This window comes from Amycolatopsis rubida, from assembly GCF_900115345.1.
GTDB classification, from domain to species: Bacteria; Actinomycetota; Actinomycetes; order Mycobacteriales; family Pseudonocardiaceae; genus Amycolatopsis; species Amycolatopsis rubida.
The window spans coordinates 1-55,926 of sequence record NZ_FOWC01000009.1 but is presented as its reverse complement, the minus strand read 5'-3'; the positions used below and the strand labels follow the sequence as shown (position 1 = coordinate 55,926).

Sequence of the window (55,926 nt, the reverse complement as noted above, 5' to 3'; positions counted from 1 at the left end):
ATCTGCGAGGGCCGCGGGAATCGGTACGACCTGGCGATGCTGGACAACGCCGACATCCGGCTGGATGGCGTGCTGCTTTCCGGAGTGCACGCTTACGTCGGTGCCGCACCAATCCGATTCCCGTTGCTGGTCAACGGGTCTCCGGTGCGCGTTGCCGACGTCGCCCAGGCGGACGCGGCGCTGCTGGCTGGCGAACCAGCGACCGGACACGGCCTCGCCTGCACCGTCCTGCCGCCGCAGCACACCTTCAGCTGACCCGCGGAATCGCGCGCACGGTGAGGAAGCCGACCGGTTCCCGGGCAAGGCGAGCATGCCGTTCCGGATCGGCCAAGGCGGCTTCGGCGGACGGACGTCCCTCGCGCAGCTGCTCGATCAGGAATCCGGCCTCGCGCAACTCCTCGCAGGTGCGCTCCAGCGGAGCCAGCCAGTACCGGACCCTCCAGCCGCGGCTCCAGACCTCCTCGATCACCCGGACCTCGAAGTAGTTGCCGCCGTGCCGGAGCCAGTCGCCGGTCGGATGCTGCCTCGACAGCACCAGCGCGCCGCCCGGCCGCAGCACCCGGCGGAACTCGCGCAGGGCGCCGACCCGGTCGTCCACATACTCCAGCGCGAGGGCGAACAGCACCTGGTCCACCGACGCGTCCGGCAGCCAGCTCAGCGGTTCGGCCAGGTCCTGGACGCGGAACTCGCCCGCCGGCACCCGCTCCCGGCTCAGCTCGACCATGCGCGGGCTGAGGTCGAACCCGGTCACCCGCGCGCCGCGGGCGGTCAGTTCTTCGGCGTAGAGGCCAGGACCGCACGCGGCGTCGAGGACGTGCTGCCCGGCGACGTCGCCCAGCAATTCCAGGCAGGCCGGGCGGTCGTAATGCGCGTTGTAGAACCCGTTCTGCGCGTGGTCGAGGAATTCGTCGGCGAACACTTCGTATTGCGGAAAGGAACCCACTGCATCGCTCACCCGCGCCAGTCTGCCCGCGCGGGCGCGTTCAGCCGAGCAGTTTTCCGGGGTTCAGGATCCCGGTCGGGTCGACCGCGGACTTGGCCGCGCGCAGCACGTCCAGCCCGATCCGGCCGATCTCCGCCTCCAGGTACGGCGCGTGGTCGAGGCCGACCGCGTGGTGGTGGCTGATCGTCCCGAGGCCGCTGATCGCCTCGCACGCCGCCGCCTTCGCGCGCTGCCACTGTCCGACCGGATCGGTGTCGTCGCGCGAGGTCAGCACGGTGAAGTACAGCGACGCACCGGTTTCGTAAGCGTGCGAAACGTGGCACATCACGATCGCCCGGCCCAGCGAGGCCACCAAAGCCGCGCGCACCGCGTCGTGCAGTTCGTCCAGATTGGACCAATAGGCCGCGGTTTCCAGGGTTTCCACGCACACGCCGAGATCCAGCAACGCGTCGCGCTGCCGCGGTCCGTTGAACCGGCCGTGCCGCCACGATTCGCCGAGCACCTTGCCGATCCGCACGGCACCGGAACACTTCAGCATCGCCGACGTCCGCCGCCGGCGCCGAGCGACGTCGCCTTCCCAGCCGACGATCAGCAGGCACGGGTTCTTGATCCCGCGCGCCGCGAGGTACGTCTTGAGCGCCGTGGTCTTCAGCCCGGCGTTGAGCGAGAACGACACATTCGTCTCGTCCACGTCGGACAGCCGGGTGACGTCCGCCAGCGCGTGGTCCTGCGCGAGCTTCCGCACCGCCGCCGCTCCGGCCGCCCAGCCGTCGACGATCCAGCCCTCGTAATGCCGCTGCTCCGGCAACGGCCGGACCCGCAGCGCGACCTCGGTGATCACGCCGAGCGTGCCCTCGCTGCCGACCGCGAGCTGCCGCAGATCCGGACCGGCCGCGGACGCCGGCGCGACGCCGAGCCGCCACTCGCCCTTCGGCGTGGCCAGCCGGAGCCCGGCGACCATGTCCTCGAACCGGCCGTAACCGGACGACGCCTGCCCGGCCGAACGCGTGGCCGCGAACCCGCCGATGGTCGCGCGCTCGAACGACTGCGGCACGTGGCCGAGCGTGTATCCGTGCGCCGCGAGCAGCCGCTCCGCCTCCGGACCGCGCACACCGGCCCGCAGCACCGCGATCCGCGACACCGGGTCCACCGACACCAGCTCGTCGAGCCGCACCAGGTCCAGCACGACCACCGCCGCCTTGCCGCCGCGCAGCGCCGCGACCCCGCCGACCACCGACGTGCCGCCGCCGAACGGGACCACGCCGATGTCGTGGCGCACGCAGACCTCCAGCACGGCCTGCACCTGGTCCGGGTCCGCGGGCAGCAGCACCGCGTCCGGCACCGGCACCTCGTCGCCAGCCCGCGCGTGCAGCAGGTCCAGATAGGACAGACCACCGGTGCGGCCGAGCCGTTCCCCCGGGTCGACGAGCACGTGGTCCGCGCCGAGAAGTTCCTCGAATTCGGTACGGACGGGCACCGTCAGCGCGGACTCGGCGACCGGGCTGCCCGCGCCGGTTTTATCTCCTCGATCCGGACCGACCTGGCCGATACGCTGGCCAAGCCACCGGACCGCGCGGTCGGGCAGGCCGGCCGAGGCTCCGCCCTGTTCGGTCCACGAACGCCGGATGCGGTGGTTGATGAGATCGCTCACGACTACAGTGTGACATATGGACGTCAAACGTCACTCCCGACCGGGAGCGGCCCCTTCCGCACTCGCGGACGCCCGCAGCCGCCCGACCTCGGCTCGCGTCGCCGGCGACGAGCTCCTCGACGCCGCGCGCCGGTGCGTGCTCGCAGTCGGCGTCCGGCGCACCACGCTGGCCGAAATCGCCCGAACCGCGCAGGTCAGCCGTATGACGGTGTACCGGCGGTTCCCCGACGTCCGCAGTGTGCTCGCCGCGCTGATGACGCGCGAGTTCAGCGGCCTGCTGCAACGGGTGAACGAGACCGGCGACCAGGCAGCGCACGCGCGCGACCGCATCGTGCACCTGGCGGCGGCCAGCGTCGGAGCGTTGTCGGCCGATCCGCTGTTCCGGACACTGCTGGACGTCGACGCCGAACTGGTGCTGCCCTACATCGTCAAGCGGCTCGGCGCGACGCAGCACTTCGCCGAGCAGGTGCTCCGAAGCCTGCTCGAAGAAGGACACCGGGACGGCTCGGTGCGCCTCGCCGAGGTCGCCGCCCAAGCCCGATCGGTGCTCCTGGTCGTGCAGTCGTTCGCGTTCTCGCTGCGCCCGGCCACCGCCGACGTCGACGAGGCCGCATTGCTCGCCGAATTCCGGCACCTGGTCGAAGCGGGGTTGAAACCATGAGCACCGGATCCCTCAACGCGCGCCGCCGTGAACGCGAACTGTCCCGGCTGGTCGACGGCGAACGCGTCGACATCCTGGTGGTCGGCGGCGGTGTCACCGGCGCGGGCATCGCACTCGACGCGGCCGCGCGGGGGCTCTCCGTCGCTCTGGTGGAGGCGCACGACCTCGCGTTCGGCACGTCGCGCTGGTCCAGCAAGCTCGTGCACGGCGGATTGCGATACCTGGCGAAGGGCGAACTCGGGCTTGCCCACGAAAGCGCGGTGGAGCGCGGGATCCTCATGACGCGCACCGCGCCGCACCTCACGCGCGCGCTGCCGCAGCTTTTTCCGCTCTATCCGGGTACTTCCGCCGCGCAGCAGGCTTTGATCGCCACTGGCCTCCGGGCCGGCGATGGGTTGCGGAGAGCTGCGCGTACACCGTCGTCAGTGCTGCCTGGGCCGCGCCGGATTCCCGCTGCCGAGGCGCTGGCCCTGTCCCCCGGCCTGGCTCCCGGTGGGCTTCGCGGCGCTTTGCTGGCGTACGACGGTGCTTTGGTTGACGACGCACGTCTTGTGGTCAGCATTGCCCGTACGGCGGCGTTGCTCGGCGCTCGAATCCTCACGCGTTTGTCGGCGGTTTCCTTGTCCGGCAACGAAGCTCAGGTCAGTGATGGCGTCTCGTCGTACACGCTTCGCGCGCGTCAGGTCATCAACACGACCGGTGTCTGGGCGGACACGCTGACTGACTCCGTACAGCTACGTCCTTCCCGCGGGTCACACCTGGTGCTCGCGCCGGAAACCGTGCGGGTCGGAGCCACGTCGGTCAACATCCCGGTTCCCGGCGAGACCAACCGGTTCGTGTTCCTGCTGCCGCAGCTCGACGGCCGGGTCTACTTAGGACTCACCGACGAGCCGGTATCCGGCGGGGTCCCGGATGTCCCGACGGTTCCTGAGTCCGATGTGGACTTCTTGCTGTCGACAGCGTCTTCGGTACTGGACCGCCCGTTGACCGCTGCCGACGTGATCGGCTCGTACGCCGGACTGCGGCCGCTCGTCTCCGGTTCCGCCGGACGCAGTGCGGATCTCTCGCGGAAACACGCGGTAGTCACCGGTTCCGACGGCGTGCTCACCGTGATCGGCGGGAAGCTGACGACGTACCGACGCATGGCCGAGGACGCCGTCGATGCCGCGTTGACACACGCCGGATTGCCCGCTGGCCCTTCGCGAACCTCGAAGCTGCCACTGATCGGTGCCGCACCGCGCTCGCGACTGTCGCTTGTGGACGCTCCAGCGCGGCTGGCGGCCAAGTACGGCACCGAAGCACCCCGCGTGGCGGCGCTCGGCGAACTGGAGCCGGAATTCGCCGCTCCACTGTGCACGTCGACGGAGATCACCGCGGCCGAGGTGGTGTGGGCCGTCCGCCACGAGGGCGCGACGACCGTCGAGGACGTCCTCGAACGACGCACCCGGCTGGCCCTCGTCCCTGCCGACGCCGAAGCCGCCCGCGAGCGGGTGGCCGAACTGGTCGAAAAAACGCTGGCCGGACTGTCCTGACTCCTGCGGCCAGCATCGCCCCAATGGGGCATTGGGGTCTTCTCAGCAGGGCGGTGTGCGGCGGGTTCGCTGCCGGCCCGGCGCGGCCGGGTCAACTACTGAGAAAACCACCTTGGGGCGGACAACTATCGGCAAGGCAGCTTGACGGGTCGTTGGGTTTTTGCAACAGTGCGGTCCATGAGCCCGGTGCGGCGTGGCAAGGAGCTGCCGATCCACAACCGGCTGCCGGCGCTGCGCGCGGAGCGCGGGATGAGCCGGGCGGAGCTTGCCGAGGCGATCGAGGTCAATCCGCAGACGATCGGGGCGCTGGAGCGCGGGGATCATTACCCCAGCCTCGACCTGGCGCTGCGCATCTGCGCGGTGTTCGACCTGCCGGTGGAGGCCGTGTTCAGCCGTGCGCCGCGGGAGGGGGACGCGTGACGCTGGAGATCGACCGGGTCAGCAAGCGGTTCGGCGCGAAAACCGTGCTCGACGGAGTGAGTTTCACCGCGGCGTCCGGCGAGCTGTTCGGGTTCGTCGGCAGCAACGGGGCGGGCAAGACCACCACGATGCGGATCGCGCTCGGCGTGCTGGCCGCCGACTCCGGCGAGGTGCGGTTCGCCGGGCGACCGGTCACGCACGACACCCGCGCGCAGATCGGGTACATGCCCGAAGAGCGCGGTCTGTACCCGAAAATGAAGGTCATCGACCAGCTCGTCTACCTCGCCGAACTGCACGGCCTCAGCACCAACGACGCGCACCGCGCCGCCGAGTTGTGGATCGCGCGGCTTGGGCTCGGGCCGAAGCGCGAGGACGACATCCAGAAGCTCAGTCTCGGCAATCAGCAACGCGTGCAGCTCGCCGCCGCACTGGTGCACGACCCGGCGCTGCTCGTGCTCGACGAGCCGTTTTCCGGCCTCGACCCGCTCGCCGTCGACGTGCTGAGCGGCGTGTTGCGCGAGAAGGCGGCGACCGGCGTGCCGGTGGTGTTTTCCAGCCATCAGCTCGACCTCGTGGAGCGGCTGTGCGACCGGGTCGGCATCATCCGCGACGGCCGGATGGTCGCGGTCGGCACCGTGGACGAGCTGACCCGCGACGCCGGACGTCGGCTGGTGGTCACCGCGCCCAGCGCTCATCCCGGTTGGGCGGCAACGGTTCCTGGTGCCCGCGTCGTCGAAAACCGCGGCAGCACGACTGTCCTGGAACTGTCGCCGAGTGCCGACGATCAGGCCGTGCTCGCCGCCGCGCTGGCCACCGGCCCGGTGACGGAATTCAGCCACCGCCGTCGCAGGCTGGCCGACCTGTTCCGCGACTCCGTCGCCACGCCGGGAGCACCTCGATGAGCCGGATCCGCCCCACCCGCGCGGTGCGGCTGGTGGCCAAACGGGAGCTCAACGCACGGCTGCGCACCCGGTCCTTTGTGGTCAGCACCGCGGTGATGTTGTTGCTGCTGCTGGGTTACGTGACACTGCAGGTCTTCCTCGCCCATGACCGGTCGACCACCGAAGTCGCGCTAGCCGGGCAGGCGCAGGGGATCGCCACGCAACTGGAGAACACCGACCGGAACCTCAAGATCGTCCTGGTGCAGTCCGAATCGGACGGATTGACCAAGGTCCGCGACGGTGACGCCGACGCGCTCGTGTCCGGCAGCGCTTCCCGGCCGCGGGTGACCGTCAAGTCCACTTTGGACTCCGAGCTGCGGACGACGCTCGACCACATCGCACAGCAACAGGTTTTGGACGCTCAGCTGTACTCCGCGAATCTCGACCCCGCCGCTGTGCACCAGGCAGTGTCTGCCACCCATGCCGACGTCCAGTCTCTCGAACCGGCGGATCCGCGAGCCGGGGCGAAGCTCGTGACCGGGATCGTGATCGCGATTCTGTTGTACGTCAGCATCATGACCTACGGAATGTTCGTCGCACAGGGCGTGGTCGAGGAGAAATCCAGCCGCGTGGTGGAGATCCTGCTCGCGACGGTCCGGCCGGTGCATTTGCTGCTGGGCAAGGTCATCGGGCTCGGCCTGGTCGGGTTGGCGCAGCTCGCAGTCCTCGCCGTGGCAGGTTTGGTGGCCGGTGGCGTTTCCGGGGTGTTCTCGATTTCCAGCGTCACGCTGGGAACGCTGGGCTGGGGTCTCGTCTGGTACCTGCTCGGTTTCCTCCTCTACGCCATGCTCTACGGCGCGGCCGGTGCGCTGGTGTCCCGGCAAGAAGACACGCAGGCCGTAGTGGGGCCGGTGAATATCGCGCTGGTCATCGGGTTTGTCGCGGGAATCAATCTGCTCACGCAAGCACCGCAGGGGACGGCGACGCGGGTCGTGTCGCTGATCCCGTTGCTGTCGCCGGTCCTGATGCCCGCGAGGATCGCGCTCGGCACGGTCCGGCCGTGGGAAATCGTGCTGTCTCTGGTGCTGACGGTCGCGCTGATCGCGGTAGTCACCTGGGCGGGTGCGCGAGTGTATCGGAATGGAGTGTTGCGGGTCGGCAGCCGAGTGCGGCTGGTTGACGCATTGCGCCGTTAGGGCACGCGACTCGGCGTGGGATCCGTGTGGCTATCGGCGAGGTAGCTCTGGTTGACCTCGATCAGCCCGTCGAGTGCGGACCGCGCCTCGGCGAGGCGATCGATCGCCGAGGACAGCCGACCGTGCTCTCGCCGCATCGTCGCCAGGGCAAGGTGTGCCTTGCTCGCGCTGGGTTCGGCCATGCACGGCACCATCTCGGCGATGACCCGGGTGGACAGTCCCGCGGCCAAGAAGGCCCGGATGAGACCCGGCGGACGTGCTCGTCGGCGTAATGCCGCTGACGGCCCGCTCGCTGACCAGCAACCCTTGCTCTTCGTAGTAGCGCAGCAGCCGCCGGCTCACCCCCGTCCGGGCGGACAGCTCCCCGATCCGCATGCCGCTCCCGCCTACGACGGGATCACCGAGATCTGATTCGACGGCTGGGCCGGCCACGACGCGTTCTTCGCGTCCGAGAACTACCCACTAGGACGAGGCGAAGTTCATCGATCTGGCTTCCGCCGGGAACATGGTCACCAGCGAGAAAACCGTGCTCTGAGGCCAGTCAAGCACCACCGGAAACGCCAGGACGCACACGACTGGCGGATCCAAGTCGAGCATTTCGGTGCGAGACCGGGGAAAGCCAGCCTCCGCGAGCAATCCGGTTCCCGCAGCCGGGCAACCGGATCCGGCCACATGCCCAGCGTGTGCACAGCCAACGCGGCATCGAACGACCCTTCGCTGAGCGACAGATTCTCGACCCAAACGCACCCGGCCAGTCGACCGGTGGAACGGGAAGCGGGGCGAAGGCGTTACGCCGAGCCAGCGGTCAGGGACGTCGGCGTTGTGCTGTTCTGCCAAGAGATCAGCTTCACGCTGACCGAAATCGGCCGCTTCCCGACCGGCGGACAATCCGGTCGGCAGATGGCGAACTCGCCGAACTGACCGAGCAGCTGGCGGAAAGCAACGAACGGGCGCCCGACGTCAAGACTCGAAGTCAGCTTGTTTCCAAGCCGGCTGCGGGCTCAATAAGTTCGAGCACCGCACCGTCCTGTTTGTCGCGCAAGTAGGCAAACCTGGTACCCGCCGAACCCACGTCGCACGGCCGGGGCCGCAGGCTGCGCCGGTTCTCCGGGAGGTGATATCGCAGCAGCTCGACTCGATGGCCGCCCGGCGCGACCACGATGGCGATCGAAGTGTCCGCACCGGCGACCCGGTCATGCCCGCGGCGAACTCCCCGCCGAGATGCCCGCGCCGGGCCAGCGTGAAACCGAGCGTGTCGACCCAGAAGTCAGTGGCCCGGTCGAGGTCGGTGACCGTGCCGCCGGTCTGTTCTGCGGCGTGCACAGCGAAGCTCATGTGTCCACGCTAAGACCCCGTGATCGCCCCATACCGCTGCAGCGCGACCTGCCGCTCCTCCGCGTGCTCCACGATCGGCTCCGGATACTCCTCCGGACGCTCCTTCAGCACGTGCACCGCTTTCCCTTCCACGCCACGCAATTCCGGCACGTACCGGCGCACATAATCGCCCTGCGGGTCGAATTTCTGGCCCTGCGTGGTCGGATTGAAGATCCGGAAGTACGGCGCGGCGTCCGTCCCGGATCCGGCGACCCATTGCCAGTTCAGCTGGTTCGACGCCAGATCGCCGTCCACCAGATGCTTCATGAAGTGCCGCGCACCCCACCACCACGGCAAATGCAGGTCCTTCACGAGGAAACTCGCCACGACCATCCGGACCCGGTTGTGCATCCAGCCCTCGGCCAGCAACTGCCGCATTCCGGCGTCGACGATCGGGTAGCCGGTCCGCCCCTCGCACCACAGCGCGAACATCTCCTGCGCGGTTTTTCCGGTGTCGTAACGCATTCCGTCGAACCGCCGGTCATAGTTCCGCCGCGCGGTTTCCGGCCGGTTCCACAGGACGTCGGCGTGAAACTCGCGCCAGCACAGTTCGGACCGCAGTGCCTGCGCACCCTCGGACCGCTTCCCGGCCAGGTCGGCCAGCATCGTCCGCGGATGGATCGCGCCCCAGCGCAGATAGGGGGAAAGCTTTGTGGTGCCAGCATGGTCCGGACGATCGCGTTCCGTCGCGTAATCCGCGAGACCGGCGGAGAGAAAATCCTCCCACCCGGATAACGCGGCTTCCTCGCCAGCTGGCGGAAGCTCGCACTCCACCTCCGGCGTTTCCGGCAGGGACTCGGAGGAAGAAGGCTTTATCCAGTCCACAATAGACACATTCGTATCCGCCGGACGAGGCCAGCCGTGCTGCGCCCAAGCACGATAGAAGGGAGTGAACACCCGATACGGCGTCCCGTCCGGCTTAGTTACCCGCCCCGGCGTCACGGCGTACGGCGAGCCTGTCGGCACCCACTGAATTCGATGCTCCGCCAAGGATTCAGCCACGGCATCGTCGCGCTTGCGCCCGTATGGTGCGGTATCCGCAGAGACGTGTACCGCTGCCGCCAGGATCTCCCGTGCGGCGGCCACGACTTCCCGCACCGGATCGCCGTAGCGCACCATCAATCGGCCGGACAACGCTTTGTCCAGCTCCCGCAAGGAATTCAGCAGGAATGCGACCCGCGGCGAACCGGCCGGTTTGAGCAGCCGGTCGTCCAGCACGTACAGCGCCAGAATGCGTTTGCTGTGCTTGGCCGCCTCGAACAGGGCGGCATGGTCTCGCAACCGCAGATCCCGGCGGAACCACAGCACGACCGGCGCTTCCATCGTCATGCCGCCCAACGATAAACGCCCCGCCGCGCAAAGGCACGGCGGGGCGTTTCACCAAGCAGGGATTCAGCGCTCCGACATCGGGGTGTAGTCCCGGGACTCGTAGCCGGTGTAGATCTGACGCGGGCGGCCGATCTTCGTCTGCGGGTCGTTGATCATCTCGCGCCAGTGCGCGATCCAGCCGGGAAGGCGGCCGAGCGCGAACAGCACGGTGAAGAACTTCGTCGGGAACCCGAGCGCGCGATAGATCAGACCGGTGTAGAAGTCCACGTTCGGGTACAGCTTGCGCTCGACGAAGTAGTCGTCGGACAGCGCGGTTTCCTCGAGCTTCTTGGCGATGTCGAGCAGCTGGTCGCCGCCCTTGAGCTTGCCGAGAATCTCGTCCGCGGTGTTCTTGATGATCTTCGCGCGCGGGTCGTAGTTCTTGTAGACGCGGTGCCCGAAGCCCATGAGCTTGACACCTTTTTCCTTGTTCTTCACGCGGTTGACGAACGTCGCGACATCGCCGCCGTCGTCGCGGATGCCCTCTAGCATCTCCAGCACCGCCGCGTTCGCACCGCCGTGCAGCGGGCCGAACAGCGCGTTGATGCCCGCCGAGATGCTGGCGAACAGGTTCGCCTCGGACGAGCCGACGAGCCGCACCGTGGAGGTGGAGCAGTTCTGCTCGTGGTCGGCGTGCAGGATGAACAGCAGGTCGAGCGCCTTCGCGACGTCCGGGTCGACCTCGTACGGCTCGGCCGGGAAGCCGAACGTCATCCGCAGGAAGTTCTCCACCAGGCCCAGCGAGTTGTCCGGGTACAGCAGCGGCTGGCCGACGGACTTCTTGTACGCGTACGCCGCGAGCGTCGGCACCTTCGCCAGCAGGCGGATAGTGGACAGCTCGACGTTGGGCTCGTCGAACGGGTTCAGCGAGTCCTGGTAGAAGGTCGACAGCGCGGAAACGGCGCTGGAGAGCACCGGCATCGGGTGCGCGTCGCGCGGGAAGCCGGAGAAGAACGCCTTGAGGTCCTCGTGCAGCAGGGTGTGCCGCTGGATCCGCTCGGTGAAGTCGGCCAGCTGGGCCTCGGTCGGCAGCTCGCCGTAGATGAGCAGGTAGGACACCTCGATGAAGGTGGACTTCTCCGCCAGCTGCTCGATCGGGTAGCCGCGGTAGCGCAGGATGCCCGCATCACCGTCGATGTAGGTGATGGCCGACGACGCGGCGCCGGTGTTGACGAACCCGGGGTCGTAGGTGATGTACCCCGTCTGCGCCAGCAGCTTTCCCAGCTCGATCCCCGGCGCGCCCTCGACCGGGTTGACGACCTTGAACTCGTGCTCGCCACTCGGCAGGCGCAGCGTCGCGGTTTCGCCGCCGGACTGCCCCGCATTCGTCGCGTCGGACATGCAGGTCCCTCTCACGTTGGGCACGGGACGGCGGCGCCTGCAAGGTTCCGCAGTAGCCACGTGTTCACGCGAGGAAACACGCGCCTCGCTGCACACCGCCCCGCTGGGTATGAATTCACCACTACGCTAGTCGAAGGGTGGGTCAGTCCGCACTCGCTGCGTTGCCCCAAAAGGCCCCATTGGGACCAGGTTCACACGGTGGCCGCCATATCCGCGGCAGTCGGCGGCTCCGCTCCGCTGCGGGAGACCGTGATCGACGCCGCTTTCGCCGCATAAGCAAGCGCTTCGGTCCACGCGTTCGCGTCGAGTGCGGCCAGGTCGCGCACGGTGCGCTCGTGCAGCCAGGCCAGCAACGCGCCCTGCACGGTGTCCCCGGCGCCGATCGTGTCCGCGACCGCGACCTTGCGGGACGGAACGTGGGCCAGCTCACCAGCCGAAGTGATCACAGACAGGCCGTCCGCGCCCCGGGTGAGCACGACGGCGTCCACACCGGACTCCACCCACGATTTCGCGGCGGCTACCGGGTCCGCCCCTTCGGCGAGCCACGCGGCGTCGTCGTCGGAGATTTTCAGCAACCGCACGTCCGGCAGCCACGACGCGAAGCGCGCGCGATAAGCCGCCGGGTCGGCGATGAGCGCCTCCCGGATGTTCGGGTCAAGCACCGTCAGGGTCCCACGCGCGGCTTCGCGGCGCAGAATTCGCTCGTACGCGCTCGCGCCGGGTTCGAGCACCATGCCGAGCGTTCCGAGCGACAGCGCGGTGGTTTCTTCTGGCAGCGCACCAGGATCGGAGACCAGCCGATCAGCGGTTCCCTCGACGTAGAAGGTGTACTGCGCGGCACCGCGTTCGTCGAGCGCGACGACGGCGAGTGTCGTTGGCTCGGCGCCGCACTGCAGCAACGAGGTGTCGACGTTCGAAGCGGAAAGGCGATCCGCCAACGCGACGCCGAACCGGTCAGTGGAAACCCGGGACAGGAACGACGCGGGAACGCCGAGCCGGGCCACGGCGAGCGCGACGTTGTACGGACCACCGCCGAGCCGGGGCAGCAACGCGCGCAACCCACCGTCCACAGTGGAATCCAACGGTTCGCCAGGAACGAGGTCGACCAGCGCCTCTCCACCCACCACGATCACAAGCGGCGAGTGTAGAGGAACCGGTGCTGACAATTCCTGTCCCGATGCGGACAAATCAGTTCTTGTCGAGCCCGCCGAGCAGAAGTTCGCCGAGCGCGGTGAACGCTTCCGCGTCGGACACGTCGGTGCGCCTGCCGAGCACCCCGGTTTGAATGCCCTCGATGATCAGTCCGGTCATTTCGGCCACGAGCCGCGCGTGCACGTCGCGGAACACCCCGTCGGCGACGCCCTTGTCGATGAACCCGCGGATCTGGCGCGCGGCGGCGCGGCTGTTGAGCTGATAGGTGTCGCGGGCGGGCGCGAACGCGGCGATGTCGGCCATGAACTCCGGCGACGCCCGGTTCAGGTGCTCAGAGACGCCGGAGAGGTACTCGCCGATCAGCTCGCGCGCGTCGTCGATGCCCGCGATCCGCTTTTCCAGGCGTTCGGCGGCGTCGCGGAAGAAGTGCGCGACGACCTTGACCGCGAGCTGCTCCTTGCTCGGTGCGAGCGCGTACAGCGTCGATTTCGAGCAGCGGAGCCGGGCGGCCAGATCGTCGAGCGTGAAGCCGGCGAAGCCCTCCGCCAGGAACAACGCCTCAAGCTCGCGCAGCAGCGCCTGCTGCCGCGCGGTGGGACGGCGACGGGCTTCAGGGGTGGACATCACGTCACTATCTCCTATCGATCAGAGACAGCCCCGCTCCGCATACGGTACTCTCAATCAGCCGTTAGTACTGTTTTCAGTACCAATGTCTGGGAGGAAGCCATGCCGGTCGACCGTCTGCTGCCGACGCCGGAGTCCGAGGAACTGCTCGCGCTCGTCACGGAAATCGCCCGTGACGAGCTGAAACCCCGCGCTTCGGCCGACGAGGAAGCCGAGAATTTCCCGCGCGACCTGTTCACCCTGATCGGCAAGTCCGGCCTGCTGGGCCTGCCGTACTCGGAGCGCTGGGGCGGTGCCGAGCAGCCGTACGAGGTCTATCTGCAAGCGCTGGAGGAGATCGCCAGCGCGTGGATGAGTGTCGGCGTCGGGCTGTCCGTGCACACGATGTCCTGCTACGCGCTCGCGCACTACGGCGCGGAGGAACAGCAGGACCGCTGGCTGCCGGACATGCTGGGCGGCTCGCTGCTCGGCGCATACGCCCTGTCGGAAACGCACGCCGGCTCGGACGCGGCCGCGCTGTCCACCCGCGCGCGGCTTGCCGAGGACGAGTACGTCGTCAACGGCACGAAAGCGTGGATCACTCACGCCGGAGTCGCGGACTTCTACACGACGATGGTCCGCACGAGCGACGACGGCGGGCACGGCATCTCCTGCCTGCTTGTCGACTCGTCGACTCCGGGCCTGTCGGCCGCTCCGCGCGAGCGGAAAATGGGCCTCACCGGGTCGCCGACGGCGCAGATGCTGTTCGAGGACGCCCGGGTCCCGGCCGACCGGCTGATCGGCGGCGAGGGTTCCGGCCTGAAGATCGCACTGTCGTCGCTCAGCTCGGGACGGCTCGGGATCGCCGCGTGCGCGGTGGGCCTGGCGCAGGCGGCGCTGGACGAGGCGGTGGAGTACGCGAAGGGCCGCACCCAGTTCGGCCGCCCGATCGCGGACTTCCAGGGCTTGGAATTCCTGCTGGCGGACATGGCGGCGACGGTCGAATCCGCCCGCGCGACCTATCTGGACGCTGCCCGCCGCCGCGACCGCGGGCTGGACTTCCAGCGGCAGTCGTCGATCGCGAAGCTGGTGGCCACGGACGGCGCGATGAAGGTGACGACGGACGCGGTGCAGGTGCTCGGCGGCGCCGGGTACACGCGGGACTTCCCGGTCGAGCGGTACATGCGGGAGGCGAAGGTGCCGCAGATCTTCGAGGGGACGAACCAGATTCAGCGGATGGTGATCGCGCGTTCCCTGAAGAACGCCTAGTCACGCCGGTTGTCGTAAGCCTCGCGGGCGGCATGGACGCGGCTCGCGTTGGCTTTCGACCAGTCGGCGATCGCGCCGGTCAAGGCCCCGACGTCCCGGCCGAGATCAGTCAGCGCGTACTCCACGCGCGGCGGAATCGTCGGATAGATCGTGCGGGTGACCAGTCCGTCGCGTTCGAGATTGCGCAGCACCTGGGTAAGCGATTTCTGCGTGACTCCCTCGACACCGCGGCGCAGTTCGGTGAACCGCAGCGGCCGATCGCGGCACCGGAGCAGGCCGAGGGCGTAGAGCGTCCACTTGTTCGCCAGCACGTCCATCACGGTGCGCGACGGGCACGCTTTCGCATACTTGGTATCCATGGGGTACCTATAGATCGTCGAGGTGCCTTCTTCACCCAAGATACCGGTGGCGAGCAGGCTTTGTTGCATGATCTTGCTGACCGGAGCCACCGGAAAAATCGGGCGCGAGGCCGTCCGCCTGCTCGGACCTGTCCGCACGCTCGTCCGCACCCCGTCGGGCGGCGCCGACGAAGTGATCGGCGATTTCGACCGCCCGGACACTCTCGACGCGGCCCTGCGCGGGGTCGGCACCCTCCTGCTGATCGGACCCGCGGTGGCGTCCCAGACCACGGTGCTCGATCGCGCGGTCGCGCACGGGGTGCGGCACGTCGTGCGGGTCACCAACCACAAGGCTGGTGACGATTCGCCAGTCGCCCGGCGGCGGGAGCACGCGCGGATCGACGCGCATCTCAAGGCGTCCGGGATGGAGTACACGCTGCTCGCACCGAACTTCTTCATGCAGAATCTGCTGGCGCTCGCGCCGGAGATCGCCGGGACCGGCGGCTTTTCGGGGTCCGCGGGCGATGGCCGGATCGGGATGATCGACGCCCGGGACGTCGCGGCCGCGGCTGCCGCGATCGCGACGGCTCCGGCGGAGCATGCCGGGCGGACATATCTGCTGACCGGGCCGGAACTGGTCACGTTCGCCGATGTGGCACGCGAATGGGCCGCGGTGACGGGCCGTCCGGTGGAGTATCGGCGGATCTCGGCCGCGGAGCACCGGGCGGTGCTGGAGTCGAACGGGGTGCCGGAGGCGGGGTCGAATGCGCAGGTCTTCGAGTTGCTGGCGGAGGGGGACGGGGCTTGGCTGAGTGACGATTTCGCGGTGGTGACCGGGGGGTGCGCCGCGGGGGTTGCGGGCTTTTCTGGCGGACCGCGTTGGCGGAAAGTGTCGTACCCCTCGCTTACCGTGAGCAGCATGGACACCAGGACACTTCCGCGGCAACTGCTCTCGATCAAGGAATATCTCGCGCTCGGCGAGGTCGAGCCGGGATTCACCGAACTCGTCGAAGGCCGTCTGGTCTTCTCGCCGTCCCCGGGCCCACGGCATAACCACGCGACGTACGCGCTCGCCTTCCAACTGCATGATCAGCTGCCGGACGAGTTTTCCGTGGTGCCGCGCGTCGATATCGATCTAGGGCTCGCGCCGGACGGGGCACCAGGTTTTTCCCGGTGCCCCGATCTTCTGGTCACTACGTCCGCCGCGATCGCCCGGACTCCCGAGGAAGACGCCCTCCGCGCCGAAGACCTCGTCCTGGTGGTCGAAGTCGCGACGCCGGGTTCGAAACGCACCGACTGCGTCACGAAGCACAAGGAGTACTCCGACGCCGGAATCCCGTTCTACTGGATCCTCGACCTCGACGACCCGGTCTCCCTCGTCGCCTGCCACCGAGCGGGGGAATTCGGCTACCGAAACTCCCCCGCCGGCACGGGGAGATTTCGCACCGCCGAGCCGTTCCCGTTCGAACTGGACCTCGCCGCCCTGCTGGGTTGAGACGGCCGCCCAGGCCGCCTCAACCCAGCGTTCAGCGAGCTTCCCGATACCGCCGATCCGCCGAAACGCCCTCGCCGGTCGTCTCGTCGAAGTGGTAGACCTCCTGGCCCCGCACGAACACCCGCATCGCGCGGTTCATCACGTCCAGCGGGTCGCCCGACCACACCACCACGTCCGCGTCCAGCCCGGGTGTCAGGGTGCCGATGCGGTCGTCGAGGCCGAGCATCTGCGCCGGGTGCAGCGTCAAGGACTTCAGCGCGGTCTCCGGGTCGAGACCGTCCTTCACCGCCAACGCGGCTTGGTACACCAGGAAGTTGATGGGGATGACCGGGTGGTCGGTGGTGATCGCGATCTTCACCCCGGCCCGCGCGAGGATCCCGGCCGAGCGCAGGGTGCGGTTGCGCAGTTCCACCTTGGACTTCGTGGTGAACAGCGGGCCGAGGATCACCGGGATGTCCCGTTCGGCCAGCAGGTCCGCGATCAGGTGGCCTTCGGTGCCGTGGTTGATCACCAGTTTGTAGCCGAATTCGTCGGCGAGCCGGATCGCGGTCACCATGTCGTCGGCGCGGTGCACGTGCTGGTCCCAGTACAGCTCGCCGTCCAGGACCTTCGCCAGCGTTTCGTTGGTCAGGTCCGTTTCGAACGGCTTGCCCTCGGACCGCGTGTGGTCGCGCTTCTCCTGGTAATTGCGGGCCTTCGTGAACGCCTCGCGCAGGATCGCGGCCACGCCGAGCCTGGTCGAGGGCGTGACCTTCTTCTCTCCGTAAACCCTCTTCGGGTTCTCGCCCAGCGCGCTCTTCACACTCACCTGTTCGGCGAAGACCATGTCCAGAATGGACCGGCCCCACGTCTTCACGCCGATGGTCTGCCCGCCGATCGGGTTGCCCGACCCCGGCTTGATCACCACGCTCGTAACGCCGCCCGCCAGCGCGTCGTCGAAGCCCGGTTCGTACGGGTCGATCCCGTCGATCGCGCGGAAGCGGGCGCCGTTCGGGTCGGTCATTTCGTTGGTGTCGTTGCCCGCCCAGCCTTCGCCGTCCTCGTGGACGCCGAGGTGCGCGTGCGCGTCGATGAATCCCGGCAGTACCCAGCTGCCGGACGCGTCCACCAGTTCCGCGTCCTCCGGGACCTCGACGTCGGCCTCAGCCCCGACGTGAGTGATCCGGCCGTCTTCGATGAGCACAGTGCCGCCCTCGATCGGAGCGGCGCCGACGGGGACCACATAGCCCCCGACAATCGCCTTGTAAGCCATAGTTTGACACGCTAACGAACTCACCTGGGTTCGCGCATCCGGGGTTTTTCCAGGTGCACCAACTGATAGTCCGCCTCCGGCGACCGATGCGTCTCGCGGTAACCGAGCTTTCCGTACAAATACCGCGGTCCGGCCGAACGCTCGCCGGTGAACAGCCGGAACACCGTCACCTCCGCCGGGGTCGCCTCCTCCGCGGCCGTCAGCAGCGCGGTACCGAGTCCCTCGCCTTGGCGATCGGGTGCCACGACGAGCCGTCCGACCTCGCCGACCGGACCGTCCACTCGCATCCGCACGCTCGCCACGAGCCTGCCGCCGTCGCGGAAGCCCCAGACTGTGATCGACGGGTCGGCGATGGCCGCGCGCACGTCGTCGAGGGTGTCCAGCAACGGCGGCAGGTCGAAGTTCTGGTGCGCCCGCGCTTCGGTGAGGTACGCGGCCTGCTGCAAGGTCAACAGCTCGCCCGCGGCAGCGTCAGTCAGCAGCTCGAGTTTCACGGGACCCGGATTCCCCAGCTGCCCGTCCACGAGGTGGCCGGTTCCAGTTCGATCAGGTCGGTGCGGGTGTTGAGCGCGTCCGCCGGGCAGGTCATCGGTTCGATCGCGACCGCGCGGCCGCGGCCGACCAGGTCGTCCGGCGTGAACACCTGCACCCAGCGGAAGTCCGGACCGGTCCAGACCACCAGCTGGCGGTCGCTGTGGGAGAGCACGTAGTGGTGGGTGCCGTCCGCGGCCAGTTCCAGTCCGCCGAACGCGGTGTCCAGGTCGACGCCTTCGAGCAGCTTGCCCTGCCGGAAGTCGTATTCGGTGCCCTCGACGTCCTGCTCATCGGCATAAGGCATCTGCTGATCCCCCTCGTACGGCCGGACGCGCGCGGCGGGCAGCGTGAGGGTCAGCTCGTCGGTCGGCGCGTCGCCGATCCGGAAGTACGGGTGGGTTCCGACGCCGACGCCGATGGGCTTCTCCCCCTCGTTGCGGATCTCGTGCGTGATCACGAGTTCGCGCGGCTGCAGGTCATAGGTGATGGTCGCGCGCAGCGGGACCGGCCAGCCGGGCTGGGCCTCGACGTCGATGGCGAGCGTGATGGACGTTTCGGCGTGCTCCAGCAGCTCCCATTCCCGGTGCCGGGTCAGGCCGTGGATGGCGTTGCCGCGCGCTTCCTCGGTGATCTCCAGCTGCTGCCGCACACCCTCGAACTCCCACTTGCCGCCCTTGGTCCGGTTCGGCCACGGCAGCAGCACCTGGCCGAGGCCCTTCGGCGGCTTCTCGTCCTCGGCGAACGTCTCGACGTAGGGCACCCCGCTGATCTCGAACGCGCGCAGTCCGGCACCGATCTCGGTGACGACGGCGCGCGCGTTGCCGCGGGTGATCTCGAACTGCTCTCCGGTGGGGTTCGCCATGGCGCTGAGGTTACCGATCGGCCGCGCCGCGCGGGCACGCCTCGAAACTAACTAGACCGGTCGTCATAGTTTGAGCTACCGTGGACACATGGTCAACCGCACCGACACCCGCCGCCGGATGCTCGAATCGGCGGCTGAGCTGTTTCGCACCCAGGGCTACCACGCCACCGGGATGACCCAGCTGGTGTCCGAAGGCCGGGCCCCGAAGGGTTCGCTGTACTTCCATTTCCCCGGCGGCAAGGAACAGCTGGCCGCCGAGGCGGTACAGCTTTCCGGGCAGCGGCTGGCCGGGCAGTTCCGGGAAATCGCCGCTGCCGCACCGAATCCGGCTACCGCGATCGATCTCATCGTCACCGCACTCGCCACCGCACTGTCCGAATCGGACTATCGCTGTGGCTGTCCGATCGCGACTGTCGCATTGGAAGCCGCCGACAGCGAGCTAATCCGCGCCGCCTGCGATCAGGGCTACGAAGGCTGGCTGCGCGACATCTCCGCTTATTTCACCCGGTGCGGCCTCGCCGAGGATCGCGCCGCTTCGCTGGCGACGGTCGTGCTGTCCGCGATCGAAGGCGCGCTGCTGCTCGCGCGCACTCGGCGGGATACCGCGCCGCTGCAAGCCGTCGCCGCTCATCTGCACACCACTGTCGAACGGGAGTTCGCCTAATGCGCGTACACCACTTCAACTGCGGCACCATGCGTCCGATCGGCGGCAAGCTGGTCGACGGAAAACCCGGGCTGTTGCGCCGCGCCACCCTCGTGTGCCACTGCATGCTGGTCGAAACCGGCACCGGCTTGACCCTCATCGAAACCGGAATGGGGTCGCCCACCGTCACCGACGCCGCGCGCTGGCTCGGTCCGCGCTTCCTGCGCACGTCGAACCCGATGACCGACGAGAAGGAAACCGCGCTGAGCCGCATCCGCGCGCTGGGCTTCGACCCGGCCGACGTCCGCGACATCGTCCTCACCCACCTCGACCTCGACCACGCCGGCGGCCTCGTCGACTTCCCGCAGGCCCGCGTGCACGTCTATGACAAGGAACTCGACGCCTACCGCGCCGGAAACCCGCGCTACCGCGACGTCCAGTTCCGGCACGGTCCACAGTGGACGTCCTATGCGGACGCTGGGGACAGCTGGTTCGGCCTCGACGCGGTCCGCGAGCTGGACGGGGTCGAGGGCGTCGCGCTGGTGCCGCTCGCCGGGCACACCGCCGGACACGCCGGGGTGGCCGTCGACACCGGGTCCGGCTGGGTGCTCAACGCGGGCGATGCGTATTTCTTCCACCGCGAGATCGACGCCGAGCCCTATTGCCCGCCCGGATTGGCTATGTTCGAACGGCGGGTCCAGACGCTGCCCGGGCCGCGGCGCGAGAACCAGCGCCGGTTGCGCGAGCTGCGCCGGGACCACGCCGACGAGGTGACCGTGTTCGCCTCGCACGACCTGACCGATTTCGTCCGGCTCAGCGAGAGGAGCACGGTATGAAGGTGCACCACCTGAACTGCGGCACGATGCGCCCGCTCGGCGGCAAGGCGCTCGACGGCCGCCCCGGAATGCTGCGGCGCAGCACGATCGTGGCGCACTGCCTGCTCGTGGAGACCGCCGATGCGCTCGTGCTGGTCGACACCGGGTTCGGCACCCGCGGCGTCACCGAATCGCGGCGCTGGCTCGGCGGTCCGTTCATGGCGATGGTCGGGGCGAAGCCGGCCATGGCGGAAACCGCCGTGGCGCAGATCCGGGCGCTGGGCCGCGATCCCGCCGACGTCCGGCACATTGTGATGACCCACCTCGACGTCGACCACGCCGGCGGTCTGGCCGATTTCCCCGACGCCACCGTGCATGTCCGCACCACCGAACGCCGCGCCGCGGACAGCCCGAAGAGCTTCCCGGAGAAAACGCGGTACCGGGCCGAGCAATTCGCGCACAGTCCACTGTGGAGCACCTACGACGAGGCCGGCGAGAAATGGTTCGGCTTCGACGCGGTGCGGCCGCTGCGCGGTCTGCCCCCGGAGATCCTGCTCGTCCCGCTGCCCGGCCACACGCATGGCCACTCCGGCGTCGCGGTCGACACCGGCGACGGCTGGCTCCTGCACGCCGGCGACGCGTACTTCTTCCACGGCGAAGTCGCCCCGGTGAGCCCGCGCTGCCCACCCGGCATGCGCGCGTTCGAGGTGCTGAACCAGATGGACGGCTCCGCTCGCCGCGCCAACCTCGCCCGGCTGCAGGCTCTCGCCCGCGAACACCAGGACGAGGTCTCGGTGTTCAGCGCGCACAGCCCGGTCGAATTCCAGGCACTGCGGCGGAATACCTCGCAGCCCTCGCCGAGTTGAGTACCCGCGTGACGCGCATCCGGTACGTCGGCGGCCCGACCGCTGGCCCCGGCGAGATGGACGCGGTGCTGCTTTCCCACGACCAGCACCGGACAACCTGGACGCGGCGGGCGGAAGTACGCCCTCGATGCCCCGCTCGTCCTGTCCATCGCCTCGACGGCGTTCGCGTCACCGGAGTGCCCGCGCAGCACGGACCGGGTGGCAGCGAACGCCTCGTCGGCGAAGTCACCGGTTTCGTGCTCGAAAGCGAGAGCCAGCCGAGCGTTTACGTCAGCGGCGACAGCGCTTCGCTCGACGTAGTACGGCAGATCGACATCGCTGTCCTGTTCGCCGGGGGCGCGCACTCCGCCGGTCGGCGACTACGCCGCACGCTGCCCAGCGAGGGCGCGGCCGCACTTCGAGCATTGGGCGCATTTCACCCAGGGCCCGGACACGCTGCGACCGGCTTTCACGCAGGCCGGGCTCGCGGACCGGCCGCATCTGCTCAAGCCGGGAGAACAGGTCAGCTTCCAGTAAGCACGAACCCTCCGTCCACGGTGATCACCGCACCGGTGACGAAACTGTTCTCCATCAAGTACACATTGGTCGCTGCCACCTGGTCCGCCTCGCCGACCGATTTGGTCAGCGTTCGTTCGGTGAACGCGGCGACCATCGCGTCGAGCTGCGGCTGCGGAAGGCCGTCCCACATCGGCGTGTGGACCGGCCCCGGGCGGACCGTGTTGACCCGCACCGGGGCCAAGTCGACCGCCAGACCGCGCGCCAACCCCTCGACCGCGCCGACGGAACCGGCCGCGAGCGCCGCGCCGGGCGTCGGGCGGACGCCGATGATCCCGGATGTCAGCACGATCGAACCGCCCGGGCGGATCCGCGGCGCGGCGTGCTTCACCGCGCTGACGACGCCCCAATAACGGACGTAGAACCCGCTCTGCGCGTCTTCGAGCGACAGGTCAGCGAGCGGCCGCTGATGTGGCGCGTCACCTGCCGTGTAAACGAGGTGGTCGAGCATGCCGACGTGCTCGAACAGGGCCGCAACGTTCGCGGCGTCGCGTACGTCGGTGACGAATCCTTCGCAGGTGTCCGGCAATTCGGCGAGCGCCGCGTCCAGTCGTTCCTTGCCGCTTGCCGCGATCGTGACGGACGCACCCGCCGCCGCTGCCGCCTGAGCGGTCGCCAATCCCATTCCCGAGCTGCCGCCGATAACGACAACCCGCTGGTCACGTAAAGACATGAGCGATCCTTCCGGAGGTTGATGACTCAGTGAGACATCAACAGTAGCAGTGATGACCCACTGAGTCATCACTGTTAAGATCACTGCATGCCGCGCTGGGATCCCGAAGCCAAGGAGCGGCTCCGCGCGGCCGCGCTGGAGCTGTTCGCCGAGCACGGCTACGAGAACGCCACAGTCACACAGATCACCGAGCGCGCCGGACTGACCCGGCGCACGTTCTCGCGCTACTTCGCGGACAAACGCGACGTGTTGTTCGCCGGGTCGGAACGACTCCCGGACGCGATGGCCGGCGCGGTCCGGCGCGCCGATGCGGCGCTTCCGCCGTTCCCAGCACTGCTGGCCGCGCTGGTCGACGTTGGCGATTTGTTCGCTGGCCTGGTTTCACATGCCGCGCAACGCCGGGCGATCATCGCGTCCAGCCCGGAACTGCAGGAACGCGAGCGCACGAAACTGGCAGCCGTCACCTCTGCCGTCGTCGAAGCACTGCAGGAACGAGGGGCGACTGAATCGAGCGCGAAGATGCTCGCCCAGGTCGGCATCGCGATCTTTCAAACCGCTTTCGAGCGATGGACCGAACAGCCCGAGGACACGGATTTCGCCGCCAAGGTGCGGGAGGCGGCAGCCGAACTCGCCGCCCATCTCACCCCGTGATCAGGCCTTCTCGCGGACCAGCGTCGAATCCTCCAATTCCGCTTCCGCGGCCTGCTTCGTCCGTCCGGTCATTCGCAGCACCAGGTATGCCACCACCAGCAGGACGAAGAACGGAATCCCGAACTTCCACGCCGGGTCGAGACCTTCGATCCAGAACGTCGAAATCAGCACGATGGCAAGGAAAGCGATCACCACGACGTTCACCACTGGCGCACCCCACAACCGCACTGGCGAAGGCGGCAGCCCGGCGCGGCGACGGCGGATCCGGAATGCCAGGTGCGTCACCAGAATGATCATCCATACGACGAGCGCGGCGAAGATCGAAATGCCGAACAGCACGAGATACGCGTTGGAATCGGAATTCTTGGACAGGATGGTCGCGATCACCAGGCCCGCGGTGGACAGCACGAGCGCGTTGCGCGGCACTCCAGACCGGGTCAGCCGTCCGGCCAAGGACGGGGCGAATCGGTGTTCGGCAAGGGAATGCAACATGCGCGTGGTGAGATAGAGGTTGGTGTTCGCGCTCGACAACGCGGCGGTCAGGACCACGAAGTTCATGACCGTCGCCGCTGCCGGAACTCCAGCGGCCTGAAAGACGCGGACGAACGGGCTGGCCGTAATAGATCCGCCTTCGCCGGTGACCGTCCACGGCACCACCAGCACGACCACCAGCATTGCCGCGACATAGAAGATCGCCAGCCGCACCACCATTGCCCGAGCCGCGCGCGGGATGTCGCGAGTCGGGTTTTCGGATTCGGCCGCGGTCACCGAAACCACCTCGGTGCCGATGTAGCTGAACAGCACGAACACCATGGCCAGCAACAGGCCGGACACGCCGTTCGGCAGGAATCCGCCGCCCGCACTGAGGTTCGTGAGACCCGGCGCAGGAGCCTTCGGCAGGCCGAAGAAGACGAGGATCAGGCCGAGTGCGACGAACACCAGGATCGCGCACACCTTGATCATCGCGAACCAGTACTCGAACTCACCGAAAATGTGCACCGCCGCCCCGTTGACGACGATCACCAGCAGCGAGAACACCGCGACCGGCACCCACAGCGGAATCCGCGGCCACCAGAACTGGACATATACCCCGGCCGCGATCGTCTCGCCGCCGATCGCGATCACTTGCATGGCCCAGTACGCCCAGCGCACCACGAACCCGCTGCCCGCGCCGAGATACTTGTGCGCGATGCTGCCGAACGCGCCCGCGGCCGGATGCACCACCACCATTTCCGCCAGCGCCCAGGAAATCGCCAGGGCAACCAGTCCACAAAGGACGTAGGCGAGCACCACGGCCGGTCCCGCGTGCGAGATCGCCAGGCTCGATCCGAGGAACAGGCCGGTGCCGATGGCCCCGCCGATTCCGATCATCGTCAACTGCCTGCCGCGCAGCCTCCGCTGCAACCGGTTCGGGGACGGGGACTCGGCCATGTCTGCTCCCTACTGGCTCGCCCGGTACTCGGCGATCGCCGCGACGACGGCGTCGAGGTCGGACTCGACGTTGTAGTAGTGCAAGGACATCCGCAGCACGTCGCCGCGGGCACTGCACACGATCCGCCGCCCGGCGAGAAACGCCGCCAGCGCGTCGGGATCCCGGTCGGCCAAGGCGACGAGCGGACCGCGCCGCGCGTCCTCCAGCGGAGACCGGAGCTGTTCCCCGGCGTCGAGCAACCGCTGCTGCAGCTGCCCGGTCAGCCCGCCGATGTGGGCACGCACCCGATGCGCGTCCACCTGGCGCATCAGCTTCAGCCCGGCAACCGCGCCGTACGCGGACGGGATCGACGGCGTCCCGGTCTCGAAACGGCGGGCGTGCTCGGGATAGTCGAGGTGCCGCGGATCGAATTCGAACGGGTTCGTGCGGCCGAACCAGCCAGTCAGCGGCGGGGAAACCGCGTCGCGCAAGCCCGGCCGCACATAGAGGAACGCGATCCCAGAGATGCCGAGCAGGTATTTCAGGCTGCCGCTGACGAGGTAATCGCAGCCGAGTTCGGCGACGTCGACCGGCTCGACGCCGAGGCCCTGGTAAGCGTCGACAAAGCTTCGCGCGCCGTTTTCCCGGGCCAGTGCGGCAACTTCACGCACCGGGAAGCGCAACCCGTTGGCGTAGCTGACCAACGGAACGGAGACCAGTTGCGTCCGCTCGGTGACAAGCGCGGCGTAATCCTCGGTGTCGACCAGTCCGTCATGGTGCGCGACGAACCGAACGTCCGCGCCACGACCCTGCTGCGCGAGCCAAACATGGCCCAGCGAAGGGAATTCCAGGTCGGTCGTGACAATTCCCGGCCGCGCCGGCCATGCTTGGGTGGACGCGACCTGATACGCGCCCTCGGACGCGGACGGCACGACGGCGATGTCGTCCGCGTCCGCGCCGATCAGCCGGGCGAACAAAGCCCGCGCCTCGGCGACCTTCGCCATCCACTTGTCCCAGGGCGCCCCGTGCTCGCGGATCGTGTGCTGGAACTCGAAAAGCTCCGCGGTCAGCGCGTCCGAGAGCGCGCCCTGGCTGCAGCTCGCGAGGTGCACCGAGTCGGCGAAGGCGGGGAAATGCGCCCGGAAAGCGGCTGGGCTGGGCTGGTCGGTCACGACACTCCGTTCCTTGGCTGGCGGGCGACCGGTCCGTTCGCCACCGTAACGGCGCGAGCACCGTGCGTCGATGCTCCGGCTGGCGCCGGACGCCCTGGTCGAGGCTCCGCGTTCACCCTGACTGATCTCCGGCAGCTATTCCGTCAGTGCTGCTGAAACCGGTACTGTAGATATGGCCTTCCGCGCTGTCAACGACCGTCAAGGATCCGCAATAGCGCGCCCCGCGACCGAGAGGACGCACCGATGAGCACCCCCGCCGAAACCGGGGTCGACCAGCTCCTGGCCCAGCTGGCGCAGGGCCGGCTGCAGGTCGTCGACCTCACCAACAAGCTCAGTGCCGCCACCCCGACCCTGCGATTGCCCGAGCCGTTCGCGAACCTGATCGACTTCAGCCTCGAATCGGTCAGCGAGTTCGACGATTCCGGACCGCTGTGGCGGCACAACAACATCCACACCGGCGAGCACATCGGCACTCACCTCGACGCGCCGCGGCACTGGATCTCCAACCGCGACGGAGCGGACGTCGCGCAGCTGCCGGTCGGCAGGCTGATCGGTCCCGCGCACGTCCTCGACATCTCCGCGCGCGTCGCCCACGATCCGGACTTCCTGCTGGAGACCGACGACATCCGCGCCTGGGAAGCCGAGCACGGACCGTTGCGCGCGGGCGGCTGGCTGCTCGTGCACTCCGGGTGGGACCAGTACGCGCAAGATCGCGACGCGTTCCTCAATTTCTCCGACGGGGCCAGCCATACCCCCGGCATCTCGGCCGCCGCCGCGAAGTGGCTCGCCGAGGAAACGCCGATCGCCGGCTACGGCGTGGAAACTGTCGGCATCGACGCCGGAAACGGCTTCGCGCTCGACCCGCCGATGCCCGCGCACCACCACTTGCTCGGCGCGGACAAGTACGGCATTACTTCTTTGCAGAATCTGGGCTCGCTGCCGCCGGCCGGTGCGCTCGTCGTGGTTTGCCCGCTGCCGATCGTCGGCGGGACCGGCAGCCCGGCGCGAGTGCTCGCGGTGACCCCGGGAGTTCAGTCGTGAACGTTGCCCAAGCCGTCGGGATCGCGTTGGCGCGATTCGGCGTCCGCAAGGCGTTCGGCGTGGTGGGGAGCGGGAACTTCCACTTCACCAATGGCCTGATCCAGGGCGGGGCCGAGTTCGTCGCGGCCCGGCACGAGGGTGGCGCGACCACGATGGCCGACGCCTACGCACGGTGCGGCGGCGAGGTCGCCGCGGTGTCGGTGCACCAGGGCTGCGGGCTAAGCAACGCGACCACCGGAATCGGCGAGGCGGCGAAGAGCCGGACGCCGCTGATCGTCGTGACCGGCGAGGCGACGGATCCGCTGTCGAACTTTCACCTCGACCAAGACGCGCTGGCTCGGTCCGTGGGAGCGAGCAGCATTCTGGTGCGGTCAGCGAAAACCGCGCTGGCCGACGCACGGCGGGCGTTCGCTCAAGCTCGCCAGGACCGGCGGACCGTCCTTTTGCGACTCCCGTTGGAGGTTCAGGCCGAGCCGTTCGACGAAAGTCTCCTCGACGAGCTGACCGCGATCGAGGCGCTGCCGCAGCCGCGCGCCGCCGAGGCGGAGGTGAAGGCCCTCGCTTCCGTCCTGCAGCGAGCCGAGCGTCCAGTATTCCTTTGTGGACGCGGTTCTCGGGCCGCCCGGACCGAATTGGCCGCTTTGGCGGACCGTTGCGGAGCGTTGCTTGCCGAGGGTGCGGTCGCGAAAGGACTGTTCACTGGCGAACCATGGGCAATCGGGGTGTCCGGCGGGTTTTCGTCTCCGCTGACGACCGAGCTGATCCAGGGCGCGGACGTCGTCGTCGGCTGGGGATCCGCGCTCAATGACTGGACCACCGCGCACGGACGGCTGCTCTCGCCGGAAACCACGCTGGTGCAGGTCGATCTGGAATCCGCCGCGCTGGGCCGGAACCGGCCGGTCGACCTCGGCATCGTCGGCGATGTCGGCGGCACGGCGCAAGCGGTCGCCGAACTGGTTGAAGTCCACAATGGATATCGCAGCGACGGTCTTAAGGACCGGATTTCCCGGGAGATCCGTTGGCGCGACAATGAACACGAGGACGCCGGGACCGCCGAGGTCATCGATCCGCGCACATTGTCCGCCGCGCTGGACGAACTCATTCCGGCCAACCGGGTGGTCGGCGTCGATTCCGGCAACTTCATGGGCTACCCCACGATGTACCTGGACGTCCCGGACGAGAACGGGTTCTGCTTCACCCAGGCGTTCCAGTCGATCGGCCTCGGGCTGGCCACCGCGATCGGCGCGGCGCTCGCCCAGCCGGACCGCTTCCCGGTCGCGGCGTGCGGCGACGGCGGGTTCCTGATGAGCATCGCCGAACTGGAAACCGTCGTACGGCTGAAGCTGCCGATGCTCATCGTCGTCTACAACGACCACGCTTACGGTGCCGAGGTGTATTTCTTCGAGCCCGGCGGACATCCGGCCGACACGGTCACCTTCCCGGACACCGATATCGCCGCCATCGCACGCGGTTACGGCTGCGACGCGGTCACCGTCCGCGCCAAGGAAGACCTCGACGAAGTGGCGACGCGGGTCACTGCCGGGCTTGATCGTCCGCTGGTGGTCGACGCGAAGATCGCCGGGTTCAGCGCCTGGTGGCTCCAGGCCGCGATGACGCACCACTGAGCGCCCGCTTCACCAGGAGGTTCACCACCCACAACAGGAGACCGACGGCGAGCAGGATGCCGGCCACCTGGTAATCCTGCGCCGGGCGGCCGGACAGCGGGCTGACCAGGTACAGGCAGAACACGGCGGCCAGCACCGGCACCACGGTCGGCGCACGGAAGTGCTTGTGCGACACCTTGTCCTTGCGCAGCACCAAGAGCGCGATGTTGACGATGGCGAAGACCACGAGGAGCAGCAACGCGGTCGTCCCGCCGAGCGCGCTGATGTCCACAAAGGACACCAGGCCGATGGCGATGACGCTGGTGAAGATGATCGACACCCACGGCGTCCGGCGAGTCGGGTGCACGCGGCCGAACACTGGCGGCAGGACGCGTTCGTTCGCGAGGCCGTACAGCAGCCTGCTGGCCATCAGCATGTTGATCAAGGCGGAATTGATCACCGCGAACAGGCCGATGGCGGAGAAGATCTCGCGCGGGAAGCCCGGCGCGCCGACATCGAGCACCTTCAGCAGCGCGTCGCTCTTCGCGCCGGCCAGCTCGGCGGCCGGGACCAGCAGCGACGACGTCACTGAGACGAGGACGTAGATCGTCGCGGCGATGACCATGCCCCACAGCATCGCGCGCGGGAAAATCCGTACCGGGTCATGGCATTCCTCGGCCATGTTCACCGAGTCCTCGAAGCCCACCATCGCGAAGAAAGCCAGCGACGTCGCCGAGGAGATGGCGACCAGCCACGTCTTGTCCGCGGTGTCGATCTCGACCAGCCGCGACGGTTCGCCGTCCCCGTTCAGCACCGCCCACACGCCGACGCCGATGATGATCAACAGCCCGGACAGTTCGATGCAGGTGAGGACGACGTTGGCCTTCACCGATTCGCCGACGCCACGGAAGTTGATCAACGCCAGCAGGAGCACGAACGCGATGCCGACCAGCACCGTCGGCAGCTTCACGAACGCCGCGAGATAGGTAGCGCCGAACGCCACCGCGGCCGACGACGCGGACGTGATCCCGGAGCACATCACCGCGAACGCGACCATGAAGGTCAGGAACGGCACCCCGAACGCCTTGTTCGTGTACAGCGCCGCGCCGGCCGCGCGCGGATACTTGCCGACCAGTTCGAGATAGCTGAACGCGGTCATGAAGGCGACCACGAACGCCAGCAGGAACGGCAGCCACAACGCGCCGCCGACGCGTCCGGCCACCTGCCCGGTCAGCGCGTACACGCCGGTGCCGATGATGTCCCCGACCACGAAGAACAGCAGCAGCTTCGGGCCCATGACCCGCAGCAATGCCGGTTCGGCGACCTTGGATGTGCCCTCGCTCACGTCCGTCATGGGCGGTTAGTGTGCCTTGTCCGGACGGGTACGGAAAGTCGGCCGGTCAGGCCTTGGCGACCGCCGTGTGCACGAGCGGGGTCATCATTTCCTTGGTCATCTTGACCGGTCCGGTGTAGTTGACCAGCACCGGGACCCCGTTGGACACCTTGGCCGCGGCGAGCGTGGCGGTCTTCTGCTCGTCGGTGTAGAAAACAGCGCCGTCCGCGAAGCCCGGCACGTCGACCGCGCCCGGCTTGGCCTTCTTGATCGCGGCGATCATGTCGGCGGGCTTGGCCTTGCGGCCCTCGTAGCGGGTCACCGCGAGCGCGCCGGCGGTCTTGCCTTCGACGACGTATTCGCAGCTCGTGGCCTTGCCGCCGTTGCTCGGATTGTCGTGGGCGGGGCCGGCTTTCGACGTGATGCCGGGGATCTTGATCGCCTTGCTGACGTCGTCGGACGGCAGCAAGGCGCAGGTGTCGGCGGCCTTGGCGGCGGGCGCGGACGAGGAGGCCGGGGCCTTGCTCGCGGGCGGCGGAGCGGGCGCGGCGGCTTTCTGCTCACCAGAAGAGCAGGCAGTGAGAACAGCGGCGGCGGAGATCAGCAGAGCGATCGGATATGCACGCATATCGGGCATGCTATTCCGAACGGAGTAACACTACTGTCAGTGGCCCTCTTCCACCGGAGCCCGATACCGCCAGAACCCGGGCAGAACGGCCAGCGAAGCCACCACCAGCACGATCACCAGCAGCCCGCCGCCGGTCGCCGCGACCCTGGTCCCCCACGCCGCGGCGGACCAGCCGTGCGTGAGGTCGGCGATCCGCGGTCCGCCCGCGACGACCACGGTGAACACGCCCTGAAGCCGTCCGCGCATCTCGTCAGTGGTGGCGGTCTGCAGGATCGCCTGCCGGTAGACCGAGCTGACCATGTCCGCCGCACCGCCGAGCGCCATGAAGAGCACGGCCAGCCACAGCGAATGCGCGAGCCCGAACGCCGCCATCGCCGCACCCCAGCAGCAGATCGCGAGGACGACCGCCGCACCCTGGCGCTGCACCCGGTGCAGCCAGCCGGAGAACAACCCGATCAGCATCGCGCCCGCGGGCAGCGCGGCGTAGAGCATGCCGAGCGCCGGACCGCCGCCGGGCGGATCGCCGAACGTCCGCTCGGCCATCTCCGGGATCAACGCGCGCGGCATGCCGGCGACCATCGCGATGATGTCCACGACGAACGACGCCAGCAGCACTTTCTGGTGGGCCAGATAACGGAATCCGTCGACGACCGAGCCGATGCCCGCCTTGCGCGTCCCCTCGCCGAGCGGCGGGATCGAGGGCAGCCGCCACACCGCGATCAGCGTGATCGCCAGCGCGCAGACGTCCACCAAGTACAAAGTGGACAATCCGATCACCGGGATCAGCGCCCCGCCGAACAGCGGCCCGAACACCGCGCCGAACGTGGACATCGTGGTGTTGAGCGCGTTCGCCGACGGCAAGAGCGGAGCAGGCACCAGGCGCGCGACGACCGCGCCGCGCGTGGGCATGTTGATCGCGAAAAACGCCTGGTTCGCGGCGAGCAGCCCGAGCACCAGCCACACCGAATTCATCCCGGCGAACGCCTGGAGCCACAGCAGCGCGGAGGTGACCGCGACGCCGACGTTGGTGACGAGCAGCAGCTTCCGCCGGTCGACCGCGTCCGCGATCGCCCCGCCCCACAGCCCGAACACGAGCAACGGAACGAGCGCGACCGCGCCGGTCAGCCCGACGTAACCGGACGATCCGGTGATATCGAAAACCTGCTTCGGCACCGCGACCGCGGTGAGCTGCGACCCGACCGCGGTCACCGCGGTGGACATCCACAGCCGCCGGAACGCCGGAATCTTGAGCGGACGAGTGTCGACGACGATCCGGCCGAGGAGCTTGCGAGCCCCGGTACGGGGCGGGCGTATCCCCGGTTCTGAAGTCACGAGCCATCAGCTTAGTTGTGCTAACGAAGCTGGCGCAGGTGATTTTCCCCGCAGGCTGGCGAGGGCGAGGTTGCCGACGGCCGGGGCTTGGCTGAAGACGGACTGGGCGGCGGCTGGTGGGCGGGGCGAAGCGCCCCAATGCCACAGTGAGTGCATCCCACGCACCCGATGTGGGGTTGGGTGCATCCCACACACCAAACACCGCATTCGCCGGACCGCCCAGCGCGGTGCCGACTGCCTCGGCCAGAAGCCCACCGCATCCGCCCGTCCACCGCGCAGCAATCGGCCCAATGAGGTTTCTCAGTAGCTGGTGGGTGCAGTCTCGCTACAGCGATGCGCAGCACCGCCCGAACCGCGGGGCTCTCCGCTCCCATCGGCCAGGAACGACTTCGCGCGCACCTCGCCCATGCGCCCGCAGGGGTTTCGCCGCCTGCCGACGGCCCGCCACGAGCTGCCGAAAGGACTCCAGCGGGAGAAAAACCGCCCGGCGCGTCTCCTCGAGCAGCGTGCTCGGCAAAGCACTGACGAGCACCGCTACCGCGAACCCGTCACACACCGCGCTACTGAGAAACCCCAAGGCCACGGTGGGACGCATCCCCGCCGACCCCAGCCCGCGAAAGCCAGCCCCGAAAAGAAACGCCGCCTCCAGGCCGAAGCCCAGAGGCGGCGTCCGAAGCAAGGAATCAGGGAGCCAACCGCTCCACGTGCCAGCCGTCGTGGGTGCGGTGGAAGCGGAGGCGGTCGTGGAGGCGGTCTTCGCGGCCCTGCCAGAACTCGACGAAGTCCGGGCGGATGCGCCAGCCTCCCCAGTGCGGCGGGGCCGGGATCTGCTCGACGTCGGCGAAGCGGCGTTCAATGTTGCGCAGGGCGTTATCGAGCGCGCGCCGTCCGTCGACCACTCGCGACTGCGGCGACGCCCACGCTCCCAGCTGCGACCCGCGCGGGCGCTGGGCCCAGTAGGCGGCCGTCTCGTCGGCACTGACCTTTTCGACCTCGCCGCGGACCGTCACCTGGCGGTGCAGCGGATACCAGGGGAACGTGGCCGACGCGTAGCGCGTCGCCGTGAGGTCGTGGCTCTTCGCCGACGTGTAGTTCGTGTAGAAAACCACTCCGCGTTCGTCGAAGCCCTTGCACAACACCGTGCGCGAGGAAGGCCGGCCTTCGGCGTCGGCGGTCGCGAGCACCATCGCGTTGGGTTCCGCGAGTGCTTCGGACACCGCCTGGCTCAGCCAGCTTTCCAGCTGGTCATGCCACGTGGCCGCGAGCGCCGACTCGTCGAACGGCGCGCTGTCGTAAGCCACCCGCATGCCAGGCAGCCGCACGACCGCCTCGTCGATCTCCGGTGTCATCCGGCCCAACCTCCGTTACCCCTGGTGAGGGTGTCGAATCACGGCTATCCAGCGACGGTATTGGGTCGCGGTGTCCCGGCGAAACCCACCGAACGGTGACTCCTGCCACGCCTGGCCGCCATCCGCTGTTCACCTGCTGGTCCGTGATCGATCCAGAGCTGTGGCCGTCACGACGTCCGGGGCCAGCGCGGTGGTCACCGTCCCGCCCGCGGCCAGCGGCGTTCGCGACCACCACGGGCCTGACTCCGCGGGACCGCGCTCGCCGCCGAACTCGACCTCCGTCACCAGCACCCGCTGTCGGGCCAATACCGCGAGGCTCGCGTCCAAAAGCGCATCGCCGACGGTCTGCGTCTGCCGGAGTGCCGGGACTCCGCCGCAGGTCACGTGCACCGTGGTGGACAACCGCCCCGGACGTTCGCCTTCTCGGCCGAGGACGAGGACTTCGCGGGTGCGGAACCGGGCACCGGCGGCCAGGTCCGCGCGCAGTACTGCGACGTGCTCGGCGCGGGCGGTGACGACGGTCGGCTCCGGCAGGTACTCGAAGCAACCACCGTCCTCGACGATCACCTCCACAGTGGACCAGCTCGGTACCGCCCGCAGACCGGGCAAGGCGAGGGTCGCCGCGACGCCGGACAGCTTCAGTTCCGCACCTGCCCCGACGTGGACATCGAGCCGCAGCTCATCGCCGCCGAGCGGAGCGGTGGCCGAGTTGACCAGGTGCACCACCGCGCCGGGGCCGCGCCGGCGACGCGGGACGAGCGTCAGCGGTGCCATCGACTTCAGTTCTCGCAGCACCGTCCGCCCGTCGTCGAGGGCGGCGACCAGGCGTGCGTGTGCTTTCACCCCTGCCGGACCGGCACCAGCGAGCGCACCCAGTCCGCCACGGCGGGAGCGTCCGGAGTGTCCACTAGGGACTGGGTGAACACCGGCAGGTCGCCCCGCATGTGGTGGGCGTCCGAGGTCATCACGGTCAGATCGGCACCGACCAGCGGCGCAAGGTCGGTTTTGTTGATCACCAGCAGGTCGGCCGTCGTCACGCCGGGGCCGCCCTTGCGCGGCACCTTGTCCCCGCCCGCGACGTCGACCACGAAGATCTGGCTGTCGGCCAGCCCTCGGCTGAACACCGCGGTGAGGTTGTCGCCGCCGCTTTCCACGATGACCAGCTCCAGGCCGGGGAACTTCTCCTCCAGCCCTTCGACCGCGTCGAGGTTCGCGGTGATGTCGTCGCGGATCGCGGTGTGCGGGCAAGCTCCGGTCTGCACGGCCGCGATCCGTTCCGGGTCCAGCACGCCTGCCCGGCGCAGGAAGTCGGCGTCCTCGGTCGTGTAGATGTCGTTGGTGACCACGGCCAGATTCAGTTCTCCGCCGAGCGCGCGGCACAGCGCGGCGGTGAGTGCGGTCTTGCCGCTGCCGACCGGGCCGCCGATGCCGATCCGGTACGCGCGTCCGGCGGTCGGCACCGCGTCGTAGTGGTCCGGTTCGGCGGCGGCCGGGTCGAAGTTGACCGCGTGGAAGTGCCCGTGACCGTGTTCAGCTGGCAAAGAGACGCACCTCTTCCTGGTGATGCCGAGCATGTTCCTCGGCGAACAGATCCAGCGCCGGCGACGCTGGTGCTGGCAAATCGGCCGGATCGGCACCGGCGGTCTCGGCGGCCTGGCCGCTGACTTCGCGCAACGGTCCGGCAAGCCGCGCGACCACCGCGTTCACGGCGAACGGATCCAGCCCGAGCAGGCGAACCGCCGCACTCGCCGGACCGCTCACGGCGAGGTAAGCGACCGCCATGGCCGCGTCGAACGGGCTGCCGCCGCTGATGCCGACGAGCGCGCCGCTGATGATCGGATGGTGCGGGCGCGGGGTCTCGGTGAGCAACTGGGACAGCACCGGCGACGGCCACGCGGCACGTCCGGCTCGCGCCGTGCCCCGGCCTTGCGCTCGCGACGCTTCCCGTTGCGCGAGCGACGGCGTGCGGGCGTCGAGTTCCTGATCGAGCCGTCGCCAATGAACACTCTCGACGGCCCGTGCCGCGGCGTGCGCTGAGCCGGCGGCGAACGCGGCGGCGAGGAATCCCGCGGTACGCAACCGTCCGAAGAGGAATCCTGGCAAGTCTCGTTCGGACCGGACCAGTCCGCGCGCGGCCACCTCTTCGAGGCCGCCGGAATGCACGTGCCCGCCACCCGGGAACCGGGAGTCGGCGAGAATGAGCGCGACCGGGTCCATCAGAACAGGAAATACCGTTGCGCCATCGGCAATTCGGCCACCGGATGCGGTTCGATCAGCTCTCCGTCCACGCGTACCGCGAAGCTGTCCGGGTCCACTCGCACTTCCGGAGTCGCGTCGTTCAGCACCATGTCCGCTTTCGTCCGGCGGCGGGTGCTGGCGACCGGCACCAACGGCCGGGCGATGCGGAATTGTTCAGCCACACCGGAATCCAGCGCTTCCGGAGCCACGAAATGCAGACTGGACGCAGCCGCTACAGCGGGCGCGGCACCGAACATCGGCCTTGCCAGCACCGGTTGCGGCGTGGGAATCGAAGCGTTCGCGTCTCCCATCGCCGCCCACGCCGGGAAACCGCCCTTCAACACCACATGCGGGCGCACGCCGAAGAACTTCGGTTCCCACAACACCAGATCGGCGAGCTTGCCGACCTCCACCGAGCCGATCTCCGAGTCCATTCCGTGCGCGATCGCCGGGTTGATCGTGTACTTCGCGACGTAACGACGGGCACGCAGGTTGTCCGCGGCGCCATCGCCGGGAAGTGCGCCGCGGCGGCCTTTCATCACGTGCGCGGTCTGCCAGGTCCGGATGATCACCTCGCCGATCCGCCCCATCGCCTGCGAATCGGAACTCATCATCGAGATCGCACCCAGGTCGTGCAGCACGTCCTCGGCGGCGATCGTGCTCGGCCGGATCCGGCTTTCCGCGAAGGCGAGATCCTCGGGCACCGACGGGTTCAGGTGGTGGCACACCATCAGCATGTCGAGGTGCTCGTCGAGAGTGTTGACGGTGTGCGGCCGGGTCGGATTCGTGGACGAGGGAAGGAAGTTCGCCATTCCGGACACCTCGATGATGTCCGGCGCGTGCCCGCCGCCAGCGCCCTCGGTGTGGTAGGCGTTGATCGACCGGCCGCCGATCGCCTCCACAGTGGACTCCAGAAACCCGGCCTCGTTGAGCGTGTCGGTGTGGATCGCGACCTGTACGCCGGATTCGTCGGCGACAGTGAGACAGGCGTCGATCGCGGCTGGCGTCGAACCCCAGTCCTCGTGCAGCTTGAACCCGCCCGCTCCGGCCGCCAACTGCTCCCGCAGAGCTTCATGCCGGACAGTGTTTCCTTTTCCCAGCAGCAACACATTCACCGGTTGTCCGTCCATTGCGGACAACATCCGGCCAAGATTCCAGGCACCGGGCGTCACCGTGGTCGCCTTGCTGCCCTCGTTCGGTCCGGTGCCGCCGCCGACCAAAGTGGTCAGTCCGGCCGCGAGCGCGGTGTCCACCAGCTGCGGGCAGACGAAATGCACGTGACAGTCGATGCCACCCGCAGTGAGAATCTTCCCGTTGCCCGACAGCACCTCCGTGGCCGGGCCGATCACCAACGCTGGATCGACACCGTCCATAGTGTCTGGATTACCCGACTTCCCGATGCCGACGACGCGTCCGTCACGGACGCCGACGTCGGCCTTCACCACACCCCAGTGGTCGAGAATCACCGCGCCGGTGATCACCAGGTCCGGCGCTCCCTCGGCGCGGGTCGCCATGCCCTGGCCCATCGACTCGCGGATCACCTTCCCGCCGCCGAAAAGCACCTCGTCGCCGCTGCCGCCAGGACCGATCGACCGGTCCTCGGTCACCTCGATCAGCAGATCGGTGTCCGCGAGCCGGATCCGGTCCCCTGCGGTCGGGCCGAACAGCTCGGCGTAGCGGACACGGTCGATCTCCGGCATCAGAACTCCCCGGCATATTCGGCGCGCAGCCCCGGCACCCGCCGGTTTCCGCTGAGCGGAACCACATCGACTTCCCGATCAATGCCGGGTTCGAAGCGCACCGAGGTCCCGGCGGGCACGTCGAGCCGGTGCCCGCGGGCGGCTTCGCGGTCGAACTCCAGGCCGGGATTGACCGCGGCGAAGTGATAGTGCGAACCGACCTGCACCGGCCGGTCGCCGAGATTGCGCACACGCAGCCGAATCCGGGCGCGCCCCGGATTCAGCGGCACCGGCTCGTCGCCGGGAATGATCTCGCCTGGCCGCAAGAATTCCTCCTCAACCGATCGGTTCGTGCACTGTGACGAGTTTCGTGCCATCCGGAAAAGTGGCTTCCACCTGGACGGAATCGGCCATTTCCGGCACCCCGTCGAGCACTTGCGCCCGGGTCAGCACGGTGCGCCCGCCCGCGGCGAGCTCACTGACCGTGCGCCCGTCGCGAGCGCCCTCCAGCACGTAGTCGGTGATGAGCGCGACGGCTTCGGGGTAATTGAGCCGAAGACCGCGTTCAAGCCGTTTGCGAGCAACGTCCGCCGCGACGTGGACCAGCAGTTTGTCGCGTTCCTGCGGGCTCAGGTGCATGGCAAAGGTCTACCACCGGAGAGACCGCTCCGCCTGATTCGGCAACGCAGTTTTTACCTGGCGGGTCACCCGCGGTCAGCTGCCAGCGAGTGCGATGGCCCGCCAATCTCTGTCCTGCGGGGATCGTCGGTCGAAGCGGCGGAGGGGAGCTACGACGGGCGCGAAATTCGGGAAGCCCGGCTCAGGACCCTCGCGCAAGACGGCTCGTTCGCGGTCAACGAAGCCAGCGCATATCAAGGCCCGCGCCTTCTTCCTCGACGGCGGCAACCGGATGGCCGAGATCGGCTCCTCCAAATACGCCGAGGAAGTAGCCAAGGTCAACACCAAGGTCGGCAGACGGGGATACCGACTCCCTGCTGCCCAACCTGGAGCACATGAGGATAGGCGTCGAACAAGCGAAGGACACATACCGTCTCGTTCGCCGAACTTGAGAAGAAATCGGGCGGCAAGTGAACCCCGCCCGAGCAAAAGCTGCTCTGTATCACTCGGCACCCTCGGCATAGTGGTGGCTGGATGCTCCTCCGGCCCGGTCGTCGGAACGCCTCAGCCGGACAGGCCGTCGTCCCCGGCCACCGCACCAACGGCAGGCAACCCGTTCGCGGCGCGGAATCAATGCGCGTTGCTGGACCAGATCCTCGATGGCCAGGGTTTCCCCAAGGCCGCCCCTGCCCTTGCCGACCACACCCGTTCTTGTGCCTCGCGGAAGCCTCCGCCGGCATGGCCAACGGTCTCGACGTGAGCCTGGTTCCGCAAGAGGACAAGCTCCATACAGACAACATTCTTCACCCGGAAACGGCCCGGCGAGGCGACGTCAACGGCCACCCCTCCATCGAGCAGCCCGAACCGCTGAGTTCACCTGGGCACTGCACGGTCATTATGGCTGTCGAGCCTCGTTCCAGGGCAGAACTCGGCGTCGCGTCAGGCCTGCCCACAGCCGAGGCCAGCCGCGGAGAAGTGCGCCACCGCCCTCGAACCGCTCCTGCCGAAGAGCTGATCCAGGCGAAGTGCCGCCCGGCAGTTCGTTCAAGACCCAATTCGCCGCCAATGGCGGCCCGCCGCTGCTGGAGCACGCCTGGCGACCGCCCCGCTCACCGAGCGTGACACCCGCCCGTCTCCGCAAGCCGGGGTTCACCTGCGGGCCACCGGGGTACCAGTCAGCGGTCACCTCACTCGACGGGAGAAAGTAGCGTCCCGGGCTCACCTGGACTGAATCGTTCTCGTAATCGTGACCGAAACCACGACATCTTCCGTTGCCCCAGCCGGGTAAAGGGAGCATGGTTTGTCCCACCGTGCGATGAGGCGCGCAAGGAGCCAGCGTGTATCCCGTCCGCGCGTGCACAACACAGCCGGGGAATGCGCATCGAAAGGGTTCGCGAAGAGTGACTACCTCCACGATCAGCACCACCAACGAAGCCGACGACGGGTTCCGGCCTGGACTCGAAGGCGTCGTCGCGTTTCGGACCGAAATCGCCGAACCCGATCGGGACGGCGGCGCGCTGCGCTACCGCGGCGTCGACATCGAGGACCTCGCCGGGAAGGTGACCTTCGGCGACGTATGGGGGCTCCTGGTGGACGGGCGGTTCGGGACCGGGCTTCCGCCCGCCGAGCCGTTCCCGCTTCCGGTGCACACCGGCGACGTCCGGGTCGACGTCCAGTCCGCGCTCGCCATGCTCGCCCCGATCTGGGGTTACCGGCCGCTGCTCGACATCACCGACGAGGAGGCGCGTGACCAGCTCGCCCGTGCTTCGGTGATGGCGCTGTCCTACGTCGCGCAGTCCGCGCGCGGCATCGGCCAGCCCGCGGTGCCGCAGTCGCGGGTCGACGAGGCCAAGTCGATCACTGAGCGCTTCATGATCCGCTGGCGCGGCGAGCCGGACCCGGCGCACGTCAAAGCGGTCGACGCGTACTGGGTTTCCGCCGCCGAACACGGCCTCAACGCCTCCACCTTCACCGCGCGCGTCATCGCCTCCACCGGGGCAGACGTTGCGGCGGCACTGTCCGGCGCGATCGGCGCGATGTCCGGCCCGCTGCACGGCGGCGCCCCGGCGCGCGTGCTGCCGATGATCGAGGAGGTCGAGCGCTCGGGTGACGCCCGCGCGCTGGTCAAGGGCATTCTCGACCGCAAGGAACGGCTGATGGGCTTCGGCCACCGCGTGTACCGCGCGGAGGACCCGCGCGCCCGCGTGCTGCGCCGCACCTGCAAGGAACTGGGCGCCGAACGCTACGAGGTGGCCGCCGCGCTGGAGCAGGCCGCGCTGGCCGAGCTGCGCGAACGCCGTCCGGACCACCCGATCGAAACGAACGTCGAGTTCTGGGCCGCGGTGATCCTGGACTTCGCGAAGGTGCCGCCGCACATGATGCCCGCGATGTTCTCCTCCGCACGCACCGCCGGCTGGGCCGCGCACATCCTGGAGCAGAAGAAGACCGGCCGCCTGGTCCGTCCGTCGGCGAAGTACGTCGGCCCCGGCCCGCGCACGCCGTCCGAGGTCGAAGGCTGGGACAGCGTCACCCAGATCTGAGTTGAGTCCGTGAAGGGCTCCTTGCGGGAATTGGATTCCCCCAAGGAGTCCTTCACGGCGTTGTGGCCAGGTGCGCGTCGGTGGCGGCGAGCATCGCGGTGAGCTGATCGACCAGCCAGCCGTCCAGCGTTTCGCGCGGGACGGTGCCCTCCTGCAGCCACGACAGCAACGTGCCCTCGACCACTGCGGTCCAGCAGCGCAGGGTCAGCAGCACCAACGGTGCCGGTTCGGGAATCGCGAGTGCCTCCAGGATCAGCTCGACGGCACGATTGCGGACCTCGTCGATCGCGGCATCCGTCTCCGAAGTGGCGATGACTGAACCGCTGCGCAGCAACGCGACATAGCCTTCGCGGTAGTGCGCGGCGACATCGACGAGACCGCGTACGGCCGCGCGCAGCCGTTCTTCCGGCGGGCCTTCCTCAAGCGTCGCGAGCCGGTCGACCAAACCGTCGGTGACCGTGCGCAGTGCCTGCATTTGCAGTTCCCGCAGGCTCGGGAAATACCGGTAGAACAACGGCCGCGACACCTCGGCGCGCGCCACGATGTCGTCCACCGTGACCAATTCCGGAGCCCGGGTGCCGAACAAATCCAGTGCGGCCGCGATCAGATCGTCCCGCCGGGCCTGCGCGGTCATCCGGCGCGGACGGCTCACGGCGTGACGTCCAGTTTCGCCGCCGCACGCAGCAACCCCGGCGTCAGTCGGGAAAGGACCAGTGCGACCTTCGCTTCCGGAGTGGACGGTTGGATCGCGACGTTCTTCTCCACCGCACGCAGAATGTCGCGCGCCACTCGTTCCGGACCGAAATTGCGCCGGGCGTAGAGCTTCGACGATTCCTTCTGCCGCCGCTTCTCCTCGACCTCGTCGACGCCGACGAACTTGGTGGTCTTGGTGATGTTCGTGTTCACCAGCCCCGGGCAAACCGCGGTCACGCCAATTCCCTCGGACGCCAACTCCGCGCGCAAGCCATTGCTCAACGCGAGCACGGCGGCCTTCGTGGTGCCGTAAGCGGTGAGGATCTTCGACGGCAGATAAGCCGCGGCAGAAGCGAGGTTGACGAGCTGCCCGCCCTCAGCGCGTTCCTGCATCATCGGCGCGAACGCTCGGCACCCGTGGATCACGCCCCACAGGTTGACGTCCACGACCTTCTCCCAGTCCTCGATCGTGGTGTCGAGGAACGGGCCGGACATGCCGATCCCGGCGTTGTTCACCACGATGTCCGGCACGCCGAACTCGTCGCGCACCTGCTCGGCGAACCGGGCGACCGCCTCGCCATTCGAAGAGTCCACTGTGTACTCGCCGGCATCGACTCCGCGTTCCCGCACCAGTTTCGCGGTCTCCGCCGCCGAATCGCCGTTGATGTCGCTGACCACCACGTCCGCGCCCTCGGCCGCGAACGCCAGCGCGGTCTCCCGGCCGATGCCGCTGCCCGCACCGGTCACGACGACGAGGTGGTGGGCGAAGCGACCGCTGCCGCGACCGACCCGCGCCCGCCGCAGCGCCCGCGTTTCCTCGCCGGTTTCCACCGACGCGATCAGCTCGGCTGCCGCAGCAGCAACCACTTCCGGTTTGGTCCGGGTAATCCAGTGCGAACCGATCACCCGCCGGACGCGCAGATCCGGAACCCAGCGCTCGACCTCGGTCTGCAGCGGCGTGGTGACGTACGAATCGCCGGTCGGCGCGAGCACCTGCACCGGGATTTCCGCCGGACGCGGGTGCGGCCGGGAAAGCCGCGGCCCCATGTTCGCCCGGTAAAGCTTCAGGCCGTGCACGCCGTCGGCCGTCTTCGGCGCCGATTCGGCAGGCTCCAGCTTCCCGATCAGCGTGCGCATGATTCCCGTGCGCCACAACAGTTCCGGGATCAACGGAACCTGGAACGCGACGATGTAATACGAGTGCAGGAACTGCCGCAGCGCGTGCCCGAGACGACGCGGCGTCGGGCGAGTCAGCTGGGCACGGAACCACGCGCCGGCGTGATCGAGGCTGGGCCCGGAAAGCGAGGTGTAGGAAGCGATCCGGCCGCGCAGCTGGTCGCCGGTGACCGCGTGCCAGGCCTGGATCGAACCCCAGTCGTGCGCGACGAGGTGGACTTTGCCGAACGGCTGCACCTCGTCGACCACCGCGGCGAGGTCGTCGGCGAGCTGGTCCAGCCGGTACGCCTGGCGCGCTCGCGGTTTGTCGGATTCGCCCGCGCCGCGCACGTCGTAGACGACCACGCGGTGCGCGCGGCGCAGCTCCTCGGCCACGCCGTCCCACATCGAACTGTTGTCCGGATATCCGTGCACGAGCACGACCGTGGGCCCGTCCGGGTTGCCGCTCACCCGGACCGAAAGGCGGACTCCGTCGCTGGCAGTCACCTGCTTGTGAGACATCTTGTCATGTTAGACAACTTGTCAACAGCGAGCGTCGTGGTTCCACGGGAAACCACCGTGTCCACCGTTCGACGGACAACCGGATTCCACTGCCCGGACGTCCCGCGAGCCACCCTCGGCGGCGCACGCTGGACCCCATGAGCACAGCAGTGCGAGTGCGCGGACTGCGCAAGGAGTACCCGGGCCACCTCGCCGTGGCCGGGATCGATCTCGACATCCGTGACGGCGAGGTGTTCGCCCTGCTCGGGCCCAACGGCGCGGGCAAGACGACCACCGTCGAGATCCTGGAGGGGCACCGGCAGCGGACGGCGGGGGAAGCCACTGTCCTCGGCGAGGACCCGGGTACCGCGGGACGCGCGTGGCGCGCCCGCCTCGGCATCGTGTTGCAAACGGCCACCGACGCGGCGGAACTGACCGTCGCGGAGACCGTGCGGCACTTCGCGAAGTACTACCCGAACCCACGTGATCCGGCAGAGGTGATCGACCAGGTCGGCCTCACCGCGAAGGCGGGCGCGCGGGTGAAGTCGCTGTCCGGCGGGCAACGCCGCCGGGTGGACGTCGCCCTCGGCATCATCGGCCGTCCAGAGCTGCTGTTCCTCGACGAGCCGACCACCGGCTTCGACCCCGAGGCGCGGCGGCAGTTCTGGGCGCTCATCGACGGGCTCGCCCACGAGGGCACCACGATCCTGCTGACCACGCACTATCTCGACGAGGTCGAGGCGCTGGCCGACCGGCTCGCGGTGATCGCGCGCGGTTCGGTCGTCGCCGAGGGGACGCCGGCGACGCTCGGCGGCCGCGAACGCGCCGAGGCGGTCGTGCGGTGGCAGGACGAACGCGGCAGTCACGAGGAACGCACGCAGTTCCCGACGAAACTCGTCTCGCAACTCGCCGCCGACCGAGGGGAACTCGCCGGTCTCACCGTGACGCGCCCCAGCCTGGAAGACGTCTATCTCGACCTGATCGGGGAGCAACCGTGACCACGACCATGGCCGTGCCGGGCACGTTCCGCTTGGGCCTCGCCCGCGGCGCGCTCGAACTGCGGCAGTTCTTCCGCAACCGCGAGCAGGTGGTGTTCACCTTCTCGCTGCCCGCGGTGCTGATGATCCTGCTCGGCTCCATCCTCGACGGCCCGACCGGGCAGGCCGGGGTGTCGTCCGGGCAGCTGCTCGCCGCCGGGATGATCGGCGCGGGCATCGTGTCGACGTCGTTCAACAGCGTCGGCATCGGCATCGCCGCGGACCGGGAAATCGGTGCGCTGAAACGCTTGCGCGGCACGCCGATGCCCGCGCCGGCCTACTTCGCCGGCAAGATGGTGATGGTCGCGGTGACCAGTGTGTCGCAGACCGTCCTGATGGCCGCGGTGGCGATGCTGCTGTTCCGTCTCGAACTGCCGTCCGATCCGGCGAAATGGCTGACCCTGCTCTGGGTGCTGCTGCTCGGGATCGTCTCCTCGACGCTGCTGGGCATCGCGATCAGCTCGGCCACCCGCACCGCCAACGGCACCGTGGCGCTGGTGCAGCTGGTGTACTTGGTGCTGCAGTTCATTTCCGGGGTGTTCGTCACGCCGATCACGAACCTGCCGAGGATCATGGTCGACGTCGCGTCGTTCTTCCCGCTGAAATGGATCTGCCAGGGCTTCCGCTCGGTGTTCCTTCCGCCGGAGGCCGCGACCCAGGAAATGGCGGGGACATGGGAGCTTCCGAAGGTGGCGCTGGTGCTGGCGGTGTGGTGCGTGGTGGGCCTGGTGCTCGCGAGGGTGACGTTCCGGTGGACGAACGAAGCGAAGTGAACCAAGCCGACGCGTGGGAGCGGTCGTACTGGTCCTGGGAGGTGCTGTTCGCGGTCGCCTACGTGGCGACCGCCCTCCTGGTGCTCTTCAGCAGCGACAGGCCGACGACGGCGAAAATCGTGGCGGAGGCGGCGCTGGCGGCGATCGTGGCCGGGTACCTCGCCGTCGGACGGCGCCTCGTGCAGAGTGCGCACAGCGGACGCGCGCACATCGCGGCAGCGGTGCTGATCGCGCTGATGAGTACCGCCATGCTCGCGACCACCACCGCGAGCTTCGCGCTGTTCATTGCCTGCCCGCTGTTGTTCATGCTGCTGGAGCTGCGCCCGGCGGCGGTGGCGACCACGCTGCTGATCCTGTTCGAGCCCGTTTCGGGGGTGCTCAACGGCGGCTGGAACGGCCAGCTGCTGTCGATCCTGCTGCCGATGACCGCGATCCTGATCACCTTCAGCTTGCTGGCCGGAAAGTTCGCCACCGATGTGCTGCGGGAGAGCCACGCCCGCGCCGAGCTGATCCGCGAGCTGGAATCCAGCCAGGCCGAGGTCGCCCGCCTGTCGAGGGAAGCGGGCACCGCGGCCGAACGCGAGCGGCTGGCGCGGGAAATCCACGACACGCTCGCCCAGGGGTTCACCAGCATCATCACGCTGACCCAGGCGATCGAGTCCGAACTGGACACTGATCTGTCCACAGTGCGCAAACATCTCGCGCTCGCTGACCGTACCGCGCGCGAGAATCTCGCCGAAGCCCGCGCGATGGTCGCGGCGCTCGCACCGTCCGATTTGGCCACTGGCTCGTTGCCGGAAGCCATCCGGCGGCAGGCAGATCGGCTCGCCGAGGAGCTAGGCATTCCGGTTGAGTGCGCAGTGGACGAAGGGCTGCCGCCACTGTCCACTGCGGTCGAAGTAGTGCTGCTGCGCGCGGCGCAAGAGGCGCTGTCGAACGTACGCAAGCATTCGGGCGCGGCCCTCGTCCGCGTGCGGCTGTCCGCTGTGGACGGAGCGATACGGTTGCGCGTCGAGGACAACGGGCGCGGCTTCACCCCGGACGCCGACGTGTTCGGATTCGGGTTGCGCGGCATGCGTTCGCGAGCCGAGCAGGTGGGCGGCACCCTGAGAGTGCGGACCGGCGCGAACGGCGGCACCGAACTGGAACTGGAGGTGCCCGTGTGATCACGATCATGCTCGTCGACGACCATCCCGTGGTACGCGAAGGACTGCGCGGCATGCTCGAAGCCGAGGACGACCTGACGGTGGTCGGCGAAGCCGGTTCCGGTGACGAAGCGGTGGCGCTCGACCGCGTGAAACAGCCCGACGTCGTCCTGATGGACCTGCGCATGCCGGGCCTCGACGGCGTCGGCGCGATCCACGCGATCCTCAAGGAAACGCCCGCGCGCCGGATCGTCGTGCTCACCACGTACGAAACCGACGCCGACATCCTCCGCGCGGTCGAGGCCGGCGCGTCGGGATATCTGCTGAAAGACGCGTCGCGCACCGAATTGGCCGGTGCGATCCGAGCCGCGCATCGCGGCGAGACCGTGCTGGCGCCGTCGGTCGCGGGCAAGCTCGTGCACCGGATGCGAAACCCGGAACCGGTGTCGCCGCTGTCCGCTCGCGAGGTGGAGGTGCTGCGGCTGGTCGCGAAGGGCCGCACCAACGCCGAAATCGGCCGCGAGCTGCACATCGGCGAGGCGACGGTGAAAACCCACCTGCTGCGGGTGTTCTCGAAGCTCGGCGTTTCCGACCGCACGGCGGCGGTCACGACGGCGCTGGACCGGCAACTGCTCGGCTGAGCTTGCCGGGCAGAATGACGGCCATGCTCGACACCACCGAACTCGCCCTGTACCGACGGCTCGCACACGAGCAGTCCGTCAGCCGCGCCCCGTCCCTCGTCGCCGCTGTCGTCCGAGGCGGCGACGTCGTCTGGTCCGGTGCCCGCGGCCGCGTCGGCGACCAGCGCCCGGACGACAACACGCAGTACCGGCTGGGGTCGATCACCAAAACGATGATCGCGACCGCAGTCATGCGGCTGCGCGACGAGGGCAAACTCGACCTCACCGACCCGCTGGAACGGCATCTGCCGGGCACCGCGTTCGGCTCGGTCACCATCGCGCAACTGCTGTCGCACACGTCGGGCCTCACGTCGGAATCGCCCGGCCAGTGGTGGGAGCGCGCGCCCGGCGCGGACTGGGCGGCGCTCGTCGCGAGCCTCGAAAAGGACGCGACGAAGCTGCGTCCCGGCTTCAAGTTCCACTACTCGAACGTCGGCTACGGCGTCCTCGGCGAGCTGGTCGCCCGGCTCCGCGAGCGGCCGTGGTTCGACGTGGTGCGGGACGAAATCCTTACCCCGCTGGGCATGAACCGCACGACGCCGCATCCGGAAGGCGCGCACGCCGAGGGATTCGCCGTGCATCCCTTCGCCGACGTGCTCATGCCGGAGAAGTGGCCGGACGCCGGCGCGATGGCCCCGGCCGGCCAGCTCTGGTCCACCATCACCGACCTCGGCCGCTGGACGTCGTTCCTCGGCGGCCACACCGGCGACGTGCTCTCGCCGGACACCGTCGACGAAATGCGGACGATGAACACCGTCGACGACACCGAGGTGTGGTCGACCGGGTTCGGCCTCGGCCTGATGGTCGTGCGCTATCAGGGCAGGCACCTGGCCGGGCACACCGGCTCGATGCCCGGTTTCCTCGCCGCGACCGTCGTCGACCCACGCAGCGGCACCGGCGCGCTGTGCCTGGCGAACTCCACCTCGGGCGTCAACATCACGCAGCTGTGCCTCGACCTGATCACCACCGCCGACGACCTCGAACCCGCGCTGCCCGACGAGTGGCTCCCGTCCACTGTGGACCCTGAGCTGCTCGCACTGACCGGGCTGTGGCACTGGGGCCCGTCGCCGTACTTCCTGCGCGTGCAGGGCGACGGCCTGATCTCGCTGAACCCGGCCGTCGGAGCCGGACGGGCGTCGCGGTTCCGTCCCGCGGGCCCGGACACCTGGATCGGCCTGGACGGCTACTACGCGGGCGAAACGCTCACCGTCGGCCGCGACGCGGACGGGACGGCGAACCACCTGAACCTCGCGACGTTCATCTTCAGCCGCACGCCGTACGACCCGGCCGCGCCGATTCCAGGCGGGCTGGACGAGACTGGGTGGCGCTGAGCCAGCCGGCTTCGACCTTGACGCCGGGCTCCTCGGCGTCAAGGTCGGGCGCTCGCCTGGTCGGGGACAGCCACGCTTTCGCGTAGCCGTCCTGGCTCAAGCAGGACGTCGCCCGGCCGCGGTGCCCCGAACACGCACGGCCGCCGATACTCGAGCGGCTCGGCGGCGACCTCCGGCGGACAGTGCTCGCTCCCGAACCGCCCTGGCCGGCCGGTTCGAAGCACGAGCCGGCCGGTCATCAGCTGATCGGGTCACACCTGCCGGTCCGGCCGCGCGAACCGCGCCCGGACTGCCAGGTCCTCCACGCCACCGCGAACCCGCCCCAGAGCAGCGCGGGGATCAGCACCGGCCACCCGGAGCCGCCGGGAAATCAGAACGCCGCCCAGCGCGATCGCCGCCCGCGAGCACCGAGGCGGGCGCGGCGACGGCGGCCCGCCAGCGCAGCCTCCGCAGCGAGAGCCTCCGGACAGGCAAGTCGTGTAGCTCCCCGGCGTCGCCACTCCGCAGATCTCCACCGTGACCCGGCCGCGCGAGTCCGGCTCGCCCAGCCGCGGCTGTCCGGTCCGCCGGAGTTCGCGTGCGTGCCCCGGCGGGCAGTCGAGCAACGTCAGGTAGCCACGCGGACGGGCCATGGCGCGCAGCACTCTCGGGATCTCCTGCCCGTGGTCCCACTGAGTGGTATCCCCGTCGAGCACGGCGCGGACCTCGCGCGTTGATCCTTTCGGCGGCACCCGGCCCCACGGCCACCACCACAGCGACCCGGCGAGGAACGCGAGAGCGAAAACGGCGGAACCACGCACGTCGCCACGGCACGCAAGCCAGCACCAGCGTTACCGTCAGGCCGATCGGCGCAGTCGAGTCCTACGGGTGCACCAGCGCCGCCAAGGCGAAGGGCGCAAACCACCGCCCGCGCGGCCGGTAACCGTGCGTTTCCGTCACGATTCCACATGCCGGACACCCGCCAACCGCCGTTACCTGCGTTGTCCCGACCTGAGAGACTAAGCACATGACCGACGCTGAGTTGACGATCCCAGCAGACCTCAAGCCGGCCGACGGCCGCTTCGGCTGCGGACCCTCGAAGGTCCGCGAAGAGCAGCTCGCCGCCCTCGCCCGGTCCGGTTCCACCTACCTCGGCACCTCGCACCGGCAGAAGCCGGTCAAGTCGCTCGTCGGCCGCGTGCGCGCCGGGCTGTCCGAGCTGTTCTCGCTCCCGGACGGATACGAGGTCATCCTCGGCAACGGCGGGACGACCGCGTTCTGGGACGCCGCCGCGTTCGGCCTCGTGCGCGAGCGCGCCCAGCACTTCACCTACGGCGAGTTCTCCTCGAAGTTCGCGACCGTCACGAACAAGGCCCCGTTCCTCGGCGAGTCGATCGTGGTGAAGGCCGACCCGGGCAGCGCGCCGGAGATCGCCTATCAGCAGGGTGCGGACCTCGTCGGCTGGGCGCACAACGAGACCTCCACCGGCGTCGCGGTGCCGGTGCGGCGACCCGAAGGCAGTGACGGCGCGCTGGTCGCGATCGACGCGACGTCCGGTGCCGGCGGTCTTCCGGTCAGCGCCGAGGACTTCGACGTCTACTACTTCGCGCCGCAGAAGTCGTTCGCGTCCGACGGCGGGCTGTGGATCGCGCTCGCCTCGCCCGCCGCGATCGAGCGGATCGGCGAGATCGGCGGCGGCGACCGCTGGATCCCCGAATTCCTGTCGCTCACCACGGCGCTCGACAACTCGCGCAAGGACCAGACCTACAACACCCCCGCGGTCTCCACGCTTTTCCTGCTCGCCGAACAAATCGAGTGGATGAACGGCCAGGGCGGGCTCTCCTGGACCACCTCGCGCACCAAGGAATCCTCGACCCGGCTCTACGACTGGGCCGAGAAAACCTCGTACACCACGCCGTTCGTGGCGAACCCGGAGCTGCGCTCGCAGGTCGTCGGCACGGTCGACTTCGCCGCCGAGGTCGACGCCGCCGCGGTCGCGAAGGCGTTGCGCGCCAACGGGATCGTCGACACCGAGCCGTACCGGAAGCTGGGCCGCAACCAGCTGCGCGTCGGCCTGTTCCCGGCGATCGACCCGGACGACGTCACGAAGCTCACCCAGAGCATCGAATACGTCGTGGAACGGCTCGGCTGAGCCGAAAACGCCCATATCGCCCCGCCTGCCGTCCGGCTCGCGGGGCGATATGCGTTGACGACCACTCGTTCGTGACACACCGTGTTCGGCGTGTCACGGGAGCGGCGGGGAACCGGCGCCGCGAAAATGGCCGGGAAAGTGTCGTCGGATTGAGTTCGGATGGGTGCGGCGTCGGCGCGCCTCGCACGTCAAGCCGACGCGCCGTTCTAACGTGGGCACCCACAAAGGTGAACACCGGGGAGGCGAGAAATGCGGGCGTTGCGGGTGGTCGGGCTGCACGAGGACGGGAAGTCCCTCGTGCTGGAGGACCCGGCGAGCCGTACCCGCTTCCTGCTCCCGGCCGACGAGAGACTGCGTGCGGCGGCGAGGGGGGACATAGCCCGGCTGGGCCAGATCGAGATCGAGTTGGAGAGCCAGATGCGGCCACGCGAGATCCAGGCGCGAATCCGCGCGGGCGAGTCCGTCGAGCAGGTCGCGAGCAGCGCGGGCGTCTCGACGCAGCGGGTGGAGCGATTCGCCTACCCGGTGCTGCTCGAACGTTCCCGCACCGCTGAACTCGCGCAGTCGGCGCACCCGGTCCGCGAGGACGGGCCCGACGTCCAGACGCTCGGCGAGGTCATCGCCTACGCCTTCGGCGTCCGCGGCCACGACTACAACCAGGCCGCGTGGGACGCCTGGCGCGGCGACGACGGCAAGTGGGTCGTCGTGCTGCGCTGGAAGGCAGGCCGCTCCGACAACCGTGCGCACTGGTCGTTCTCGCCCGGCGCGCACGGCGGAACGGTGCACGCGCTCGACGAGAACGCCGAGGTCCTGCTGAACCCGAACTCGTACGTCGCCCCGCGCACCGTGCGCGCGCTGGCCCCCGCTCGCGATTCGGTGGTGCAGCCGACGCTCGACGCCGTCGAGGAACCGCGCGCCATCGAAGGCCCGGACGAGGGCGACGACGAGACCCGCGAGATTCCGCGCGTCCCGGGCGAGTCCGACGGCGATGAAGCCGAACAGCCGCGCACGAAGGCGAAGAAGAACCATCCGATCGTGCCGTCCTGGGAGGACGTGCTGCTCGGAGTCCGCACCCAGCGCGGCTGATCATGCCTGCTTCCAGCCAGAGGGCGCTGCGGATGCCCCGGCTGGCGGGGGGCGGGCCGCGATGGCTTCGGTCCAGGAGAGGTTCGCGAGGGGAATCCTGAGGGAATCTGATTCTCTCGGGGTTCCCCTCACATACAACGGCGCAAGCGCAGAGGCCAGGGTCAGGCGTCCAGCAGGGCGGCCAGTTTCTTTGGGGCGACGTGCCGGTAGGCCTCGCGCACGATCTGGTCCACCTCGGTCCAGTCGACATCCACGTCGAGCCGCACGCCGAGCCATCCACTCGGCCCGACGTAGGGCGGCCGGAAGAACCGCTCGGGCTCGGTGCGCACCAGTTCCTCCTGCACCCCGGGCGGCGCGGGACACCAGAACGCGATCCGGTCGTCGTGGTGCTGGTCGGCGAACATCACGAACGTCTTGCGGCCACGGACGAACCACGCCGGTTCGCCGTGGCTGAGTCGTTCGGTGGCTTCGGGCAGCGCTAGGCAGAGGGCGCGCAAATTGTCGAGCGGAGCCATCTCAGCAGTATCCGCGAGTCAGAACACCGTGGCCAGCACGCCGATCCACGCGAGCGCCAGGCCGCCACCCGCGCCGTACACCGCCCAGCGCAGGATCGGCACGTTCCGGCCCAGCCACAGGGACGGCGCGACCCCGCCGGTCACCACCAGCGACGCGATCAACGCCAGCCACACGCTCGTCTCGCGGGCGAGTGTGGTGGCCAGCGCGAGCATCGCCACGACCACCACCGCGGCCGCGAAGACCGACACGGTCAGCCCGGTGAGCCAAGGCGTCGGCTCCTCCTGCGTTCGGGCCCGTGCCGGTCGATCCGGCCGCGGCGGCGGTTCGACCACCGTCTCCACGCCCGTCACCGGGTCGACGAAGCGCACCTCGGCGCCCATCACCGCGGCCAGTCGCGCGGCGAGCTGACGTCCGCGCTGCGACACGACCGAACCGGCGACATCGACGTCCGAGTCGGAGCGTGCCACCGCCGACGCCACGCGCGCCCACTCGTGCAGTGCCTGCGCCAGGTCGGCACCGATCGCGAGCCGGCGCGGGTCGACCTCTCGCGCGTGCTCGCCGCCCGGCCCGGCGAGCACCGCCTGCTCGCCGCGGATGCGCAGCTCCATGGTGCCCCTCCCCGCAAGAAACGTGCCGGGGGTCACTCTAGTGGGGCGGACCCCGCCGAGACTTCGTGGAACGCGATCGCCGCGGCCGTGGCGACGTTCAGCGAGTCGACGCCGGACACCATCTCCACGCGGACGGCGACGTCCGCGGCCTCGATCGCCTCGTCCGTCAGCCCCGGCCCCTCGGCGCCGAGCAGCAGCGCGATCGGGCCCGGCACCTTTTCGCGCAATCCGCGCAGCGGCACGGAATCCGCGCGCGGAGTGAGCGCGGCCACCGTGAAACCCCGTGCCCGCAGCACATCCAGTCCGCCGGGCCAGCTGTCGAGGGTCGCGAACGGGACACGCAGCACGTGTCCCATCGAAACGCGCACACTGCGCCGGTAAAGCGGATCCGAACACCCTGGACCGAGCACTATCCCGCCGACGCCGAGCGCGGCGGCATTGCGGAAGAGCGCGCCGAGGTTTTCGTGATCGCCGACACCTTCCAGCACTGCCAGAACCTGTGCGCTGTCCACGATTTGGGAGACCGTCGGCGGTTCCGGGCGATCCGCGACCGCGAGCACTCCGCGATTGAGGTGAAACCCGACGACCTCGGCCATCGTCTCCGCCGACGTCACATACGCGGGCACGTCGACGCCCGCGAGTTCGTCTTCCAATTCCCGCAGCCGTCTCTCCACGCCGAGCAGTGCTCGCACCGGATAGCGCGAAGCGAGCAGCCGTCCGACCACGACGGTTCCTTCGGCGATCACCAGTCCGCGCCCGCCGGGGCGGTCCGGGCGACGGTCCGCTGTGGACAGGTCGCGGAAGTCGTCGAGCCCCGGATGCGCCCGGTCCTCGGTGAAGATCAGTTGAGCCACATCGGACAGTCTCGCATCCGCCCGAACCCGTGCCCGCTGGTCCGAACGCGCGACCCGCTTTAGGGCAAACGGCGTAGTTGCGCGCAGGGTCAACCGCCGGTGACGGAGAGCACCAGTTTGGCCGCTAGCCCATGGCGCCGCGCTGTGCGACGGTGGTCTGCCTGGCGTACTAGCCGCCCAGACCACTGCGGACAGCAGCCAAGGAGCGCGTCGAACCATGGGTACGGATCTCTCGGCACATCCCGGCCGGCTCGATCGCGGACGGTACCGCCGGAAGGTCCAGCGGTGCCTGGACACCCTGGCCCGGATGCTCACCGACGGGAGTTTTTCCTTTCCTCGCAAGAACATCGGCCTCGAAGTCGAGCTGAACCTGGTGGACGGGCAGTTGCGCCCGTCGATGACCAACTCGGTCGTGCTGGAGGCGCTCGACGACGCCTCGTTCACCACCGAACTCGGCCAGCACAACCTGGAACTCAACGTGCCGCCGCGTCCGCTCGCCGGGGATTCCGCGCTGCGCCTGGAAGAAGACCTGCACTCCTACCTCGCGAAAGCGCAGGCGAGCGCGGCGCACACCGGCTCGTCGGTGGCCATGATCGGCATTCTGCCCACGCTGGGAGCGGAGCATTTCGATCAGAAGTGGCTTTCCCACAAAACGCGCTATTCGTCGCTGAACGACGAGATCTTCGCCGCCCGCGGCGAGCGGATCGCGCTCGCGCTGGACGGTCCGGCATTGCCCGGAGCCCAGCCGGAGCGGCTGCGGCACTACGCGGAGTCCATTCTCCCGGAGGCCGCCTGTACTTCAGTCCAATTACATCTGCAGGTGGCCCCCGAGGAATTCGCGGCGCATTGGAACGCCGCGCAGTGCCTGGCCGGCGTCCAGATCGCGCTCGCCTCGAACTCTCCCTTCCTGCTGGGCAAGGCGCTGTGGCACGAAACCCGGATCCCGTTGTTCCAGCAGGCCACCGACACCCGGCCGGAGGAACTAAAAAACCAGGGCGTCCGGCCGCGGGTGTGGTTCGGCGAACGGTGGATCACGTCGATCTTCGACCTGTTCGAGGAAAACGTCCGCTATTTCCCCGGACTGCTGCCCGAGACCGATCTCGAGGACCCGATCGAAGCGCTCGAATCCGGGCAGGCGCCAAAACTTTCCGAACTGCGGCTGCACAACGGCACGATTTGGCGGTGGAACCGGCCGGTGTACGACGTCGTCGACGGCCTGCCGCATCTGCGCATCGAAAACCGCGTGCTGCCCGCCGGTCCGACGGTCGCCGACATCGTGGCCAACGCGGCGTTTTTCTACGGCGCCCAGCGCGCGCTGGCCGAACAGGACCGGCCGGTCTGGTCGCAGATGTCGTTCCAGGCCGCGGAAGAAAACCTGCACGAGGGCGCACGCAAGGGTTTCGACGCGCAGCTGTACTGGCCCGGCATCGGCTGGATCCCCCCGGACGAGCTGGCCTTGCGCGTCCTGCTGCCGCTGGCACACGAGGGCCTGCGTCGTTCGGATGTGTCCGACGAAGCCCGCGTGCGCTACCTCGGCATCATCGAACGCCGGTGCCTCGCCCGCCGCAGCGGCGCGGCCTGGCAACGCGACTACGTGCTGCGCGCGCACGAACGCGGCGCCGACCGCGAAACCGCGCTCAACTGGATGCTGCGGCGCTACCTGGAGCTCTCGGAGACAGGAGAGCCGGTGCACACCTGGTCGCTCGACGACTGAGCCGTTTTGCGCGGTCCCCTACAGTGTTTCGCACGGGAAGGGGGTGGCGCGCGTGCCGAAGGTGCTGGGCGGTTCGCTCGAAGCGCACCGCCGCGAGGTGCGGTCACGAGTGTTCGACGTCGTCCGCGCGCAGCTGTACGAGCGCGGATTCGACGCGATCACGCTCGCCGGCGTCGCCGCGGAGGCCGGGCTCGGCCGCACCGCGATGTACAACCACTTCCCGGACAAGGAAAGCCTGCTCGTCGCGTTCGTGGAGGACGAGGCCGCGCGGTATGTCGAGCGGCTGCGCGAGGCGGTGGACGCCGAACCGGACCCGGCCGCCCAACTTGCCACGTTCGTCCGGCTGCAGCTGCGCGTGCTGGCCGAGCACCACCTTCCGCCGGGCACCGCACTGGAGTCCGCCCTCGCGCCCGCGGCGTATCAGCGGATCAGCGCACACGCGGATCCCATCATCGAACAGCTTCGTTCGGTGCTGCTCGCCGGAGTCGACGCCGGCAGCTGGCCCGCACAGGACCTCGACGTGGTGGTCCCGATGATCACCGCGGCACTCGGCAGCCGCCAGGTCATCGATGTGGCCGCTGACCAGCTGGAAGACGCCATTGAGTCCGCCGTGCGGTTCGTCCGGCGGGCGGTCGGTTCGAGTGAAAACAGTGAGTTTTAGGGTAGCCTAAGTACCGGTTATGGCCTACAGTTCTTTCTGACAGCTTGTCAGAAAGAACGTCGGGAGGCCTTCATGACGGTGACCGCGGACCTCGAAGCCAGCCCGTTCTCCGGACAGCTGCGCGCGTCGACGAGGACGGTGCACGACAAGGCCAACCACTCCACGTACATGAACGCACTGCTCGGCGGTGAGCTGACGCTGGCCGGCTACGCGGCGCTGGCCACCCAGTACTACTTCATCTACCAGGCGATCGAGCGGGCCGGCGACGCGATGGCCGACGACCCGGTCGGCGGCCAGTTCGTGTTCGAGGAGCTGCGCAGGCTGCCCGCGCTGGAACGCGACCTCGCCCGCCTGGTCGGCCCCGGCTGGCGTACCGAGATCGCGCCGCTCGCCGCGACCGAGGCCTACACCGCGCGGATCGCCGAAGCGGCGCGCTGGTCCGGCGGGTTCGTGGCGCACCATTACACGCGCTACCTCGGCGACATCGCGGGCGGCCAGATCATCCGGCGGCTGCTGGAGAAGAAGTTCGACCTCGCCGAGGCGGGCACGCACTTCTACCGCTTCGACGAGATCGGCAGCGCCCCCGCGTTCCGCGACCGCTACCGCGCGAAGCTGGACGAGGCGCCATGGAGCGAGGACGACCGCGCCCGGGTGATCGACGAATCCGTGGTCGCGTTCGAGCACAACGTGGCGGTGTTCGACGAACTGGCCCTCGACCTCGCGCGGTACCGGGACCCGGCGGCATGACCCGGGTCACAGCGGGTTGACCTCTACCTAGCTTGAAGTACGACGCTCGGTTTCAGAAGGCTCCCGGGAGGGAAGCCGCCAAGCAAAACCGCGCGTCGACCAAAGGAGGGCCCATGGCCCGGTACGAGCTGCCCGAACTCGATTACGACTACGGCGCTCTCGCGCCCTACATTTCGGGCGAGATCAACGAGCTGCACCACAGCAAGCACCACGCGACCTACGTGAAGGGCGCGAACGACACGCTGGACAAGCTCGCCGCGGCGCGGGAGGCGGG

The 55,926-nt window shown here is 68.7% G+C and carries 56 protein-coding genes and 2 pseudogenes (1 of these 58 only partly in view); 26 read left to right on the top strand and 32 right to left on the bottom strand.

The features are described 5' to 3' along the window. Positions 1–255, top strand: partial view of a hypothetical protein gene (locus BM362_RS29745; protein WP_067575259.1) — the end only. It extends 303 nt beyond the left edge of the window; only the last 255 of its 558 coding nucleotides appear in the window; its start codon lies beyond the left edge, outside the window; it ends in the stop codon at positions 253–255. Here the strand turns inward: BM362_RS29745 and BM362_RS29740 are convergent. Both BM362_RS29740 and BM362_RS29735 read right to left on the bottom strand, forming a co-directional pair. After that, a complete protein-coding gene (locus tag BM362_RS29740; protein WP_093575368.1) occupies positions 248–955 on the bottom strand; it encodes a class I SAM-dependent methyltransferase in 708 nt (235 codons plus the stop codon). The genes BM362_RS29745 and BM362_RS29740 overlap by 8 nt on opposite strands. Before the next feature lie 28 nt (positions 956–983). After that, positions 984–2,594, bottom strand: coding sequence for an FAD-binding oxidoreductase (locus BM362_RS29735; RefSeq protein ID WP_244287329.1), 1,611 nt, complete (start codon positions 2,592–2,594; stop codon positions 984–986). A 16-nt stretch (positions 2,595–2,610) separates the two neighbouring features. On the opposite strand from BM362_RS29735, the gene BM362_RS29730 reads away from it, so the two are divergent. The 5 genes from BM362_RS29730 to BM362_RS29710 all read left to right on the top strand — a co-directional run bounded on the left by BM362_RS29730 (position 2,611) and on the right by BM362_RS29710 (position 7,284). After that, positions 2,611–3,255 carry a TetR/AcrR family transcriptional regulator gene (locus BM362_RS29730; RefSeq protein WP_093575367.1) on the top strand — a complete coding sequence of 215 codons (645 nt, stop codon included), beginning with the start codon at positions 2,611–2,613 and terminating at the stop codon, positions 3,253–3,255. Further along, the gene (locus BM362_RS29725; protein ID WP_093575366.1) at positions 3,252–4,787 is read left to right on the top strand and encodes a glycerol-3-phosphate dehydrogenase/oxidase; all 1,536 of its coding nucleotides are present in this window, start codon (positions 3,252–3,254) and stop codon (positions 4,785–4,787) included. The genes BM362_RS29730 and BM362_RS29725 overlap by 4 nt, the downstream gene beginning before the upstream one ends. 177 nt (positions 4,788–4,964) lie before the next feature. Then, positions 4,965–5,207 carry a helix-turn-helix transcriptional regulator gene (locus BM362_RS29720; RefSeq protein ID WP_067575251.1) on the top strand — a complete coding sequence of 81 codons (243 nt, stop codon included), beginning with the start codon at positions 4,965–4,967 and terminating at the stop codon, positions 5,205–5,207. A 2-nt stretch (positions 5,208–5,209) separates the two neighbouring features. After that, positions 5,210–6,109, top strand: coding sequence for an ABC transporter ATP-binding protein (locus BM362_RS29715; protein ID WP_208865394.1), 900 nt, complete (start codon positions 5,210–5,212; stop codon positions 6,107–6,109). Then, on the top strand, positions 6,106–7,284 hold the full coding sequence (locus tag BM362_RS29710) for an ABC transporter permease (protein WP_093575364.1): 1,179 nt from the start codon (positions 6,106–6,108) through the stop codon (positions 7,282–7,284). Before BM362_RS29715 ends, BM362_RS29710 begins: the two co-directional genes overlap by 4 nt. On the opposite strand, the gene BM362_RS49420 is transcribed toward BM362_RS29710, so the two are convergent. The 7 genes and pseudogenes from BM362_RS49420 to BM362_RS29675 form a co-directional block, all read right to left on the bottom strand. Next, the gene (locus BM362_RS49420) at positions 7,281–7,466 is read right to left on the bottom strand and encodes a hypothetical protein (protein WP_244287350.1); all 186 of its coding nucleotides are present in this window, start codon (positions 7,464–7,466) and stop codon (positions 7,281–7,283) included. The genes BM362_RS29710 and BM362_RS49420 overlap by 4 nt on opposite strands. Before the next feature lie 136 nt (positions 7,467–7,602). After that, positions 7,603–7,659, bottom strand: a pseudogene (locus tag BM362_RS49415) (MerR family transcriptional regulator); the annotation flags it as partial. Between the two features lie 585 nt (positions 7,660–8,244). Beyond that, entirely contained in the window at positions 8,245–8,619 is a 375-nt protein-coding gene (locus BM362_RS47700; RefSeq protein ID WP_161269684.1) for a VOC family protein, read from the bottom strand. Positions 8,620–8,628: 9 nt separating this feature from the next. Beyond that, positions 8,629–9,987 carry a cryptochrome/photolyase family protein gene (locus BM362_RS29690; protein WP_093575363.1) on the bottom strand — a complete coding sequence of 453 codons (1,359 nt, stop codon included), beginning with the start codon at positions 9,985–9,987 and terminating at the stop codon, positions 8,629–8,631. A gap of 63 nt (positions 9,988–10,050) precedes the next feature. Beyond that, positions 10,051–11,367 (bottom strand): citrate synthase, encoded by a 1,317-nt coding sequence (locus tag BM362_RS29685; RefSeq protein WP_067575243.1) that lies wholly within the window; start codon positions 11,365–11,367, stop codon positions 10,051–10,053. Between the two features lie 191 nt (positions 11,368–11,558). Then, positions 11,559–12,500: a carbohydrate kinase family protein gene (locus tag BM362_RS29680; RefSeq protein WP_093575362.1), complete on the bottom strand. Its 942-nt coding sequence runs from the start codon at positions 12,498–12,500 to the stop codon at positions 11,559–11,561. A gap of 55 nt (positions 12,501–12,555) precedes the next feature. Then, positions 12,556–13,143, bottom strand: coding sequence for a TetR/AcrR family transcriptional regulator (locus BM362_RS29675; RefSeq protein WP_067576484.1), 588 nt, complete (start codon positions 13,141–13,143; stop codon positions 12,556–12,558). 102 nt (positions 13,144–13,245) lie between these two features. Here BM362_RS29675 and BM362_RS29670 point away from each other — a divergent pair, with 102 nt between their 5' ends. Continuing rightward, complete coding sequence (locus BM362_RS29670) at positions 13,246–14,391, top strand: acyl-CoA dehydrogenase family protein (protein ID WP_067575239.1); 1,146 nt, start codon at positions 13,246–13,248, stop codon at positions 14,389–14,391. On the opposite strand, the gene BM362_RS29665 is transcribed toward BM362_RS29670, so the two are convergent. After that, positions 14,388–14,750: a winged helix-turn-helix transcriptional regulator gene (locus BM362_RS29665; RefSeq protein WP_067575237.1), complete on the bottom strand. Its 363-nt coding sequence runs from the start codon at positions 14,748–14,750 to the stop codon at positions 14,388–14,390. The two genes, BM362_RS29670 and BM362_RS29665, sit on opposite strands and share 4 nt — an antisense overlap. A gap of 67 nt (positions 14,751–14,817) precedes the next feature. Here BM362_RS29665 and BM362_RS50365 point away from each other — a divergent pair, with 67 nt between their 5' ends. Next, entirely contained in the window at positions 14,818–16,224 is a 1,407-nt protein-coding gene (locus BM362_RS50365) for a Uma2 family endonuclease (protein ID WP_208865380.1), read from the top strand. 31 nt (positions 16,225–16,255) lie between these two features. Here BM362_RS50365 and BM362_RS29650 read toward each other — a convergent pair whose 3' ends face one another. From BM362_RS29650 to BM362_RS29640, 3 genes are read right to left on the bottom strand one after another with little or no spacing between them, the layout of a single operon-like run. Then, the gene (locus BM362_RS29650; RefSeq protein ID WP_093575361.1) at positions 16,256–17,476 is read right to left on the bottom strand and encodes an amidohydrolase; all 1,221 of its coding nucleotides are present in this window, start codon (positions 17,474–17,476) and stop codon (positions 16,256–16,258) included. 20 nt (positions 17,477–17,496) lie between these two features. After that, positions 17,497–18,000, bottom strand: coding sequence for a GNAT family N-acetyltransferase (locus BM362_RS29645; protein WP_067575231.1), 504 nt, complete (start codon positions 17,998–18,000; stop codon positions 17,497–17,499). After that, positions 17,967–18,872 carry an aldose 1-epimerase family protein gene (locus BM362_RS29640; RefSeq protein ID WP_067575229.1) on the bottom strand — a complete coding sequence of 302 codons (906 nt, stop codon included), beginning with the start codon at positions 18,870–18,872 and terminating at the stop codon, positions 17,967–17,969. The genes BM362_RS29645 and BM362_RS29640 overlap by 34 nt, the downstream gene beginning before the upstream one ends. A gap of 88 nt (positions 18,873–18,960) precedes the next feature. Between BM362_RS29640 and BM362_RS29635 the strand changes: the two genes are divergently transcribed. From BM362_RS29635 to BM362_RS29625, 3 genes are read left to right on the top strand one after another with little or no spacing between them, the layout of a single operon-like run. Then, on the top strand, positions 18,961–19,536 hold the full coding sequence (locus BM362_RS29635) for a TetR/AcrR family transcriptional regulator (protein ID WP_067575227.1): 576 nt from the start codon (positions 18,961–18,963) through the stop codon (positions 19,534–19,536). Next, the gene (locus BM362_RS29630) at positions 19,536–20,351 is read left to right on the top strand and encodes an MBL fold metallo-hydrolase (RefSeq protein WP_093575360.1); all 816 of its coding nucleotides are present in this window, start codon (positions 19,536–19,538) and stop codon (positions 20,349–20,351) included. Before BM362_RS29635 ends, BM362_RS29630 begins: the two co-directional genes overlap by 1 nt. Beyond that, positions 20,348–21,196: an MBL fold metallo-hydrolase gene (locus BM362_RS29625; protein WP_093575359.1), complete on the top strand. Its 849-nt coding sequence runs from the start codon at positions 20,348–20,350 to the stop codon at positions 21,194–21,196. The genes BM362_RS29630 and BM362_RS29625 overlap by 4 nt, the downstream gene beginning before the upstream one ends. A 502-nt stretch (positions 21,197–21,698) precedes the next feature. On the opposite strand, the gene BM362_RS29615 is transcribed toward BM362_RS29625, so the two are convergent. Beyond that, complete coding sequence (locus BM362_RS29615; protein ID WP_067575222.1) at positions 21,699–22,424, bottom strand: SDR family oxidoreductase; 726 nt, start codon at positions 22,422–22,424, stop codon at positions 21,699–21,701. A gap of 87 nt (positions 22,425–22,511) precedes the next feature. Between BM362_RS29615 and BM362_RS29610 the strand changes: the two genes are divergently transcribed. Next, positions 22,512–23,075: a TetR family transcriptional regulator gene (locus tag BM362_RS29610; protein ID WP_067575220.1), complete on the top strand. Its 564-nt coding sequence runs from the start codon at positions 22,512–22,514 to the stop codon at positions 23,073–23,075. On the opposite strand, the gene BM362_RS29605 is transcribed toward BM362_RS29610, so the two are convergent. Both BM362_RS29605 and BM362_RS29600 read right to left on the bottom strand, forming a co-directional pair. Continuing rightward, a complete protein-coding gene (locus BM362_RS29605) occupies positions 23,076–24,506 on the bottom strand; it encodes an amino acid permease (protein ID WP_093575358.1) in 1,431 nt (476 codons plus the stop codon). A gap of 9 nt (positions 24,507–24,515) precedes the next feature. Continuing rightward, on the bottom strand, positions 24,516–25,658 hold the full coding sequence (locus tag BM362_RS29600) for an aminotransferase class V-fold PLP-dependent enzyme (protein WP_093575357.1): 1,143 nt from the start codon (positions 25,656–25,658) through the stop codon (positions 24,516–24,518). A 243-nt stretch (positions 25,659–25,901) separates the two neighbouring features. Between BM362_RS29600 and BM362_RS29595 the strand changes: the two genes are divergently transcribed. Next, complete coding sequence (locus tag BM362_RS29595) at positions 25,902–26,699, top strand: cyclase family protein (RefSeq protein WP_067575216.1); 798 nt, start codon at positions 25,902–25,904, stop codon at positions 26,697–26,699. Beyond that, positions 26,696–28,324, top strand: a complete 1,629-nt coding sequence (locus BM362_RS29590; protein ID WP_093575356.1) for a thiamine pyrophosphate-binding protein — start codon at positions 26,696–26,698, stop codon at positions 28,322–28,324. The genes BM362_RS29595 and BM362_RS29590 overlap by 4 nt, the downstream gene beginning before the upstream one ends. On the opposite strand, the gene BM362_RS29585 is transcribed toward BM362_RS29590, so the two are convergent. The 10 genes from BM362_RS29585 to BM362_RS29540 all read right to left on the bottom strand — a co-directional run bounded on the left by BM362_RS29585 (position 28,284) and on the right by BM362_RS29540 (position 37,501). Continuing rightward, positions 28,284–29,657: an APC family permease gene (locus BM362_RS29585; RefSeq protein WP_093575355.1), complete on the bottom strand. Its 1,374-nt coding sequence runs from the start codon at positions 29,655–29,657 to the stop codon at positions 28,284–28,286. The two genes, BM362_RS29590 and BM362_RS29585, sit on opposite strands and share 41 nt — an antisense overlap. A gap of 46 nt (positions 29,658–29,703) precedes the next feature. Further along, positions 29,704–30,264 carry a DUF3558 domain-containing protein gene (locus tag BM362_RS29580; protein ID WP_067575210.1) on the bottom strand — a complete coding sequence of 187 codons (561 nt, stop codon included), beginning with the start codon at positions 30,262–30,264 and terminating at the stop codon, positions 29,704–29,706. A 36-nt stretch (positions 30,265–30,300) separates the two neighbouring features. Then, positions 30,301–31,596 carry an MFS transporter gene (locus tag BM362_RS29575; RefSeq protein ID WP_067575208.1) on the bottom strand — a complete coding sequence of 432 codons (1,296 nt, stop codon included), beginning with the start codon at positions 31,594–31,596 and terminating at the stop codon, positions 30,301–30,303. A gap of 683 nt (positions 31,597–32,279) precedes the next feature. Beyond that, complete coding sequence (gene pdxH, locus BM362_RS29570) at positions 32,280–32,945, bottom strand: pyridoxamine 5'-phosphate oxidase (protein WP_067575206.1); 666 nt, start codon at positions 32,943–32,945, stop codon at positions 32,280–32,282. 129 nt (positions 32,946–33,074) lie between these two features. After that, on the bottom strand, positions 33,075–33,788 hold the full coding sequence (locus tag BM362_RS29565; RefSeq protein ID WP_093575353.1) for an urease accessory protein UreD: 714 nt from the start codon (positions 33,786–33,788) through the stop codon (positions 33,075–33,077). After that, positions 33,785–34,519, bottom strand: coding sequence for an urease accessory protein UreG (gene ureG / locus BM362_RS29560; RefSeq protein WP_208865379.1), 735 nt, complete (start codon positions 34,517–34,519; stop codon positions 33,785–33,787). Before ureG ends, BM362_RS29565 begins: the two co-directional genes overlap by 4 nt. After that, positions 34,476–35,162 (bottom strand): urease accessory protein UreF, encoded by a 687-nt coding sequence (locus tag BM362_RS29555; protein WP_067575199.1) that lies wholly within the window; start codon positions 35,160–35,162, stop codon positions 34,476–34,478. Before BM362_RS29555 ends, ureG begins: the two co-directional genes overlap by 44 nt. Next, positions 35,162–36,883, bottom strand: coding sequence for an urease subunit alpha (locus tag BM362_RS29550; protein WP_093575351.1), 1,722 nt, complete (start codon positions 36,881–36,883; stop codon positions 35,162–35,164). Before BM362_RS29550 ends, BM362_RS29555 begins: the two co-directional genes overlap by 1 nt. After that, on the bottom strand, positions 36,883–37,188 hold the full coding sequence (locus BM362_RS29545; protein WP_067575195.1) for an urease subunit beta: 306 nt from the start codon (positions 37,186–37,188) through the stop codon (positions 36,883–36,885). The genes BM362_RS29550 and BM362_RS29545 overlap by 1 nt, the downstream gene beginning before the upstream one ends. 10 nt (positions 37,189–37,198) lie before the next feature. Continuing rightward, complete coding sequence (locus tag BM362_RS29540) at positions 37,199–37,501, bottom strand: urease subunit gamma (protein WP_067575193.1); 303 nt, start codon at positions 37,499–37,501, stop codon at positions 37,199–37,201. 1,379 nt (positions 37,502–38,880) lie between these two features. Here BM362_RS29540 and BM362_RS29535 point away from each other — a divergent pair. Then, on the top strand, positions 38,881–40,020 hold the full coding sequence (locus tag BM362_RS29535) for a citrate synthase 2 (protein ID WP_067575191.1): 1,140 nt from the start codon (positions 38,881–38,883) through the stop codon (positions 40,018–40,020). A 52-nt stretch (positions 40,021–40,072) separates the two neighbouring features. Here BM362_RS29535 and BM362_RS29530 read toward each other — a convergent pair whose 3' ends face one another. Then, on the bottom strand, positions 40,073–40,654 hold the full coding sequence (locus tag BM362_RS29530; RefSeq protein ID WP_067575189.1) for a TetR/AcrR family transcriptional regulator: 582 nt from the start codon (positions 40,652–40,654) through the stop codon (positions 40,073–40,075). A 14-nt stretch (positions 40,655–40,668) separates the two neighbouring features. Then, positions 40,669–42,375 carry an SDR family oxidoreductase gene (locus BM362_RS29525; RefSeq protein WP_093575545.1) on the bottom strand — a complete coding sequence of 569 codons (1,707 nt, stop codon included), beginning with the start codon at positions 42,373–42,375 and terminating at the stop codon, positions 40,669–40,671. Positions 42,376–42,527: 152 nt separating this feature from the next. On the opposite strand from BM362_RS29525, the gene BM362_RS29520 reads away from it, so the two are divergent. Genes BM362_RS29520 through BM362_RS29500 form a run of 5 tightly spaced genes read left to right on the top strand, consistent with a single transcriptional unit; the run spans position 42,528 to position 47,335 of the window. Continuing rightward, on the top strand, positions 42,528–43,367 hold the full coding sequence (locus BM362_RS29520) for an ABC transporter ATP-binding protein (RefSeq protein ID WP_093575350.1): 840 nt from the start codon (positions 42,528–42,530) through the stop codon (positions 43,365–43,367). Continuing rightward, positions 43,364–44,179: an ABC transporter permease gene (locus tag BM362_RS29515; protein ID WP_067575185.1), complete on the top strand. Its 816-nt coding sequence runs from the start codon at positions 43,364–43,366 to the stop codon at positions 44,177–44,179. The genes BM362_RS29520 and BM362_RS29515 overlap by 4 nt, the downstream gene beginning before the upstream one ends. After that, the gene (locus tag BM362_RS29510; protein ID WP_244287328.1) at positions 44,158–45,345 is read left to right on the top strand and encodes a sensor histidine kinase; all 1,188 of its coding nucleotides are present in this window, start codon (positions 44,158–44,160) and stop codon (positions 45,343–45,345) included. The genes BM362_RS29515 and BM362_RS29510 overlap by 22 nt, the downstream gene beginning before the upstream one ends. Continuing rightward, complete coding sequence (locus tag BM362_RS29505) at positions 45,342–45,965, top strand: response regulator (RefSeq protein WP_067575181.1); 624 nt, start codon at positions 45,342–45,344, stop codon at positions 45,963–45,965. Before BM362_RS29510 ends, BM362_RS29505 begins: the two co-directional genes overlap by 4 nt. Positions 45,966–45,988: 23 nt before the next feature. After that, positions 45,989–47,335, top strand: a complete 1,347-nt coding sequence (locus BM362_RS29500) for a serine hydrolase domain-containing protein (RefSeq protein WP_067576481.1) — start codon at positions 45,989–45,991, stop codon at positions 47,333–47,335. A gap of 251 nt (positions 47,336–47,586) precedes the next feature. On the opposite strand, the gene BM362_RS29495 is transcribed toward BM362_RS29500, so the two are convergent. After that, entirely contained in the window at positions 47,587–48,135 is a 549-nt protein-coding gene (locus tag BM362_RS29495) for a hypothetical protein (protein ID WP_093575348.1), read from the bottom strand. A 206-nt stretch (positions 48,136–48,341) separates the two neighbouring features. Here BM362_RS29495 and serC point away from each other — a divergent pair, with 206 nt between their 5' ends. Further along, positions 48,342–49,466: a phosphoserine transaminase gene (gene serC / locus BM362_RS29490; protein ID WP_093575347.1), complete on the top strand. Its 1,125-nt coding sequence runs from the start codon at positions 48,342–48,344 to the stop codon at positions 49,464–49,466. Between the two features lie 249 nt (positions 49,467–49,715). Continuing rightward, positions 49,716–50,552 (top strand): septation protein SepH, encoded by an 837-nt coding sequence (gene sepH / locus BM362_RS29485; protein ID WP_037819957.1) that lies wholly within the window; start codon positions 49,716–49,718, stop codon positions 50,550–50,552. 161 nt (positions 50,553–50,713) lie between these two features. On the opposite strand, the gene BM362_RS29480 is transcribed toward sepH, so the two are convergent. The 3 genes from BM362_RS29480 to BM362_RS29470 are packed head-to-tail and all read right to left on the bottom strand — an operon-like array spanning position 50,714 to position 52,530. Further along, the gene (locus BM362_RS29480) at positions 50,714–51,067 is read right to left on the bottom strand and encodes an MmcQ/YjbR family DNA-binding protein (protein ID WP_093575346.1); all 354 of its coding nucleotides are present in this window, start codon (positions 51,065–51,067) and stop codon (positions 50,714–50,716) included. 18 nt (positions 51,068–51,085) lie between these two features. Next, complete coding sequence (locus BM362_RS29475) at positions 51,086–51,676, bottom strand: DUF2537 domain-containing protein (protein ID WP_067575171.1); 591 nt, start codon at positions 51,674–51,676, stop codon at positions 51,086–51,088. Between the two features lie 32 nt (positions 51,677–51,708). Then, positions 51,709–52,530 (bottom strand): TrmH family RNA methyltransferase, encoded by an 822-nt coding sequence (locus tag BM362_RS29470; RefSeq protein ID WP_067575169.1) that lies wholly within the window; start codon positions 52,528–52,530, stop codon positions 51,709–51,711. Between the two features lie 217 nt (positions 52,531–52,747). On the opposite strand from BM362_RS29470, the gene BM362_RS29465 reads away from it, so the two are divergent. The 4 genes and pseudogenes from BM362_RS29465 to BM362_RS29450 all read left to right on the top strand — a co-directional run. After that, positions 52,748–54,244, top strand: coding sequence for a glutamate-cysteine ligase family protein (locus BM362_RS29465; protein WP_067575167.1), 1,497 nt, complete (start codon positions 52,748–52,750; stop codon positions 54,242–54,244). Between the two features lie 52 nt (positions 54,245–54,296). Beyond that, positions 54,297–54,905, top strand: coding sequence for a TetR/AcrR family transcriptional regulator (locus tag BM362_RS29460; protein WP_093575543.1), 609 nt, complete (start codon positions 54,297–54,299; stop codon positions 54,903–54,905). Positions 54,906–54,977: 72 nt separating this feature from the next. Further along, entirely contained in the window at positions 54,978–55,652 is a 675-nt protein-coding gene (locus BM362_RS29455; protein WP_067575165.1) for a biliverdin-producing heme oxygenase, read from the top strand. Between the two features lie 113 nt (positions 55,653–55,765). Further along, a pseudogene (locus tag BM362_RS29450) lies at positions 55,766–55,926 on the top strand (superoxide dismutase); the annotation flags it as partial.

Bases quoted from the DNA above. Each gene is read 5' to 3' on its own strand.
- BM362_RS29730 (WP_093575367.1), top strand. From the start codon at position 2,611: ATGGACGTCAAACGTCACTCCCGACCGGGAGCGGCCCCTTCCGCACTC.
- BM362_RS29725 (WP_093575366.1), top strand. From the start codon at position 3,252: ATGAGCACCGGATCCCTCAACGCGCGCCGCCGTGAACGCGAACTGTCC.
- BM362_RS29720 (WP_067575251.1), top strand. From the start codon at position 4,965: ATGAGCCCGGTGCGGCGTGGCAAGGAGCTGCCGATCCACAACCGGCTG.
- BM362_RS29710 (WP_093575364.1), top strand. From the start codon at position 6,106: ATGAGCCGGATCCGCCCCACCCGCGCGGTGCGGCTGGTGGCCAAACGG.
- BM362_RS49420 (WP_244287350.1), bottom strand. From the start codon at position 7,466: ATGGCCGAACCCAGCGCGAGCAAGGCACACCTTGCCCTGGCGACGATG.
- BM362_RS47700 (WP_161269684.1), bottom strand. From the start codon at position 8,619: ATGAGCTTCGCTGTGCACGCCGCAGAACAGACCGGCGGCACGGTCACC.
- BM362_RS29690 (WP_093575363.1), bottom strand. From the start codon at position 9,987: ATGACGATGGAAGCGCCGGTCGTGCTGTGGTTCCGCCGGGATCTGCGG.
- BM362_RS29685 (WP_067575243.1), bottom strand. From the start codon at position 11,367: ATGTCCGACGCGACGAATGCGGGGCAGTCCGGCGGCGAAACCGCGACG.
- BM362_RS29675 (WP_067576484.1), bottom strand. From the start codon at position 13,143: ATGTCCACCCCTGAAGCCCGTCGCCGTCCCACCGCGCGGCAGCAGGCG.
- BM362_RS29670 (WP_067575239.1), top strand. From the start codon at position 13,246: ATGCCGGTCGACCGTCTGCTGCCGACGCCGGAGTCCGAGGAACTGCTC.
- BM362_RS29665 (WP_067575237.1), bottom strand. From the start codon at position 14,750: ATGGATACCAAGTATGCGAAAGCGTGCCCGTCGCGCACCGTGATGGAC.
- BM362_RS50365 (WP_208865380.1), top strand. From the start codon at position 14,818: ATGATCTTGCTGACCGGAGCCACCGGAAAAATCGGGCGCGAGGCCGTC.
- BM362_RS29650 (WP_093575361.1), bottom strand. From the start codon at position 17,476: ATGGCTTACAAGGCGATTGTCGGGGGCTATGTGGTCCCCGTCGGCGCC.
- BM362_RS29640 (WP_067575229.1), bottom strand. From the start codon at position 18,872: ATGGCGAACCCCACCGGAGAGCAGTTCGAGATCACCCGCGGCAACGCG.
- BM362_RS29635 (WP_067575227.1), top strand. From the start codon at position 18,961: ATGGTCAACCGCACCGACACCCGCCGCCGGATGCTCGAATCGGCGGCT.
- BM362_RS29630 (WP_093575360.1), top strand. From the start codon at position 19,536: ATGCGCGTACACCACTTCAACTGCGGCACCATGCGTCCGATCGGCGGC.
- BM362_RS29625 (WP_093575359.1), top strand. From the start codon at position 20,348: ATGAAGGTGCACCACCTGAACTGCGGCACGATGCGCCCGCTCGGCGGC.
- BM362_RS29615 (WP_067575222.1), bottom strand. From the start codon at position 22,424: ATGTCTTTACGTGACCAGCGGGTTGTCGTTATCGGCGGCAGCTCGGGA.
- BM362_RS29610 (WP_067575220.1), top strand. From the start codon at position 22,512: ATGCCGCGCTGGGATCCCGAAGCCAAGGAGCGGCTCCGCGCGGCCGCG.
- BM362_RS29605 (WP_093575358.1), bottom strand. From the start codon at position 24,506: ATGGCCGAGTCCCCGTCCCCGAACCGGTTGCAGCGGAGGCTGCGCGGC.
- BM362_RS29595 (WP_067575216.1), top strand. From the start codon at position 25,902: ATGAGCACCCCCGCCGAAACCGGGGTCGACCAGCTCCTGGCCCAGCTG.
- BM362_RS29585 (WP_093575355.1), bottom strand. From the start codon at position 29,657: ATGACGGACGTGAGCGAGGGCACATCCAAGGTCGCCGAACCGGCATTG.
- BM362_RS29580 (WP_067575210.1), bottom strand. From the start codon at position 30,264: ATGCGTGCATATCCGATCGCTCTGCTGATCTCCGCCGCCGCTGTTCTC.
- pdxH (WP_067575206.1), bottom strand. From the start codon at position 32,945: ATGACACCGGAGATCGACGAGGCGGTCGTGCGGCTGCCTGGCATGCGG.
- ureG (WP_208865379.1), bottom strand. From the start codon at position 34,519: ATGCTCGGCATCACCAGGAAGAGGTGCGTCTCTTTGCCAGCTGAACAC.
- BM362_RS29555 (WP_067575199.1), bottom strand. From the start codon at position 35,162: ATGGACCCGGTCGCGCTCATTCTCGCCGACTCCCGGTTCCCGGGTGGC.
- BM362_RS29550 (WP_093575351.1), bottom strand. From the start codon at position 36,883: ATGCCGGAGATCGACCGTGTCCGCTACGCCGAGCTGTTCGGCCCGACC.
- BM362_RS29540 (WP_067575193.1), bottom strand. From the start codon at position 37,501: ATGCACCTGAGCCCGCAGGAACGCGACAAACTGCTGGTCCACGTCGCG.
- BM362_RS29530 (WP_067575189.1), bottom strand. From the start codon at position 40,654: ATGACCGCGCAGGCCCGGCGGGACGATCTGATCGCGGCCGCACTGGAT.
- BM362_RS29520 (WP_093575350.1), top strand. From the start codon at position 42,528: ATGAGCACAGCAGTGCGAGTGCGCGGACTGCGCAAGGAGTACCCGGGC.
- BM362_RS29500 (WP_067576481.1), top strand. From the start codon at position 45,989: ATGCTCGACACCACCGAACTCGCCCTGTACCGACGGCTCGCACACGAG.
- serC (WP_093575347.1), top strand. From the start codon at position 48,342: ATGACCGACGCTGAGTTGACGATCCCAGCAGACCTCAAGCCGGCCGAC.
- sepH (WP_037819957.1), top strand. From the start codon at position 49,716: ATGCGGGCGTTGCGGGTGGTCGGGCTGCACGAGGACGGGAAGTCCCTC.
- BM362_RS29480 (WP_093575346.1), bottom strand. From the start codon at position 51,067: ATGGCTCCGCTCGACAATTTGCGCGCCCTCTGCCTAGCGCTGCCCGAA.
- BM362_RS29475 (WP_067575171.1), bottom strand. From the start codon at position 51,676: ATGGAGCTGCGCATCCGCGGCGAGCAGGCGGTGCTCGCCGGGCCGGGC.
- BM362_RS29465 (WP_067575167.1), top strand. From the start codon at position 52,748: ATGGGTACGGATCTCTCGGCACATCCCGGCCGGCTCGATCGCGGACGG.
- BM362_RS29455 (WP_067575165.1), top strand. From the start codon at position 54,978: ATGACGGTGACCGCGGACCTCGAAGCCAGCCCGTTCTCCGGACAGCTG.